The following is a 57,276-nucleotide window of genomic DNA, read 5'->3' as shown; positions in this document are numbered from 1 at the left end:
CAGTGCCGCAGCACGGCATTACGCTCCCTGATTGGCAAACCGGCCAGGAGCAGATTCTGGATAGCACCTGACATTGGCAGGTTCCTGCGGCACAGGGAAATCGGAGAGGGGCGGAGCAGGTGCCTGACTATCCCGCTTCGCCAGTCTGGGGCAAGCCGGTGTCGGCGCTCTGTTCGCTACGGCACGCAACGCTTCAGTTGACCTGACGTTGCGGCACGTATGGCAGCAGTCGGTCAGTCTCCTTCTTTACCACCGCGTAGCACTCGCAACTGAGCTGTTCCAGCTTGTGCCGATCAAGAACGGTGATATGCCCGCGGCTGTACTCGATCACGCCCTGGCGCTGCAACTTGCCAGCCGCCTCGGTCACGCCTTCGCGGCGCACACCGAGCATGTTGGCGATCAGCTCCTGAGTCATGGTCAGCTGGTTGCTCGGCAACCGGTCGAGCGACAACAGCAGCCAGCGACACAGTTGCTGGTCGATGGAGTGATGACGGTTGCACACCGCGGTCTGCGCCATCTGGGTGATCAGCGCCTGGGTATAACGCAGCATCAAAACCAGCAGTTCACCGTGGCGATCGAATTCCGCCTTGAGCAGCGGCCCCTTAAGTCGGAAGGCATACCCGCCACTCTGCACTACCGCCCGGCTAGGCGTGCTCTCGCCGCCCATGAATAGAGCGATGCCGACCAGTCCCTCGTTGCCGACTACGGAAATTTCCGCCGAAGCGCCACTCTCCATCACATAGATCAGCGAAATGATCGAATCAGTGGGAAAATACACGTGACGCATGGTATCGCCTGACTCGTAGAGCACCTTGCCAAGCGGCAAGGGTACCAGCTCGAGGTGCGCGAACAGACGCTGGCGCACCTCGGCAGATAAGGCCGCCAGCAGATGGTTCTGCTGCGGCTTATGCGACTCGTGCATGATCAGACTCTCTCGGTGTAACGCGTAGCGCAAAGATTCCAGCATACGCCCAATGGTCAAGCACTCTGTGCGGTAGCGTACAGAGTCCGATACACGGCCGCTTGCAGAGGTAAGAATCTAAGTCAATAGCGATGCTGGATACACTCCCTCCCCTGCTACGCCATTAATCGCGAGATTGACGGGCCTAAGTGCTACAAACATCAGGCCGGCGACAGCTATCGGCCGATTCTGTTGAGAAATTCCTGTCGCGTGTTGCCGATGAAGGAACGTGACCGACGTTGAAATTTCGCTCGCTCAGGCCCGCGAATATGCCGAGACTCTTACCCTGCAATCAACCGGCTTGAGTGAGCGCGTTCGCCCATGGCCGCGTGAAAGAACTGATAGTTGTTCCCACCGACCTGTTTGGCGTGATACATCGCCATATCTGCGTGTTCTAGCAAGGTCTTCGCATCTTTTCCGTCCGCCGGATAGACACTAATGCCGATGCTAGTGGTGACGCATAACTGCTGTTGATCGATGCGATATGGCTGGGCTAAGGCGAAGAGTATTTTCTGCGCGGCGACGCGGGCATCCTGCTGGCTATGCCCTTCCGTCAAGAGGACGACAAACTCATCACCGCCATTACGACAGACCGTATCCGACCCACGAACGCAATCTGAAAGACGCTGTGCCACCATCTGAAGAAGTTGATCGCCACTAGCATGTCCGAACGAGTCATTGATATGTTTGAAGTTATCAAGATCGAGGAACATCAGGGTAACTGAGTGTCCATTGCGCTGCGCCAGGCTAACCCCCTGACTGATTCGATCATTGAGCAGAACGCGATTGGGTAATTGTGTAAGGAAATCATGCTGCGCCAAGTAAGCAAGGTGCACAGATCTTGAGTGAGCCTCGGTAACATCATGGAACACCACCACTGCTCCCGTGAGGTGACCGCCAACACTGATAATCGGTGCCACGGAGTCCTCAATCGCGACCTGTGTACCATCACGACGTATCAGCAGCATGCTGACATCCATTCCCTGCGGCAATGCGCGGAAGGTCAAGCTGGGTAGACCATTTCCGCTTCGGCCACCGAGCGTAGGCATGATGTGCTCAATGGGCTGCCCTCTGGCTTCACCGCGTGGCCAGCCGGTCAGGATTTCAGCAGCGCAGTTGAGATAGTCAACAGCCCCCAGCAAGTCAGTGGTGATAACAGCATCTCCAATTGATTCGAGAGTGGCCTCTGCCCGCTCCTGCAGTATCTGCAGACGGTTCTGGCGGATGCAGGCACGCAGCACCTGCTCCAGCAGATAGCTTGACCCCTGGTCTTTGAGCCAATACCCCTGCGCATACCGCTGCTGGGCTTGCCGTGCCAGAGATTGGCTAGCTACCCCGCAGAGCACTAATATCGGTGTTTTTGGAGCTTCCGCCCGCAGCTTCTGCAGGCTGTCTAAACCGTGCCTGCCAGGTAGCTCCAAGTCCAGCAGTATGGCGTCTACCGATCCTTTCCTAAGCCTAACAACAGCCTCCTTCAGAGAAACGACTCGCTCTGCGGACAAAGCGCTCCCCGTCGATCCGCCAAGCATCCCCTGCAATTCGCGATAGGCCAGCTCATCGACCGTGACAATTAGAATGTGCTCATTCATCGGCAAGTCCTCAGCGCACCTTGTAAAGCAGCATCGAGCTCCTTACTTCTGGCGGCGAATTTCAGCCTAGTCTCCGACCTGGAGTGGCGGCGCGAAAGCGGCATGTTCCTGGCGTTATACCATCTCACTTCGTTTAACAGTGCCAGAGCAGTGACTTATATCGAACTCTGTCAGGAACTTTTTGAAGGCAATGCTCATTCCCGCAGCATCTGCGGCGATGGCCGCTGCAACGTTCCCAGCCAGTCTTTGAGGTTGCTGGTTACACGATGCGGTTGTTCCATCGGCGTCAGGTGACCAGATTCCTCGATTTGTGCCAGTTGTGCACCTTCGATTGACTGCTGCATTTCCAAATGTAGCGCGGGCGGCGCTATCAGGTCTTGGAGCCCGCACAACAAGAGAGTGGGGCAGGCGATTTGGCCAAGACTCGCACGACTATCCATACGCCCGAGCAAGGCTCGCTGCTGGCGTATGAAGGTTACCGAACCAAGGTGCTCAGCCATCACCATGACCTCATGCACCAGGGCTTTGTTCTGAAGATGACCGGGGTGCAGCAACCTAGGCAATAGAGCGGTCACCACGGCCGGAAAGTCGCACTCGGCCTGGCGCATAAGCTCCAGACGCGCCTGCGCATCCAAGGTGCTATCGGCATGTGCACTGGTATCCATCAGCGCTAACGCGAAAACGCGATGAGGTGCCCGACGCATGATTTCAAGCGCCACATCCCCTCCTAGGGAATGACCCACAAGGGCGAAGGTTTGCTCCGGGGCCTGCGCCAAAACTTGACTTGCAAGTTCGGCAACGGAGTCAGACTGTGTCAGGTCGGCGTGCGTGATATGTGCGATCTCAGCGAGTTCCTCAGCCTGGTGCCGCCACAGTCGGTAATCACAGAGCAGTCCTGGTAGAAGCAGAAGATGCGGCTTGTTCATGGCAGTACCTCTGTACTCAATTAAATGCTGCGCACGTAACCTGCAGGTCTGTCTTCATACTGCACTCGCACCGGTGTCACTACCGTTCGCTAGCGCGCATACCAGTCGGTACGAACTGATCCAGTTTGGAGGTTCCACCGTTTCCTCTCACCCTATCACGGCGCTCTCGCCGTCAAGGGCTGCATGCGCTTCGCGCATTTGCGGCTGGGCCGGCTTGGCCTTACCACCCCTCAGGTGATCGAGGACTGCATGCGTTACGGGCTCGAACAGCGCATCCATTGCATCTAGGTCCAAGGCGATGCCGGAGGTATTCTTACCGGCTGCATACTGGGACCGCAGGCATGTTGTGACGGCCAGTCGAACGAGCGCCTCCTACCATTTGTCGGCCACACTGGCGGTGTGCGCGCAGCTTTTCTGTTGCACGGCTGGCGTAGCTGGCCACCTCCTCTTGCGGAGACTCCAACTCGGTCACCCGGTAGCTTGTGAATGCTGCACGCCACCAACCCGAACACATCCAAGTCCTCGCCGTCGCGCAGGCGAATGCCTGTCGTGACCAGGGCCTTACTGACAAAAGTGCAGCCTTTGCGGGCAGCCGACGCCCCCCAAGAAGGGGGCGTTTATGAGCCGCTTCCTAGATTGGCCTACTGCCTAGCGCGAGTTGCTTAATCTCCAGCGATCCCATCTGGTAAGCCGTCCATTTGCGATCTGGCCTTCCGCCCAGGCGCTGATAAAAGGCTTCTGCGCGCTGGTTCTCGACCAGTACGTCCCATTTCAGCCGACCTGCGCCTTTGGCCAGTCCCCAAATGGCAACTTGTTGCAGCAGGGCCTGCCCAAGACCTGCACTGCGACAGTGCTCGGCGATATAGAGCTCTTTAAGTAGAAAGGTTGGCCGCAGGTCGTATGTGAACGGGATTTCCAGCACTACGGCATAACCTGCCAACTCGCTATGCCAGTCGGCGACAAAGATCCTGCATTGAGCCGAAGGGCCAAAGGCACGACTTAGCAGGGCCTGTTCATCGACGTTAAAGTCAGAGAGATAGTCCTCATATTCGGCCAGCGCGCGCATCAGCCTGATCAGTGCCGGCACGTCCTTGGGGACGGCCGGACGAACTACATGAATAGGATTCAGCATGAGCAGGAAACGGCGGATTTAGATGCGTTATGAGGAACATCTTCCCCTACGAGAGTCAGCCCCTCATCCAGCCAACCTGTAACACCACCAAGCATTTCCTTCACGGCATAGCCAAGGCCAGAGAGCCGCACGGCGGCACGGTGAACCCCATTGCAATGAGGCCCGGCACAGTAGACAACAAACAGCGTATCGGGACTGAAGGCGGCCAGGCGTTCAGCCGTCATTGCTCTGGACGGGATATTGATGGCGCCGGGGATATGACCGGCAGCAAAAGACGCCGGACTGCGGACATCTACCAACAGATAGCCGCCTTCACCCGCCTGCTGGCTGTGGTAGACGTCCGAACAGTCGGTTTCAAAACGCAGACGGCTACTGAAATGGGCTAGAGCTTCCGTACAAGTGGCCACGGGGAATTCGTTGATCAAGCTTGGCATGAGTATCTCCCGGTTGATGAAAGTGGCCCCACTGTAATTACGTGCTTCGGCACGCTACAGTGGCGAACCTGACATCAACTGGTAACTTTCCGCCAAATGCAGAACGACCCTGGTTTGGTAGCGGTGCTGGCCTACGATGGTTTGTGCACTTTTGAATTCGGCATTGCCGTTGAGATTTTCGGTCTACCAAGACCAGAGTTCGACTTTGCTTGGTATCGCCATTGCATTGTCGCAGTGGATGATGGCCCCATGCGCGCCTTGGGTGGCTTGCAGGTTACTGCTGACGCCGACCTCAAGGTGCTGGACGAGGCGCGTACCATCATTGTTCCAGGTTGGCGTAACCGTGATGAGCAGCCACCTGAGGCGCTACTCGAGGCACTGCGCAATGCCTATGTGCGCGGCGCGCGGTTGCTGTCGATTTGCTCAGGTGTCTTTGTGCTGGCCGCTGCCGGACTGCTTGATGGCAAGCGGGCCACAACGCACTGGCGTTATACCGATGAACTGGCTTCGCGCTTCCCGGCAATAGATGTAGATCCAGCGGTGCTCTATATGGACAACGGCCAAGTGATTACCTCAGCAGGTAGTGCTGCGGGGATAGATGCGTGCCTGCATCTGGTCGAGCGCGACTTCGGTGCTCATATTGCCAACTGCGTGGCGCGCCGTCTGGTGATGGCCCCGCAACGTCCCGGCGGACAGGCGCAGTTTATTCCTGCACCGGTACCTCAAGTGCCCCGGGATGACCTATCAGCAGTGCTGGAGTGGGCGCGTCAGCATCTGGACAAACCGTTGACGGTAAGCCAGCTGGCGGCGAAGGCATTAATGAGCGACCGCACCTTTTTGCGTCGATTCAGTGAATCAACAGGCATGTCACCCAAGGGTTGGTTACAGCATGCACGCATGTCTCTGGCCCGTTCGCTGCTTGAAAGCACCAACCTGAACAACGAACAAATTGCCGAGCGATGCGGTTTTGCTTCCGTCGAAAGCTTTCGCGTGGCATTTCGCAAATTAGTCGGCGTGGCTCCGTCTTTCTATCGCGAGAGATTCGGACAACGTTAGGCTCTGTTGCAAGTCGATAAAGGTTTCTCCCGTAGGCAGACTCAATCGCGTACCAGGGGCGGCATCTGGCCGGCTCCTGTTTTTCGTCAACAGCAACCCCCGGCCAGAAAAAACAGGGGGGATTCACTTTGCTCTGGCCGTATATCGCAACGTGCCTACGACAGGACACACAGGGCCGCGCAAAGGAACGAGAGGAACATGACATATTATGATCAACCCCCTTCATTTTGATCTGCAGTCCCTACGCCTGTTTATCCTCGCCGCCGAGTGCGGAAGCCTGACTAGGGCTTCCGAACATGCACACTTAACCCTTTCTGCCGTCAGCAAACGAATTACTGAGCTCGAGCGCACGGCAGACTGCGCACTGTTTGTAGTGGTCTACTAATCCCGGACACCCATTTAGGGCGAGAATACTCGCCATAGAGAGGTGTCTGATGACCAAGCGACGTCGTTCCTTTACGCCCGAGTTCAAACGGGAGGCCGCCAGTCTGGTGCTCGACCAAGGCTATAGCCATATCGAAGCAGCCCGTTCATTGGGGCTGGTTGAATCGGCTCAGCGCCTGGTACGCCATGGCCGACGTCATGTGGATCACCCCACTGCGTGATGGCCTCAATCTGGTGGCCAAGGAGTTCGTCGCCGCGCAAGGCCTGCTCGGCGGACGCGGTGTACTGGTGCTGTCGGAATTCGCCGGCGCCGCCGCCGAGCTCAAGGGCGCATTGCTGACCAACCCGCACGACCCGGCCGACCTGGCGCAGACCTGCTACCTGGCGCTGAACCTGCCGAAAAGCGAGGCCCAGGCGCGCCTGCGCGAGCTGTTCGATATCGTCTGCTACAACGACATTCGCCGCTGGGGCGAGGAGTTCCTGGCGGGCGTGCAAGTGCAGGAAGAACCCAAGCCGCTGACGTTGGCGAGCTGAGAAAGCCCTTCGCGGCTGAAGCGGAATGCCGCCCAGCCGCACCTACGGCCTAACTGGTCTGCTAGGAGCGGCTTCAGCCGCGAAGGCGCACTCCCCTTTTTCCGGAATGGCATACGAACCAGTCGTAGGGTGGCACCAAGGCGGGGAGATGCATGACCATCCGCCCAGGGTGGCGACATGGATCTGCCACGCGTTCGACCAAGCCATGCTTCACTGGATTGAAATGCAGGTAATCCATATGCCGCTGGTAATCACCTTCATCACGAATACGGTGCTACCAGAAGCGCCGCCGCCACAGCCCTGACTCACGACGCAAACTGCGGCTCAAACTGATCGCACAGAACCCCGGCAAGGCCTGAGAAGTCAGGCGCTTGATCATCGACCAGCGGGAGCCAAAATCTGCATCCCCTTCAGGCAGGCGCCAGACACAATGCAGATGATCGGGCAGCAGTATCCAACCTTCGATGATGAAGGGACGGTGTAAACGGACTCGTTCGATGGCGCGGCGCAAGGCCACACGCAATGGCGCCTTGGTCAGCACCGGATGACGCTGGTGGCTGACCGGCGTGAAGAAATAGCAGGCGCCCGCATCGCGAGCGCGGCGGTAGTTGGACATTCCTTGTCTCCTGAATTCTTGCCAGCAGATTCAGGATAGTCGGCGGTGCGCGCGGCCTAGGCGGCCCCGCGACACCCTACGGTTTGAACAGCGTAATTCCCGTAGGGTGCGCCGCGCGCACCGGCTCCAACTCAAATCAAACGCGGAAGCGACTGACCATGGACTGCAACTGGCCGCCAAGGCGCGCCAGCTCGGCCGAGGATTTGGCCGTTTCGTCGCTGGCGGTGGCGGTCTGCTCGGATACGTCGCGTACGCTGAGGATGCTGCGGCTGATTTCCTCGGCCACGGCGCTCTGTTCCTCCGCAGCGGCGGCGATCTGCTGGTTCATCGACTGGATGCTGGACACCGCGAGGGTGATGCTACCCAGCGAGTCGCCGGCCTTGCGCGTCAGCTCGACACTGCTGTCGGTGAGGTTACGGCTGTTGCGCATCACCGCCGCCACCTGCTGGGTACCGCTCTGCAGCCCGGCGATCAACGCCTCGATCTCTTCGGTGGATTTCTGCGTACGCTGCGCCAGGCCGCGTACTTCGTCGGCGACCACGGCAAAACCGCGACCTGCTTCGCCGGCACGTGCTGCCTCGATGGCGGCGTTGAGTGCCAGCAGGTTGGTCTGCTCGGCCACCGACTTGATCACGTCCATCACGCTGCCGATCTTGTCGCTTTCCTGCTGCAGGCCGGTCATCGCCTCGGAAGAACGCCCTACTTCGGCAGCCAGACGCTCGATCTGCGAAATCACCTCGGCCACTACCTGGTCGCCCAGGCGCGCCTGGCCGTCCGCGTCGTTGGCCGCTTGCGAGGCCTGCTCGGCGTTACGCGCCACTTCCTGTACGGTGGCGGACATTTCATGCATGGCGGTGGCCACCTGATCGGTCTCACTCTTCTGGCTGTTGGCACCGGCGCTGGTCTGCTCGGTGACCGCCGACAACTCTTCGGCGGCGCTGGCGATCTGGGTGACGCTGTCGCGGATGCCACCGATCAGCTCGCGCAGGGTCGTGGCCATGTGCTGGATGCCCTGCTGCAGTTGGCCCATCTCGTCGCGGCGATCGACCCGCACGCTGGCCGTCAGGTCGCCCTCGGCAATGCGCTGTACCGCGCCCAGCGTGTCTTGCAGTGGACGGGTGATCTGCCGGGTGATGATCCAGGCAGCCAGCACGCCGAACAGCAGCGCCAGCAGCACGGCGATGATCTGCCAGGTGCGCGCCTCGGCGCTCTCGATGGCCAGACGCTCGATCTGGAACTTGTACAGGGTGTCACTGATGCGGACGATCTCGGTCTGCTGATCGGTCATTTCCTGACGGGTCCGGGCAATATCAGCAGTGGCATTCTTGAAGGCCTGCACGGTCAGTTCGAACTGCCCCAGGGCCGCCTCGATACGGCGCACGGCATCTTGCTGGGCGCTACCGAAAGCCTGCTGCAGCGCACCGAGGCTGGCTCGGGCCATGGCGATACGCTCGGACAGCGCCTGTTCGGTTTGTGCATCGGGTGCGCTGTCATAACGCTCGAGCAGATAACGCAGGCGCAACAACTGACCATGGGTGATCATCAGAGCCTGCAGTTGCGTGAAGCGATCGGCATCGTCTTCCGGCAGAAGCTCAACACTGCGCCGCATGTTGGCCAGCAGCTCGCTCAGTTGCTGGTCTTCGACGTTCGCCTGGTCGCGCACCTCAGCCGCTGCCGCGTAGGCTGCGCGCATCCCCGCCAGGGAGCGCTGATAGTCCTGGTTATAGCGGTCCTGCTCCTGCAGCAACTTGACGTTGGCCGGGTTCTTGAAGGTTCCCAGCAGCTTCTTCTGCTGCTCGAGGTAAATGTTCAGATTGTTCAGCAGGCGCTCGGTACTGACTGCATCGCCCTTGGCCAGCATGAACTGCAGGCGAGCGATGCGCAGGTTGGTCAGCGTGTTATTGAGCTGGGTGATCTCGCTCATCCAACCACTGCGCTGGATCACGCTGCCCAGACCAGTCCAGGCAGTCCAGGCCAGCGCCAGGGTAAGTGCCAGCACCAGGCCGAAGCCGAGCGCCAGTTTGCGGGTCACACTAAGATTAGCGAACCAGGTATTCATGAAATTCTCCAACTGCGGGTGTTTCTGGGTTTCGCTGGAGAGTTGTTTTTATTGGCGCCAGCACAATGACATTAGCTGACGTATGTATCGGCCAATGCGACACAGATTTTAGAGCAATCCGATATGCGGTAGCAGCGCCGCCACTGGCACGCCTCAGCTCAACAGCTGCAAGGCCTCGGTACTGCATTGCTGGATACGTGCCCAGTCGCTGCTTTCCACCCACTCGCGCTGGAACATCCAAGTGCCGCCTACGCACATCACGTTGGGCTGCGCCATGTAGCGCTGCAGGTTGTCCGGGGTGATGCCGCCGGTGGGGCAGAAACGCACCCCGCCGAAAGGCCCGGCCAGCGCCTTGAGCGCCGCGACGCCACCGCAGATCTCCGCCGGGAACAGCTTGAAGCGGCGATAACCCAGGGCGTAGCCAACCATCAGTTCCGATGCGCTGCTCACACCCGGCAGCAGCGGCAGCGGGTTATCCAGCGCCGCCAGCAACAGCTCACGCGTGCTGCCCGGCGTGACGATGAACTGCGCACCGGCGGCGGTCGCCGCGGCGAGCATGTCTTCATCCAGCACGGTGCCAGCGCCAACGCAGAGTTCGGGGCGCTCGGCGCGCAGGCGGCGAATCGCCTCCAGGCCATGCTCCGAGCGCAGGGTCACTTCCAGCACGCGCAGACCACCAGCGGCCAGGGCGTCGGCCAGCGGCAGGATGTCCGCCTCGCGGGCGATGGTGATCACCGGCATGATCCGCGCCTGCGCGCAGATGCGGTCGATCTCCGCGATTTTGTCGGCCATGCGCGCGCGCTGGCCTTGGTCGAGGCTGGTCATGTCAGAGGCACCAGTGGATTTCGAGGGGGGAATGCAGGAACGCACGAATCGGCAGTTCGGTGATTTCACCAGACTGCAAAGCTGCGTTGAGTATGTTCAGTTTTGTCTGGCCCTGGATTGCCAGCAGCGGCAGGCGTGCGCTGGCCAGCACGGGCAGGGTCAGGCTCAGGCGTTGCGCCGGCTCACTGGGGGCGAGCATCGGCAGCACGCGACGTGCGCAGCCAGGTTGCAGCGCCTGGCTCAGATTAGGGATATTGGGGAACAGCGAGGCGGTATGCCCATCGTCGCCCATGCCCAGCACCAGCACCAGCACATCGATCGGCGCCAGCTCGGCAACCGCGGCATCGGCCAGCTTGGCTGCCTGTTCGAGATTGCCAGCGACCTGGTAAAGGCTGAGAAAACGCGCTTCAGCGGCTGGGCCACGCAACAGGTGACGGCGCACCAGCGCCTCGTTGCTGGCGGCGTGGTTGACCGGCACCCAACGCTCGTCGGCCAGGCTGACCCGCACCTGTGCCCAGGGCACGTCCTGCTGCGCCAGCGCTTCGAAGAACGGCACCGGGCTGCGCCCGCCGGACACCACCAAGGTCGCCTGACCGCGATTGGCGATGGCCTCACGCAAGGCATCAGCCACGCGCACGGCCAGCGCCTGAGCCATTTGTCCGGCAGCGTCATGCGGACAGGCCCGGACGCCTGGCGGCAGTTGCAGTTCAGAGATCGCCATACCAGCTCCTGCCATCACGGGTGATCAAGGCAACCGACACCATGGGTCCCCAGCTGCCGGCGGTGTAGGGTTTCGGCGCTTCGCCGAGGCGCTGCCAGCCGTCGATCAACTGATCGCACCACTGCCAGGCGTATTCGATCTCGTCCTTGCGCACGAACAGGTTCTGGTTGCCGCGCATCACTTCCAGCAGCAGACGTTCGTAGGCATCGGGAATCCGCGTGCTGCGTTAGGTATCGGAGAAGCTCAGCTGCAGCGGGCCGCTGCGCAGCTGCATGCCCTTATCCAGGCCCTGATCCTTGGTCAGCACCTGCAGGGCGATGCCCTCGTCCGGCTGCAGGCGGATGATCAGCTTGTTGCCGATCAGCTGGCGCTGCTCAGGGGCGAAGATGTAGTGCGGCGGCGCCTTGAAGTGGATGACGATCTGAGACAGCTTCTGCGGCATGCGCTTGCCGGTACGCAGGTAGAACGGCACGCCGGCCCAGCACCCGCCAGACGCCGGCCTTGGCGTAATCGATGCGGCCGATGGCGGCACTGGAGCGCTGGCGTTCGCGACGGCCATTGCGCACGGCACGCCAGAGCTGGGGCAGCAGGCTGCGCGCTGCCGGGTCGACAGTCGGTCCCTGCAGCACCAGGCGCTCCACCCGCTCGGGGTGGCGCACGGCCAGGGCCGTGAGGATCTGGCAGCCGTAGGAATTGCCGATGAAGGTGGCCTTGTCGATGGCGCAGGCGCTGAGCCAGAGGTCGAGCACATCGGCCAGTTGCTCGACGCTCAGCACGCGCCGTGGCGTGCCCGTCGCGCTCTCGCCGTAGCCCGGCAGGTCCGGCGCCAGCACGCGGTAGCCGTTGTCGGCCAGCGCCCTGGCCAGCGGCTCCATGTAGCGACTGGAGATGACCAGCCCGTGCACCAGCACCACCACCGGTGCATCGGCAGCGCCGACACTGCGGGTGAACAGCCGCCAGGGGCCGGCCTGAACATGATGACCGTCGATGCCCAGGGCGCGACTGGTGTCGCTCAGCGCCGGCGCGCTCGCCAGTTGCCGATAGCGACGCGTGGCTTCGAAGGTGCCGAGCGCGACGGCGATACCGACCAGGGCGCAGATCCAGGTGCGTGATGGCAGATGAGGCATAAGGACTCCGATGACGACGAACCTGTCTCTTTCGAGGTCCGGCGTATCGTCGAAGTACCACCTATTTTGGTTCTTCGTATTCTCGCGGGGAGGACACGCTTGATACCGGACTGGCAATTACGTGTTAGCTGTGATCTCTCAGTAGGTTGTTCATCCGGGGCATTCCCGGAATTCTGGAAGCGCGACCAACACAGCCTTCCAGGAGCCCCGGATGAACCTGCATAAACATGCCCGTCTTACCCCGCGAGGTCGAGCCCTTCTCGTGCAGCGCATGCTCAACGGTCTGCGAGTCGAAGATGCGGCACAAGCCGCTGGCGTCAGTGTGCGTACAGCCTACAAGTGGCTCAAACGCTTTCGTGAGGAAGGTGAGATTGGCCTGATGGATCGTTCATCACGTCCGCACTCATGCCCCCATGCCACGGCAATCGCTCTGGTCGAGCAACTGATCGAGCTACGTCGCTCTCGCAAGACTTACCGGCAGATCGCTCAGATACTCGGCCTGGCCGTCAGTACCGTGGCCCGCCGCCTCAAGCAGGCCGGCTTTCATCGGCTGGCTGAGCTGGAACCCGCTCCTGTGGTGGTGCGTTATGAATACGCCAATCCTGGCGATCTCCTGCACTTGGACATCAAGAAGCTTGGCCGCTTCTGGAAACCCGGGCATCGAGTCACTGGCGACCGTCAGCAGTGCTCCGACGGCGCCGGCTGGGAGTTCATGCACGTGGCTATCGACGATGCGTCCCGACTGGCGTTCACCAGCCTGCATCCAGATGAGCGCGGCAGCAGCGCCTGCCGGGCCTTGCTGCAAGCACTGCGCTACTACCGCGGGCTGAACATCTGCTTTCGGCGCGTCATGACAGACAACGGCGCCTGTTATCGGTCCCGGGCGTTTCAACGGTTGTGTGCTCGACTCAGGCTGAAACACATCCGTACCAAGCCCTATACGCCACGCACCAACGGTAAGGCCGAGCGCTTCATCCAAACGAGCCTGCGTGAATGGGCCTATGCCCGTAGCTACGACACTTCACAGCAGCGAGCAGCGCACCTGCTGCCCTGGCTGCATCACTACAACTGGCACCGACTGCACGCCAGCCTCGGATACCTGCCCCCGATCAGCAGAGCACCGCTTCCACTGAACAACGTACTGGGTTTACACAGTTAGCTGTCGATGACTTGGCACTATCCCTTAGCGTGTCGTCTGATCTGCTGGGTTTCGCCCCTTACGGGCGACTCACTTTCTTTGCTTGTGCAAAGAAAGTAAGCAAAGAAACACACCCCTGCATCCGAGCTAGGCGCCCCCGCCCTGCTGCGCCGGGGTTCCCTCGCTCCATCACCGCTCCAGGGGCACGCTGCGAAGGGCCATCCCTGGCCCATCGCAGCTCTCGCGACATCCACGTCGCTCAACCCCTTCCACGGTGATTCCACTCGGCCTCCTGAAGGGGACTTGGGCGTCGTCTGTTCCATCGCAGTTGAAGAGCAAAGGCAAAAGCCAGACGCCGCCAATTTCAACTTCGCAAAGATTATGCAAGCTCGCGCCTCGGTCCCGTCAGGAGGCCGAAACGTAGCGCAGCGGAGTGACAGCCGCAGGCAGGCCCGAAGGGTGAGCGCAGCGAATCAAGGTGTGGCGCCCGTAAGGGGCGCAACCCAAAACGTTCAGCCGACGCGGTAGTGGAGGGTGCTAAGCCAGTAAGCGATACGCACACAAACTTGCCAGTCCGGGGTCAACCCGCACTTTCCCCTGAACCCGCGAAGCCCACCTTTTTGGGCTCGGCAGCGTAGAGGCAGCCGCCAGCGCCGGCTCGGTACGCCACACGCCGTGATCAGCCGTAGATCGCCGGCTCGCGATAATGCCGCGGACAGGCCTGGCCATCGGCGCGGAACAGGTGGCACTTGCTGGCCATCAGGCCCGCGGCGAAGGTTTCGCCCACTGCCACGCGGCGGTCACCATCGCTGCGCAGGGTGATGATGTGCTCCACCCCTTCCAGGCTCAGGTAGATCAGGTTGTGGTCGCCCAGGCGCTCGGCCACGCTGATCTGCCCGTAGAAGGCGAAGTCGGCCTGCTCGGCGGCGACGAAGTGCTCCGGGCGCACGCCCAGGGTCAACTCCTCGCCGGGCTCGACGCCGGTGCCGTCGACCAGCACTCGCATGCGGTAGCCGCCGGGCATCTCGATCTCCACCGCCTCGCTGCTGGCGCTGAGCGCGCGCACCTGGAGGAAGTTCATCTGCGGCGAGCCGAGGAAGCCGGCGACGAAGCGGTTGCGCGGGTAGTGGTAGAGCTCCAGCGGCGCACCGACCTGGGCGATGCGCCCGGCCTCGAGCACGACGATCTTGTCGGCCATGGTCATGGCTTCGACCTGGTCGTGGGTGACGTAGATCATGGTGGACTTCAGGCGCTGGTGCAGGCGCGAGATCTCGATGCGCATCTGCACGCGCAGGAAGGCATCGAGGTTCGACAGCGGCTCGTCGAACAGGAACACCTTGGGCTCGCGCACCAGGGTACGGCCGATGGCCACACGCTGACGCTGGCCGCCGGAAAGGTCCTTGGGCTTGCGTTCGAGCAGCGCATCGAGTTGCAGGATGCGCGAAACCTCCTCCACCTTGCTGCGGACCTGCGCCTTGCCGATCTTCGCCAGCTTGAGGCCGAAGGCCATGTTCTCCGCCACCGTCATGTGCGGGTAGAGGGCGTAGGACTGGAACACCATGCCCACCGAGCGATCCTTGGGCGGCAGGTCGTTGACCCGCTGACCGTCGATCAGCAGCTCGCCGGAGCTGATCTCCTCCAGCCCGGCGATCAGCCGCAACAGGGTGGACTTGCCGCAGCCGGACGGCCCGACGAAAACCACGAATTCGCCGTCCTCGATGTCCAGGTCGATGTTGCGGGTGATGGCGGTGCCGTCGTAGTGCTTGCAGATGTTGCGCAGGGTAACGCTGGCCATGGGATACCTCTCGAACGGGGCCGGGAACCTATGGATTGGGCCCGGCCGGAAAGCTTAAGAACCTGCAGGAGCCGGACAGGCTCCTGCAAACGCAAGGGGCCTAGTGTCGCGACAACCATGAGATGTCGATCGCTGTAGGGTGGGTTAGCGGCGCCAACCGCCGAACGCTCGGACACTCCCAGGGTGGTGCGCCGCGTAACCCACCAAGCGATTGACCGCGTTGCGCCGATGGTGGGTTACGCCGCGTCACTTATGCGCTGATGCCGGTTAATGGCGGTATGCGGCTAACCCACCCTACGGGGGATCGCAGTAGCTGGGTAAGACCGCGATCAACCAACACTTCATGCATGTCGCGGCACTAGCCCAGCAGCCGGGCGAAGCCGAACCCATGGGCCGGCAAGTGTACCCAACTGCCGAGGAACTCGGCCGTGCTGGACGGCACGCTCTCCAGCGGCTCGACCATCAGCGGCAGGTCGTAGCGGCGCTCGCGGTCGCCCAGATTGAACAGGCACAGCCAGGCCTGCTCGCCCAGACGCCGTTCGAACACCAGCAGGTCGTCGTCGTGGTAGCGCACCTGGATATCGCCGTCGATCAGCAGCGGCTGCTCCTGGCGCCAGGCGAGGAAGCGCCGGTAGCTGTTGAGCATCGAGGCCGCGTCGGCCTCCTGCACGTCCACCGCCAGGGCGCGGTGGCGTTCGTCCAGCGGCAGCCAGGGCCGCTCACTGGAGAAGCCGGCGTGGGCGCCGTCGCGGCTCCAGGGCATCGGCGTGCGGCAACCGTCGCGGCCCTTGAACTCGGGCCAGAAGCGGATGCCGTAGGGGTCGACCAGATCCTCGTAAGCCAGCTCGGCCTCCGGCAGGCCCAGCTCCTCGCCCTGGTATAGGCACACGCTGCCGCGCAGCGACAGCAGCAGCGCCATCAGCAGGCGACCGCGCGCCGGGCTCTCTTCGCCGGCCAGGGCCCAGCGGCTCATCACCCGCACCACATCGTGGTTGCCCACCGACCAGCAGGGCCAGCCGTCGCTGAGTTCGCGCTCGATGCTCTCGATGGTGTGGCGGATGAACGCCGGGCTGCACTGGGCGGTGAGCAGGTCGAAGGAATAGGCCATGTGCAGGGTATCGCCGCCGCTGGTGTAGGCGGCCATGGTGCGCAGCGAGTCGTCGCAGCCGATCTCCGCCACCGTGGCGGTGCCGGGGTAGCGCTCCAGCAGCGCGCGCAGGCGGCGCAGGAAGTCGAGGTTCTGCGGCTGGGTCTTGTCGTACAGGTGGCGCTGGTAGGCGTAGGGGTTGTCGGCGCGCACGCCGATGCCGCCCTCGCGGATGTCCGGGTTTGGCGGGTTGCTGCGCAGCGCCTGGTCGTGGAAGTAGAAGTTGGCAGCGTCCAGGCGAAAGCCGTCGACGCCCAGCTGCAGCCAGAACTCCATGTCGCCGAGCAACTGCTGCTGCACCGCCTCGCAGTGGAAGTTGAGGTCCGGCTGGCTGGCCAGGAAGTTGTGCAGGTAGTACTGCTTGCGCCGGCCCTCCCAGGTCCAGGCCGAACCGCCGAACACCGACAGCCAGTTGTTCGGCGGCGTGCCGTCCGGGTTGGGGTCGGCCCAGACGAACCAGTCGGCCTTGTCGTTGCTGCGGCTCGAACGGCTCTCGGCGAACCAGGGATGCTGGTCGGAGCAGTGGTTGAGCACCTGATCGATGATGATGCGCAGGCCGCGCTCGTGGGCGGCCGCGACCAGCGTGCGGAAATCGTCGAGGGTGCCGAAGATCGGGTCGACGCCGCGGTAGTCGGAAACGTCGTAGCCGAAATCCTTCATCGGCGAGGTGAAGAACGGCGACAGCCAGATGGCGTCGACGTTGAGGCTGGCGATGTAGTCGAGCTTGGCGATTACGCCGGGCAGGTCGCCGACGCCGTCATCGTTGCTGTCGAGAAAACTGCGTGGGTAGACCTGGTAGATGACGCCGCCGCGCCACCAGTCCTTGCGAATAACAGCCATACAGCAAGCCTTTTGTTGTTCGTGATGACAGCTCCACTCTAGGCAAGGGGGCAAGGCGTCACATCCTCCCCGCTGGGGTTTTCGACGGCGTAGCTGGTGGCCGGCAAGGGGGAGGAGTTTTGGGGATGGACACCGTGCGCGGGCAAAGCCGTAGGGTGTCGCGGGGCCGCCCGGGTCGTGCGCACCAACCCGCGCCTATCGAAGCGCCAACGCATACGACAGATGCCCCGACCACGCATCGGTGCGCACGGCGCACCCTGCGGGGCCGGGATATCGGTTCTCCCCTACTCGCCCTGAATCTTGCTCAACAGGCTGCGCGCCAGCTGCACCGCCTCGCTGCGCTGGGTGATGGCGAGCTTCTGGTAGAGGCTGCGGATATGCGTCTTGATGGTGGTCTGGGCGACGTTGAGGTGTTCGGAGATCTGCTCGTTGGACAGCCCGGCGTGGATCAGGCTGAGCACCTGCCATTCGCGCCGGGTCAACGGCGAATGGCGGATCAGCTCGGGCACGTCGGGGCGGTTGATGATGTCCTGAATCACCGCCTCGTCCAGGGTGATGCGGATCGCCCGGCTGAAGTCGCGCTGCTGCTGGGCCAGCTGGATCAGGCGCTCGGCGCGCTGGTGTTCCAGCTCGTCGAGGCGACGCTCGTGCTGCAGTGCCTTGAGCATGGCGATCAGCGGCTTGCCCAGGCGCAGGAAGCTGCCGATGGCGCCGGTACCGCTGGCCAGGGTCAGCGCCTGGTGCAGATGGTCGAGGCTGCTCTGGCGTTCCTCGCGCTGCCAGTAGGCCAGCGCCTGGAGGATATGGTTGCGGTTCTGGTCCATCACCAGCTGGTGGCGCTCGGCATCAAGCTGTAGCTGACGCAGGATCGGCAGCGCGCGGTCGCCCTGGTTCAGCGCCAGGTAGGCGCGCACATGGTTGCGCGCGTTGCGCTGGGCGAAGTGGTTGGCCCCCGGCTTGAGCGGCGGCGCGGTGGCAAGCCACTGGCGGATGCTGTCCTTGTCCTGGGTCGAGTCCCAGTAGGTGAGCATCACCGCGTGGGCGTTGGCCTGCCAGTCGATGTGGTAGTCGTCGCCGGCCAGCAGCGTCTTGAGCCGGCCGATGTAGTCGGCACACTGGTTCTGCTGGCCGCGCGCATGGGCAACGCGGGCGAGCAGCACGTAGCACTGCAGGAACCAGTGGTCGCCCACCGTATCGAGTATCTCCAGCCCCTGCAGGGCGCACTGCTCGGCGGCATCGAGGTGGTGCCACTCCAGCAGCACCTGGCCGCGCACGCGGTGGATGAATTCCATGATCGGGGTGACCGGCAGCTTTTCCTGCTCGATGTACTGCAGCGCCCGCTCCTGCAGGTTGTAGGCCTTCTGCAGGTGGCCCTGGGCGACGGCGATCTCCGACAGCTGGCCGAGGCTCCACAGCACCGGGTGCGAGGCGTTGATCTGCTGCGCGCGGCGCACGTTTTCCTCGTGCTGATGCTGGGCCTTGGCCAGATCGCCCTGGACGAAGTGCGACTCGGCCAGCACCGACAGCGCCGCGACGCGGGAGGTGCGCATGGTCAGCGGCTCGAGCGCCAGTGCCTGGCGGGCGAAGGCCATGGCACGCTGCTGGTCGCCCTGGTTGATCGCCACCTGGGCGCGCACCGCCTGGTATTCGGCCTCGATGCGCTGCCACTGCTCGGCACTGAACTGCTCGCGCTGCACCGCCTCGCCGGCCTGCAGCCAGCGCTCGACCTGATCGCTCTGGTACTGGTTCTGCGAGGCCCAGGCCTGCAACAGGGTGAACAGCGGCGACTCGGCCACACGGCTCTCCGGCAGCACGGCCAGGCAGCGCTGCAGCAGCTCCAGACGCCCCTGGCGATAGAAGTGACGGCCGTGGGTCTCGAGAATTTGCGCCACTCGCTGCGGATCATGCGCCAGCAGCGCATGGCGGGCGGCCTCCTCGGCCATCTTCTCCTCGAGCAGCGCCTCGGCGGCGCGCAGGTGCAGTTCGCCCATGCGCTGCGGATGATGGGTGGACAGCTCGTTGCGCAGGAAGCTGGCGAACAGCGGGTGGTAGGCGAACCACTGACGCAACGGGTCCACCGCCTGGATAAACAGGCCGCTGCGTTCGAGGTTTTCCAGCATCTCGCGGCCGTTGCAGCTGTCGGTCAGGCGGTCGGCCAGCGGCGCGCTGAAGCGCTCGAGCAGGCATGTGGACTGCAGAAAATCCTGAGTGGCGCCGTCCAGGCCGTAGAGCACCTGCTCACGGAAATAGTCGCGCACGTAGGGATGGCCGAGTTGCAGCGCCTCGAGAAACAGGTCCATGCCGCGCCCGGTCTGCACCTCCTGCAGGGTCAGCTGCAGCGCGCAGGGCCAGCCGCCGATGCGCCGGTTGAGGCGCTCGACCTGCTCGCGGTTGATGGCGATCGGCAAGCCCAGATCCAGTAGCGCCTGCACTTCGTCCAGCTCGAAGGCCAGGTGGCTGGCGTCCAGCGCCAGCAGCTGACGCTTGACCCGCAGCTCGGCCACGCCCAGGTCCGGCAGGCCGCGGCTGCACACCAACAGGGTCAGCCAGGGCGGCGTGTTGCGCAGGAAGAAGCGCAGCGCGGCGATCACCTCGCGGTTGCGCAGCGCCTCGAACTCGTCGAGCACCAGCAACAGCGGCGGGTGCTCGGCCGGCAGTTCGGCGAGCAGGCGGGTGAGCAGACCGTCGAGGCCGTCGTCGCCCTGCTCGGCGCGATTGACGCACTGCGGACAACCGCCCTCGAGCTGGCGATGCAGGGCATTGAGCAGGTAGCGGCCGAACTGCCGCGGGCTGTTGTCGTTGCCGTCGAGATTGAGCCAGGCCACGGCGCCGGCAAAGGCTGCGGCCCACTGGCTGGCCAGCACGGTCTTGCCGAAGCCGCTGGGCGCCTGCAGCACGGCCAGGCGCACCTGGGGCAGGCGCTGCAGCCACTCGTCGAAGCGCGGCCGCGGCAGCAGGCCGGGATGAATGGACGGCGCGGCCAGCTTGGCCGGTATCAAAGGCAGTGGCGGACGGGCCGCTGTGGTCATGATCCTCTCCCGTTATTTATCGTTGTCCGGGTTTTGGCGAATCTTACATCGGTATCGGGTGGCGGGTTTCAACCGCCTTGCGGTTGATCACGCCTAACCCGTAGGGTGTCGCGGGGCCGCCTAGGCCGTGCGCACCAAATCGTGGCTACCCCTTAACGCCCCCCGCGGTCAGCCCACCGACTATCCACTTCTGGCAATAGAGGAACACCAGGGTGATCGGCAGACCGGAGAGCACGGCGGCGGCGGCGAAGTCGCCCCACAGGTAGTTCTGCTCGTACAGGTACTGCTGGGCGCCGACCGACAGGGTCAGCTTGTCCACGTCCAGCAGCAGCACCGAGGCCATGGGGTATTCGGTGATGCTGGTGATGAAGGCGAGGATGAACACCACGGCGAGGATCGGCACGCTCATCGGCAGCAGGATGTGCACGAAGGCCTGCCAGGTGGTGGCGCCGTCGACGATGGCGGCCTCCTCCAGCGAGGCGTCGATGCTTTCGAAGTAGCCCTTGATGGTCCAGATATGCAGGGCCATGCCGCCGAGCGAGGCGACGATCACCGCGCCGTGGCTGTTCACCCCGAGCCAGCCGGCGTGCTTGCCGAGCTGGTCGAACAGGGCGTAGATGGCCACCAGCGACAGCACCGGCGGGAACATCTGGAAGATCAGCATGCCCTTGAGGATCGGCCCCTTGCCGGCGAAGCGCATACGGGCGAAGGCATAGGCGCTGGTGGTCGACAGCAGCAGGATCAGCGCCGAGCTGATGAAGGCGATCTTCACCGAGTTCCACAGCCAGGTCAGCACCGGGAACGGCGGCTGGGTCACCGAGCCATCGGCATGCTGGTAGGGAATGCCAAGGGCCAGCGACCAGTGCTCCAGGGTCGGGTTGTCCGGCAGCAGGCTGCCGGTGGCGAAGTTGCCTTCGCGGAAGCTGATCGACACCACCATCAGCAGCGGGAAGACGATCAGCGCGATGAAGCCGAGCAGACTTGCATGGGTCAGCCACAGGCGGTATTTCACGGATTTCGGTTGCACCATCGCCATGGCGGGTTCCTCAGACTTTGACTTTCGACAGTTTCAGGTTGAGCCAGGCCAGCGCGCCCACCACCAGGAAGATCAGCGTGGCGATGGCCGCCGCCAGGGCGAAGTTCTGCCCCGAGTCCTGGAAGGCGATGCGGTAGGTGTAGCTCACCAGCAGATCGGTGGTGCCGGCCGGGGTGGTGGCGCCGATGATGTCCGGGCCGCCGCGGGTCAGCAGGGTGATCAGCACGAAGTTGTTGAAGTTGAAGGCGAAGCTGGCGATCAAAAGCGGCGCCAGCGGCTTGATCAGAAGCGGCAGGGTGATCTTCAGCAGGTTGTCCAGGGGCGTGGCGCCATCCATCGCCGAGGCCTCGTAGAGGTCGCGCGGAATGGCCTGCAGCAGGCCCATGCACAGCAGCAGCATGTAGGGGTAACCCAGCCAGGTGTTGACCATCAGGATCATCGAGCGGGCCAGGGTCGGGTCGCTGAACCAGTCCGGGCGGATGCCGAACAGGCCGTTGAGCAACAGGTTGATCTCACCGAAGTTCTGGTTGAACAGGCCGCGGAACACCAGGATGGAGATAAAGGCCGGCACCGCGTAGGGCAGGATCAGCATCAGCCGGTAGAACGCCTTGCCGCGCACCAGATCCCACTGCAGCAGGCTGGCCAGGACCAGGCCGACGGCCAGGGTGAAGAGCACGGTGAGGCCGGCGAAGGCCACGGTCCAGACGAAGATCTCGAGGAAGGGCCCGCGGATGCTCGGGTCGGTCAGTACCCGGGTGAAGTTGCTGGTGCCGGCGAACACGGTGAAGCCCGGCGCCACCTTGTTGCCGTGGCTGTCGAGGTAGAAGCCGGTGGTATGGTCGGGCTCCAGGCGCTCGTTGCTACGCGTGTTGAGCAGGTCGCCGTTTTCCAGCAGGCGGTACAGCGGCTTGACCGCCGCCACCTCGCGCAGGCCGTACAGACGCAGCAGCTCGCCGTCGCTGCCGCGCAGCACCCACTGCTCCAGCTCGGCGCGGCGCTGGATCACCTCGCGCAGCGCCAGTGCCTCGCCCAGCTCGCCGGGTTCGCGTTCGGCCCTGAGCGCCAGCGGCTCGCCGGCCGCGTCGCCGGTCGCATCCCCAACGAGAGGCGGCGAGACGAACGCGCCGCGCTCGCCCTTGTCGACGCGCAAACGCAGCTCGCCGGCCTCATCGCGGTGCAGGCTGAAGGCGTAGCGCTCGCCGGCCAGGTAGGTCTGGCGCAGGTGATAGCGCTGCACCTGCTCGAAGCTCAGCAGATTGCTGCCGCTGTAGTTGGTGAAGCCGATGCCCACGGTGTACAGCAGCGGAAAGATGACGAACACCAGCATGCCCGCCAACGCCGGGTAGATGTAGCGATGGGCGTAGGTGCGGCGGCTGATGAACACGTAGCTGGCGATGCCGGTGACCACCAGGCCGAGCAGGGCGAAGGCCAGTTGCTGCTGGGCATAGAGCGCCAGCACCAGATACAGCGCCAGGACATTGAACAGGCCCCACAGGCTCCAGCGCAGGCCGGCACGTAGCGACGGCAGGGAAAACAGTTTCATGGGCGTACTGGCCACGGCGGCGGAAAGATTGACGACGGACATCAGGTTTATAGCCTCGGAGCGGGGCCGCCGCGACGCCAGGCGTCGACGGCGGCCGGATTTCACTTGGCGATGCGCTTGGCGGCGTCGTCCAGCGCGGCGTCCACGGTCTGCCGACCGGAGGTGATGTTGCTCAGCGCCGGCGCCATGGCCGACCAGAAGGCGCCCATCTCCGGCACGTTGGGCATCGGCTGGCCGAGCTGGGCGTTGTCGAAGGTGGCCTTGATCAACGGGTCGCTGGCCAGCTCGGCCATATAGGCCTTGTTCGGCACGGCGCCGAGCGGCACGTCGGCACTCACGGTCTTGAGCCCCTCGACCTGCAGCAGGTAGTTCTCGAGGAACTCCACGGCCAGCGCCTGGTTGGGGCTGGCGGCGTTCAGCGCGGCGGCCATCACCCCGCTGAAGGGCCGGCTCGGCGCGTCGCCGACCGCGGGAATCGGCGCCACGCCGAAATCGATGCCGCTCTTCTTGGCGTTGGCCCAGGCCCAGGGGCCGCTGATGAACATGGCCGACTCGCCCTTGTTGAAGGCGGCCTCGGCGACGCTATAGTCGGCGCCCTTGGGCATCACCCCGGCGTCGATCAGCGCCTTGAGGGTCTGCGCGCCCTGCTTGGCGCCGGCGTTGTTGACCCCGGTGCGACTGGTGTCGTAGCCGCCCTCGGCGGCGGCGAAGGCATAGCCGCCGTTGGCGGCCAGCAGCGGCCAGGTGAAGTAGGTGTTGTTGTAGTCCCAGAGGATGGCGCGCTTGCCGGACTTGGCCAGCTCGGCGTTGAGCGCCAGCACCTCGTCGAAGCTGGCCGGCGGGGTCGGCACCAGCGCCTTGTTGTAGAGCAGGCCGATGGCCTCGACCGCCATCGGGTAGCCCCACAGCTTACCGCCGTAGGTCACCGCCTCCCAGGCGAAGTCCTCGATCTCGCCCTGGACCTTGGCGCTGGGGGTGATCGGCGAGATCAGCCCGCTCTGCGCCCATTCGCCGAGGCGGTCGTGAGCCCAGATGAAGATGTCCGGGCCGTTGCCGGTGGCGGCGGCCTGCTGGAACTTGTCGGTGGCACTGTCCGGATGGGCCACCTCCACGGCGATGCCGGTGTCGGCGGTGAAGCGCTCGCCGACCTTGGCCAGCCCCTTGTAACCCTTGTCGCCGTTGATCCAGATGACCAGCTTGCCCTCCTCGATGGCGGCCTGGGCCGGCAGGGAATGGCTCAGGGTGGCGGCGAGGCCGATGGCGACTGCGCTGAGCAGCGTCTTGTTCATGTCTTGTTGTCCTCGTGGCTTCTTGTTTTTGATCCACAACCGCGGCGAGCCGGTGAGCGCTCTGCCAGCCCGGTCATCCTCGACCGAAAGGGCAAGCGCCACATCCTCCCCGGTCGCGCTCTCGAGGGCGTAGAAGCGGGGGCGTAGTCTGCCAGCGCCTCCCTGAAAAAAGTATGCACCCCTGCCCCTTCTGCGCCTGTTGCAGGCGGCGTGGTGCGGGTGTACTGGAGGCTCGCCAGTTGCAGGAGAACCCCATGCGCCGCCCTTCGTTGCCGACTTCGCTCACCACCCTGGCCTGCGCCCTGCTCTGCCAGTTTGCCAGCGCCGAGCCGCAGCTGCAGGCCTGGCTGGATCAACGGCCAGTGCCGCTGCAATGGAATAACTCCGCGCCGCAGCGCTACAGCGTCGAGCTGGAACTGAGCGCCGGCCAGTTGCGTCTGCAGGCGCCCAATGCCAGCGGCAGCGCCCAGCCGCTGGCCTTGTACCAGCGTCAGGACTGGCACGCGGGCAGCTCACTCAGCCTGCAGATCGGCGAGCCCGGCCGCTATCGCCTGCTGTTTCAGGAAGACGCCCAGCCCCATCTGCGCCTGCTGCCGCTGCGCGAGCAGGCGCCGCGCAGCACCTGCCGCACCTGGCAGGGCGAGGCGCTGAGCGTCGCGGTCGGCCAGGTATTCGCCGATGGCGAGGTGCTGCGCGATGCCTACAGCGGCCAGTTGGCCACGGTGGAAAACGGCCGTATCGAGCTGACCCCGGCGGCGCATAGCGACGGCCTGCTCCTGCTCGAGCCAACCGAGCCGGCGCCAGCGCCCGCCCACGACTGGCGCAATGCCACGGTGTATTTCGCTATCACCGACCGCTTCGCCAATGGCGATACCGGCAACGACCGCAGCTACGGGCGCCAGCCCGACGGCGAGCAGGAGATCGGTACCTTCCATGGCGGCGACCTGCGCGGCCTGACCGGCAAGCTCGACTACCTGCAGCAGCTGGGGATCAACGCACTGTGGATCAGCGCGCCCTTCGAGCAGATCCATGGCTGGGTCGGCGGCGGTGACAAGGGCGACTTTCGCCATTACGCCTACCACGGTTACTACGCCCTGGACTTCACCCGCCTGGACGCCAACATGGGGACGGAAGACGAGCTGCGCGAGCTGATCGCCCAGGCTCACGCCCGCGGCATCCGCGTGCTGTTCGACGTGGTGCTCAACCACCCCGGCTATTCGACCCTGGCCGACATGCAGGCGCTCGGCTTCGGCGCGCTGCGCGGCGGCATGCAGCAGTACCTGCCGCCGCGCTGGAGCGACTGGCAGCCGGAGAGCTTCGAGAACCTGCACGCCTACCACAACCTGATCGACTACCAGCACGACGCCTGGCGCCAGTGGTGGGGCAAGGACTGGGTACGCGCCGACATCGCCGACTATGACAGCCCGCCCAGCGTGCTGGTCGACCCGCGCCAAGGCTCGCTGGCCTTCCTCCCCGACTTCAAGACCGAGAGTCAGCAGCCGGTGTCCCTGCCGCCCTTCCTGCTGCGCAAGGCCGACACCCGCGCCGTGCCACGCGAGGGCTACCGGGTGCGCGACTATCTGGTGGAATGGCTGAGCTTCTGGGTGCGCGAATTCGGCGTCGACGGCTTTCGTGCCGATACCGTCAAGCACGTCGAACTGGAGAGCTGGGCGGCGCTGCGCCAGGCAGCCGACAAGGCGCGCGCCGAGTGGTCGGCGGCCAACCCCGATGATCCCATGAGCGGCAGCCCGTTCTGGATGGTCGGCGAGGTGTTCGGCCACGGCCCGCAGGCCAGCGTTTACCAGGAGCACGGCTTCGACGCGCTGATCAACTTCGACTTCCAGGGCGAGCTGGCCGCCAGGGGCAGCGAGTGCCTGCGCCAGATCGAGGACGGCTACCGCGACTACGCCGAGCTGCTGGCCAACGACGCGCGGCACAACTTCATGAGCTACGCCTCGTCCCACGACACCTCGCTGTTCTTCGCCGACCAGGGCCATCAACTGGCGCGCCAGCGCGGCCTGGCCGGAGCCCTGCTGCTGGCACCCGGCGCGGTGCAGATCTACTACGGCGACGAAAGCGCGCGCCCGCTCGGGCCCACGGGTTCGGACCCGCACCAGGGCACGCGCTCGTCGATGAACTGGGACGCCCAGCAGCAGGCGCCCATCGCCGAACTGCTGGCGCACTGGCGCCTGCTCGGCCAGTTCCGCGCGCGCCACCCGGCCATCGGCGCCGGCCGCCACCAGCAGCTGTCCACCCAGCCCTACGCCTTCGCCCGCACCCTCGGCGAAGACCGGGTGGTGATCGTGCAAGGACGTTGATGATTTCTCAGCGCGCGGAGTCCGTAGGGTACGCCGCGCACCACCTGCTACCCGGTACCGTCATGACACCAGAACAACAACGCCGTCAAAGCCAGCTGGCCTTCGCCGCCAGCCGCGCCGAACTCGAAGTAGGCTCGCTCGCGGGTTGCCCGCTGCCCCTCGACCAGTTGCTCGCCACCCGTGCCAGTAGCCCCTGGGTGCGTCGCCATTTCGGCAGTGGGCTTACCGCAGAGATCTACCAGATTGAGGTCAGCGGTAGGCTGTGGACGCTCAAGCGCGCACGTAATCCGTGCAAGGTGAAGAACCCCGACGGCCAGACCTCGTTTCTCAACGAAGTGCAGCGCCGCAGCGAACTGCAGGCACTCAAGCGTCAGGAACAGTGGCACGAGGCTCTCGGTGCGATAGTCGAGACCCGCTACGCCAGCTATCGCCAAGGTCTGCTGCTATCGCCGTGGATCGCCGGCGAGGCGGTCAGCGAGTGGGACGAGCGGCGCCTGCTGCAGCTGTTCGATACGCTGCTGGCGCTATTGCAGCTGGGCTTCTTCGAGTGGGACCTGTGCCCGGGCAACCTGCTCGACGACGGCCGCATCCGCTTGTTCGACTTCGGCTATATGTACCGCTTCGACCCGCTGCGCGCGTGCAACAGCAACGGGCTGCTGACCCCGCAGCACCACGGCGCCGAGCGCTTCGAAACGCGCTGCTACTACGCCTATCTGCTGGGCCTGGAGCGCGAGCGCGGGCAGAGCGCCGCCCTGACCGCGCTTGAGCTGGAAAAGCGCATCGCCCTGGAGTGCTACCGGCGCCTGCGCAGCCATCTGGCTGGACGCGGCGCCAGCGCCACGGTACTGGCCTGGCTGCAACGCATCATCGACCAGTGGCAGGACGCGCTGGGCGGCGGCCTCGACGGCCTGTACCTGCGCGAGGCCTGGCGCTCGCACCTGAGCGATCTGGAGGACGACCTCGGCGGCCAGACCTGCACGCCGCTGACCCTGCAGCGCATCGCCTGGCTGCAACGCTGCCTGGACGAATGCGGCGCCCAGCTGCGGCGCCTGGAACTGCTCGAAGGCCGCACCCCGGACGCCTGGCGCGCCGAGCTGGAACAGGCGCTGCAGCAGGCGCATGAGTGGCAGGTTGGTGAATAGGCAGAGCTAGCAGGCCGTTGAAAAACGTAGGCGAGGCAGCCAATGCAAGGCAAAAATAGGCGAAAAAGCGGAGTTTACGAGCTGTAAATGAGCATTTTGATCGGACTCGCGCACGAGCCTGTTTTTAACGCAGCAGTGGCAACGCAGATAGTTTTTCAACAGCCTGCTAGGCGGCCACGCGCGCCCCCTACAAAGGCCTGCCGTGTTCTCAGGGTGCGCCGCGGAGCACCGCGGCCTCGGTGGCTCTTTCTGCATACCCCATCCAGCGGCGACAACTCGACCGGACCGGGAATAGGCGCCGGTCTGGCAGATCGGCGTTTATCCCTGGTGCGCACGGCGCACCCTAGGGCTCGCCGCACCATATCCGCAGACTTACATATCGGCGTATCGGCACCATCGTAGGGTGCTCCGTGCGCACCGAGCTTGCGCGGTCACTCGCCGAACGCCCTCTCATCCTCCGCCACCCCGCCCCAATCCGCCGGATACACGCCTTCGCGCAGCAGGCACCGATCGCTCAGGTCAGGTAGCGGGCGCACAGCGCCTGCTGCTCGGCCACCATGGCCACCTGGCGCTCGCTGCTCTCGGTGATACCGACGATGCGCTGCATGTTGTCCTCGGCCACCGCGTGGATGTCGTGCATGCTGCGCGTCACGTCTTCGGCAGCCAGGCGCTGCTGGGCGGTGGCCTGGCTGATCTGCCGCGACATGCCGGCGATGGCGCCGACCTGCTCGTGGATCCGCTGCATCGCCTGATCGGCCTCGCCGACCTGGGCCAGGTTGGCTTGCATGTGCTGGCGGCTCAGCTCCAGCGACTGTACCGCCGCCTGGATGCCCTGCAGCAGACCGTCGATATGCGACTGGATCTCGCCGGTGGAACTGGCCGTGCGCAAGGCCAGGCTGCGCACCTCGTCGGCGACCACGGCGAAGCCGCGGCCCTGCTCGCCGGCACGCGCCGCCTCGATGGCCGCGTTGAGGGCCAGCAGGTTGGTCTGCTCGGCGATGCTGCGGATCACCGCGAGGATCTGGCCGATGCGCTGCCCGCCGACCTCGACCTCGGCGATCTCGGCCACGCTGCCCTGCAGCTGCTGCGCCAGCGCCCGGGTGCTGCGGATGGTGCCGGCCATGATCTGGCTGCCGCTGTCGACGCAGGCGCCGACGCTGTCGACCCGCCGCGCGGTCTGCTCGGCATGCACCGCCACCTCGGCGAAGCTCGATTCCATCTGGGTCAGGCTGGCGGCCAGCGCACCGATGCTCGAGCGCTGCCGATCCAGGCCCTGGCGCGCCTCGGCGCAGGAATCGGCATTGCCACGGGCGATGGCGTCCTGCTGGTCGGCGGCGCGGCCCAGCTGCGCCAGGGCGTCGCGCAGGTTGCCGGCGACCCGATTGACGTCCGCCGCGACCCGGCCGAACTCGTCTGCCCGCTGGTAATCGCAGCGGCCGCGCAGATCGCCCTCGGCCAACCGGTTCAGCGCGCCGGACACCGCTCCCAGCGCCCGGCGCATGGTGCGGCTGAGCCAAATGCCCATGCTCAGGGCGATGCCGAGCGACAGCGCGGCCAGCCACAGCAGGCGATCGAAGCCGCGCCGATAGGTCAGGCGCGCCTGTTCAAGCTGCGCCCGGGCGTCGCGCTCGCTCGCCTCGATCAGTTGCCCGACCTGCTCGCCCACCTGCGCCTGCAACGCCTGCAGCTGGCGCTTGCGCTCCTGGTTAGCCTGCTTGTCGGCGAGCCAGCCGGCGTACTGGGCCAGCGCGCCCTGGCCGTCGAGCAGCAGGTTGCGCTTGATCTCGGCGAACTCGCCCCGATAGGTATGCACATAGTCGGTGCGACTGTCCTGGTGGGGCAGTAGGTCGTCCAGCACCCGCCCCAGCTTGTCATGCAGATTGGGCATGCGTTCCCTGACCTTGGCCTCGGCCTGCTGCAGGCGCTGCGGCGAGGCGCTGCCGACCGCGTCGAAGACCAGTGCCTCGACCTGCTCCAGCGGAATGATGAACTGCTTGAGCGAGTAGGCGACGTAGTCGTCCTTGGTGACCGCCTGCACCCTGAGCAGGTCCTGCTTGAAGCGCGACAGTTGCAGCTGCAGGTTGCGCAGCGTCACCGCAGTGCGCTCGACCCGCGCCAGCACCTGGCGCTGCGCCTCCAGCAGTTCGCGGCTCTGCGCGTCCAGCTGCGGCAGCAACTGCCCCAGCCGCACCAGCTCGGCCTGTTCGGCGCCGTTCCCCAGGGTCCGCATGACGTCCAGGCGGGCGTCGACCCGTTCGGCATGCTGCCCATGCGCGGTGGCGAAGGCCTCGAGTTCCTCGGCGCGTTCGGCGCCGAGGGCATCGGACAGGTTCTGGGTCAGGCCCTGCAGGGCACTGAAGAAGCTCTGGCTGGCCTGCAGCCGCGCGGCGCTGTGGGCGATGCGTTCGCCCGAGCCCTGCAGCTCGCCGATGGCGCTCAGGCTGCTGCCGCCGAGCAGCACCAGCAGCAGGGCCAGCGCCGCGATCAGCAGGTACAGCCGCGGCAGGAAGCCGACCTTGAAGGCGGTCAGCCGGTTTACAAGAGGGGACAACATCGATCTCTCCTGTCGATAGAGACCGGGCCGCCGGGAACGGCGCGGCGGCCCGGCAGACTCAGAAGCCGCCGCTGGTGGTGGCCCCGACCGTAACCGTCAGGCTATTGTTGCCTCCCGGCTGCCAGGTCTTGACCTGCGCCGGGTCGCTCTCGTTACGGATGATGCATTTCCACTCCAGCTGCTGGCCGGCCGGCAGGGCGATGCTGCCCTTCCAGGTCGGGTAGGCGCTGGTGTCGCTCAGGCGCACGGCGCCGGCCGCGCTCCAGTTGCCCAGCTGGGCGACGTTACCCACCGCATAGACGCTGTCGCCCCACTGAGTCACGCCGTTGTCGCAGCGGAAGTTGACGCTGACCAGCTCGCCCTGATCTTCATCGTCACCCTGGCCGCTGCGCCAGATACGGATCGCGCCGTTGTCGGCGTTGAGCGCCTCGGTGAAGTCGCCGCTGGCCACCTGGCCGGGCGAGTCCAGGTTGGAGTCCAGGGCGATCAGCAATTGCTGCTGGCTGCCGCCGACCGTCGCCACCAGGCCGGAATAACCCGAATGGAACTGGATCGCCGAGGCGGCCTTGACCCCGGCGGCGCGGCGGATCTGGATCAGCTGGCGGATGAAGTCGCCATGGCCCCAGTCGTACATGTGCGGCCAGTACACCACCGGCGTGCCCGGGCTGCTGAGGATGTAGGCGTAGGCCTGCTTCAGCCGCGCGTCCGGCAACGGCCAGTGGTGCTGGCCGCCGTTGGGGCCGGGCGAGTAGCCGGTGTCGTGGTTGTCGACGAAGGTCACCGCCACCTCGCGCCAGCGCGCATCGGGGTTGCCGTTGAGGCCGTGGCGCCAGTCGGCGATGCCGCCGTTCTGCATGCGCTCCTTGAGGGCGAAGTCGAACACCGTGCACTTGGCGCGATCGGACCAGTCCTTGAGAATCTGCTGCCAGCTGGCGCCGTTGCGCCAGTCCCAGCTCGGGTACTCGCCCGGCGCCTTCCACAGCTCGCCGAGGCAGAAGCCGTTGTCGTGGGCATCGCTCATCCAGTTGGCGACCCGCTCGCCGGCGTAGCCGCGGACGAAGTCGAAGCGAAAGCCCCCGGCGCCATACTGGCTGCGCAGCCTGGCGAACTCGTCGCGGAACATCGCGTAGTTCTGCGGATGGCCGGTATTGAGGTCGGCGTCGCCGCCCATGAAGCGGTCGCCGTCGTCGCAGTCGTTGGCGTAGTTGCCCGGGTCATTGCAGTCGTGGCGCCACAGCCCCTGTCCGGCCGGCAGGTTGATCTCCTTGTCCGGGTAGCCGCGGTTCATATGGTTGGGCACCACGTCGTAGATGGGTTTGACCCCGGCCGCATTGAGCGCGCCGGCGGCCTGCTTGAGCAGGCTGTCGCTGCCGTAGCGGCCGTTCTTGTCGAAGTCGTGCCAGAAGTAGCCCTCGCCGCCGCCCGAGGTGCCGTTGGCCGGGTCGCTCCAGCTGGAGAAGTCGCGCCAGGGCACCGGCATCCAGATCGCACTGAAACCGTCGGCGGCCAGGGTCGGCGCCATGCTGGACAGGGTCGCGTACCAGTCGCTCGAGGTGGTGCGCACGGTGTTCCAGTGAAAGCCCTGGAGGATGATTTCGTCGCCGCCGTGGTAGCGCACGCCGGCGGCAGTCTTGCCCGGTGCGTCGGCGGCGCGCACCAGGTTGCCCCAGGGATAGGCCAGCGGGGCCATGGCCAGCACCAGGCCGGCCAGTCGCAGGTATCGGTTCATCTTGAAGCTCCGTTGTTGTCATTGTTGTGAGCATCCGACTACGGGGGGCAGCCCCCGGATGGACTGATCGGGCCGCGCGCGGGCGACCCGATCACGGCAGCCTGCCGCGCCTGGCCGCGCCGCCAAACCTCCCCCGCGCAGTTTCTGGCGGCGTAGAGCGCAGGCGTAGGGCAGCCACGCTTGCGCCATCCCCCCTGGCGCCGCGCTACGCCCCGCCGCTCCGCCTGGAAAAAAGCGCCCCGGGGAGGATGTGGTGGCGCCTTGCCTTGCCCGACTCTTGCCCGAAGCGCCACCGGGCCGACTGCCTGCCCTGTCGCGCCCAGTCAGTCCGACACCGAATCCAACAAGAAAGAAGGACCCACGATGAATACCAAGCAACCCGCCCAGCTGCTGCGTCCCAGCGCCCTGTTCGCCGCCATGCTGCTGGCCACCCCGGCCCTGGCCCTGGACTTCCATGGCTACATGCGTTCCGGCATCGGTGCCACCGCCGGCGGCGGCGACCAGGCCTGCTTCCAGGCGGCCGGCGCACCGGCCAAGTACCGCCTCGGCAACGAATGCGAGACCTATGCCGAGATCGGTCTCGGCCATGAGGTATGGAAGGAAGGCGAGCAGAGCTTCTATATCGACAGCATGATCGCCTACAAGTCGGACCAGGCGAACGACTGGGAGGCCACCGACAGCGACAGCGGCAGCGCCTTCAACAACGGCACCAGCTCGATCCGCCAGTTCAACGTGCAGGCCAAGAACTTCCTGCCCGCCCTGCCCGGCGCCACCCTGTGGGCCGGCAAGCGCTACTACAAGCGCAACGACGTGCACATCAACGATTACTACTACTGGGACGTCTCCGGCCCCGGCGCCGGTATCGAGGACATCGACCTGGGCTTCGCCAAGGCGCACGTGGCCTGGATGCGCAACAACGATGGCGACTACGTCTACGAAGGCACCGGCACCGGTACCAACGTGGCCAACGACACCCTCGACCTGCGCCTGACCGACATCGACTTCAACACCGACGCCAAGCTGGAGCTCGGCTACGACTACGGCAAGGCCAACCTGAGCGACCTCCAGGAGAAGGACCCCGGCTACACCAACCAGAAGGGTCATCTGGTCACCGTACAGCACATCCAGGGCAACTGGTTCGGCGGCTTCAACAAGCTCGCCCTGCAGTACGGCACCGACGGCATCATCGGCAGCACCGGGCGCAACAGCACCGGCAACAGCGACGGCAAGATGTTCCGTCTGGTCAACCAGGGCGTAGTCGGCCTGACCGACGACATCGAGATGATGTACGTGCAGATCTACGAGGATAAGGACTTCGACAACGACTCGGGGCAGACCTGGACCTCGTTCGGCGTGCGCCCAGTGTACAAGTGGACCAACACCATGAGCACCGCGCTGGAGTTCGGCTACGACCATATCGACCCGCAGGCCAAGGGCGAGAAGTCCCGCGACCTGAAGAAAGTCACCCTGGCCCAGCAGTGGTCGGCCGGCCGCAGCTTCTGGGCACGTCCGCAGATCCGTGTGTTCGCCACCTACGCCATGTGGGACGGCGGAAAGTACAACGCCGCCAGCGAGTCCATCGACGCCGGCGACGACGACGGCCTCACCTTCGGCGTCCAGGCCGAGGCCTGGTGGTAAGCGCTCGGGCATCCGTTGCATCCGGCTGCCCGGCAATACCGTAACGCTGCTCCTGTGGTCCTTGCCCCGGTTCTGCAATAGGCCGGGGCCTTTTACCAGGCGTGACATAAAAAGAGGAATAACCCATGCCACCGTTCAAGATCGCCAGCCTCGCGCTACTCACCGTTCTGTTAACCGGCTGCGCCAGCGAACCGCTACGCCGCATCGATGCCCTGAGCGCCAGCCCGGCGCCCCTGCAGACCTCCGCCGGCAGCGCCGAACAGGCCCTGGCCGCCGCGTCATCCTGCTGCGCCTCGCTGCGCGAGCTGCCCTACCAGCCGATCCCGGTGAACTTCAGCGGCGAGGTGCGCATCGACACCAGCGCGCCCGCCTTCGCCTTCGACAGCGGCAAGAGTTTTTTCCGCGCCTTCCAGCTGCCGGCCTCCAGCAAGTCCTTCGAGATCCGCCTGTACAGCCAGGCCGGCGACACGGTGCTGGCGCCCAACGCCATGCTGCTCGACAGCCGGTTCCGCGTCACCCGCCTGCTCGGCACCGAGGATTTCGTCTACGCCCCGGCTTCCGGCTTCAAGGGCGACAGCCTGGACGCGCGCCTGCGCGTCGACCGCCTGTACCCGGACAACCCCGGCAACGAACACTACCTGGTGCTCTACACCAGCGAGGCGCAGATGCGCGGCCAGACCGTCATCGAGCACCCGGCCAAGGCCTTCGCCCGCGCCCTCGGCAACGAGGCGCCGAACATTCCCGACCCGGTGGCCCAGCATGCGCCGGTGGGGGTGATCAAGATGGTGCTGATCGAGGACCAAGTGGCCGGCCAGCAGGCCAACAGCTACGTGCCGCCGTTCAGCATCGGCCGCGAGATGGGCAACCAGCTACCCAGCGTACCGGCCCCGGCCGTGCTGCCGGAGACCCAGGCCTACTACCGCCAGGGCATCGACGCCGCCCTCGCCGGCAAGGATCTGGAGCGCGCCCTGCGCCTGGCCGACGAAGCGGGCCGGGTCGGCGACGACAGCGCCAAGGCCTACCTGCTCGAACGTATCCAGATCCGCTGAAACGATCGCCCCGGGGTGACCTGGCCGGCGCCACCGCCGCAGCCGTAGGAGCCCCGCCCCGGGGCGAAGCTGTGCTGGCTCCGGGTTGCCGTCCCGCGCATTCGCCGCGGGGCGCGGCTCCTACAGAGGCGGGCAGGCTTGACGACTGACCGCCCAACCAGAGGTCGATATGAGAACAACAATAAGGCTCGCGACACTGATTCTGCTGTGCACCGCCCCCTGGCCAGCCCTGGCCTTCGAGAAGAACGTGCTGACCGTCTGGATCGGCCAGGACAAGGGCTTCAACGGCCTCGCCGAGATCGGCCAGCGCTTCACCGCCGACAGCGGCATGCCGGTCAGGGTCGCCACCCCGGACGACCTCGCCGTCCAGTACGACAAGTTCGCCGCCACCACCAAGGGCCCGGATATCGTCATCTTCGCCCATGATCGCTTCGGCTCGTGGATCAACAACGGCCTGCTCGAGCCGCTCCAGCCCAGCGCAGAGGCCCTGCAGCGCGCCCCCGGCTTCGCCTGGGAAGCGCTGACCGTGGGTACCCAGCGTTTCGGCTATCCCCTGGCCACCGAGGTGGTCAGCCTGCTCTACAACCGCGAGTTGGTTGCCAGCGCGCCGCGCAGCCTCGCCGAGGTCACCGCACTGGACCGGCGCCTGCGCACGCAGGGCAAGCGCGCCATCGCCTGGGACTACAACAACCTGTACTTCTCCTGGCCGATCATCGCCGGTGCCGGCGGCTACAGCCTGCACAAGCAGAGCGGCATCTACGACCTGGCCGATGTCGGCGTCGCCACCCCTGGCGCCATCACCGGCATGCAAGCGCTCAAGCAACTGCTCGACGACGGCGTGCTAGAACCCGGCGACGATTACGCCAGCGCTCTGGACGGCTTCAAGCAGGGCCGCATCGCCATGATCGTCAACGGCCCCTGGGTGTGGAACGAGCTGCGCGACGCCGGACTCGACTTCGCCATCGACTATGTACCGGGCATCGACGACGCGCGCCGGGGCAGGCCCTTCGTCGGCATCCTCGCCGCCGCGATCAACGCCAACAGCCCGCACAAGACGCAGGCACAGCGCTTTGTCGAGAACTACCTGAGCAGCGCCGAGGGCCTGCACAGCCTCAACGCCGACAAACCGCTGGGCGCGGTGGCCAACCACGAGGTCATGGCCGAGCTGCGCCACGACCCGCTGATCGAACACACCTACGAGTCCGCCGCCAGCGGCGAGATCATGCCGGACATCCCGGAGATGAAGCGCTTCTGGGCTCTGTTCAACTCTCGTCTGGGCGCCATGTTAAAGGGCGAGAAGCCGATCGCCGCCACCCTGGAAGAGATCGCCCAACGCCTGCGCGCCGCCGGCGAGGTGCAGGCCTGGCGCCGTCGCCACTACCCGACTGCCGACTCCGCGGCGGGGCCGTCCTGAGCGACCCCACTCTCCAATCCCCTCCAGGGAAATTCGGGCGGCCTCGGCCGCTCTTTTTTTTGGCGATCCCGGGCCGGGTTCAAGGCTGCCGGCTCTGCTGGTGCGTATGGCACAGCCTGCGCTCGTGCGCCGCAATCGCGCTCTATTAGCGGCTGAGCAATGCCTGCGGCTGCCTCCCCAGACGCGCCGGTATGGTGTCACTCGTTGCATCTTCTCTTTCGAATATTCCGGCTTGTCTACCTTCGGCACGGCTGATCCAGCCCACGCCGATTGCGGGGGATATCGGCGGGTTTCAAATATACGGATACCCGCATATGTTATGGCCCGACATTCAACCCGCGGACGCCGTCATGGCCGAACTGCTCACCCCACCACCGTGTTCAAGTGCCTGGCCGACGACACCCGGGTGCGCCTGATGCTGCTGATCGCCCGCGAGGAGGAGCTGTGCGTCTGCGAGCTGACCTGCGCCATCGGCGAGAGCCAACCCAAGGTCTCGCGCCACCTGGCCCAGCTGCGCAGCGGCGGCCTGCTGGCCGACCGGCGCCAGGGTCAGTGGGTCTACTACCGCCTGCATCCGCACCTGCCGGACTGGGTGATCGCCGTGCTCGAGACCACGCTCGCAGCCAATCGCCACTGGCTGAACCCGGACAGCAAGCGCCTGGCGGCCATGGGCGAGCGCCCGCAACGCAGCGCAGCCTGCTGCTGAACCTTTCCACCTGCCTAACGAGGCCAACGCCATGAGCATCAAAGTCGGTATCAACGGATTCGGCCGCATCGGCCGCCTGGCCCTGCGCGCCGCCTGGGACTGGCCGGAACTCGAGTTCGTGCGGATCAACGACCCGGCCGGCGACGCCGCGACCCACGCCCACCTGCTCAACTTCGACTCGGTGCACGGCCGCTGGCGGCACGAGGCCGGCAGCGACGGCGACTGCGTGGTAGTCGGCGGCCAACGCATCGCCGTCACCGCGAACAAGGCCATCGCCGATACCGACTGGAGCGATTGCGATCTGGTGCTCGAAGCCAGCGGCAAGATGAAGAGCGTCGCCGTGCTGCAGGGCTATCTGGATCAGGGCGTGAAGCGCGTGGTGGTCTGCGCGCCGGTCAAGGAGCCCGGCGCACTGAACGTGGTGATGGGGGTCAACCAGCAGCTGTTCGACCCGGCCGTGCACCGCATCGTCACCGCGGCGTCCTGCACCACCAACTGCCTGGCCCCGGTGGTCAAGGTGATCCACGAAAACCTGCGCATCCGCCACGGCTCGATCACCACCATCCACGACCTGACCAATACCCAGAGCATCCTCGATACGCCACACAAGGATCTGCGCCGGGCGCGGGCCAGCGGCATGAGCCTGATCCCCACCACCACCGGCTCGGCCATGGCGATCGCCGAGATCTTTCCCGAACTGCGCGGCAAGCTCGACGGCCACGCGGTGCGCGTGCCGCTGGCCAATGCCTCGCTGACCGACTGCGTGTTCGAGGTCGAGCGCGCGACCAGCGCCGAGGAGGTCAACGCCCTACTCAAGGCCGCCGCCGCAGGCCCGCTGGCCGGCATTCTCGGTTACGAGGAGCGGCCGCTGGTGTCCATCGACTACCGCAGCGACCCGCGCTCGTCCATCGTCGATGCGCTGTCGACCCTGGTGGTGGGCGGCACCCAGGTGAAGATCTACGCCTGGTACGACAACGAATGGGGCTACGCCAACCGCGCCGTGGAGCTGGCGCGCATGGTCGGGCAGGCCAGCTGACTCTGCTCTTGTGGGAGGGGCTTTAGCCGCGACCGGAGCGCCACAAGTCGCGGCTAACGCGAAATGCCGCCCAGCCGCTCACACAGGCCATGTTCCTTAACGTTGCGCACAGCCTAGGCGGCCCCGCGACACCCTACTGGATAACCTTATGCACGCCCTCGCCCGGCTCACCCCCGAAGTGCGCCAGTACCTGCTGGTCACCGGCAACTACTGGGCCTTCACCCTCACCGACGGCGCGCTGCGCATGCTGGTGGTGCTGCACTTCCACAGCCTGGGCTATACGCCGCTGGCCATCGCCGCGTTGTTCCTGTTCTACGAGATCTTCGGCGTCGTCACCAACCTGCTGGGCGGCTGGCTCGGTGCACGCATCGGCCTGAACCGCACCATGAACCTGGGGCTGGCGCTGCAGGTGCTCGCCCTGCTGATGCTGACGGTGCCGGCGGCCATGCTCACGGTGCCCTGGGTAATGGGCGCGCAGGCACTGTCCGGCATCGCCAAGGATCTCAACAAGATGAGCGCCAAAAGCGCGATCAAGCTGCTGGTGCCGGACAGCCGGCAAGGCACGCTGTATCGCTGGGTGGCGCTGCTGACCGGCTCGAAGAACGCGCTCAAGGGCGTCGGCTTCTTCCTTGGCGGCGCCCTGCTCGGCCTGCTCGGCTTCGCCGGCGCGGTGCTGGCCATGGCCCTGGCGCTCGGCGCCATCTGGCTGGCCAGCCTGGCGCTGCTGAAGAAGGACCTGGGCAAGGCCAAGGCCAAACCCAAGTTCCGCGACCTGCTGTCCAAGAGCCGGGCGATCAATATCCTCTCGGCCGCCCGCCTGTTTCTGTTCGGCGCGCGCGACCTGTGGTTCGTGGTGGCCCTGCCGGTGTACCTGGCCACTGTGTTCGGCTGGGACTTCTGGTGGGTCGGCGGCTTCCTCGCCGTCTGGATCATCGGCTATGGCATCGTCCAGAGCCTGGCCCCGGCGATCACCGGCAAGCGCAGCGGCCAGGTGCCGGACGGCCGCGCCGCTTTCGTCTGGGCCGCGCTACTGGCCGGCCTGCCGGCGGCCATCGCCCTCGGCCTGGGCAGCGCACTACCGGCGCAGACGGTGCTGATCGGCGGACTGCTGGCGTTCGGCGTGCTGTTCGCGGTCAACTCCTCGCTGCACAGCTACCTAATCGTCAGCTACGCCCAGGAAGACGGCGTGTCGCTGGACGTCGGCTTCTACTACATGCCCAACGCCCTCGGCCGATTGCTCGGCACCCTGCTCTCCGGCTGGGTGTTCCAGAACTGGGGCCTGGCGGCCTGCCTGTGGCTGTCGAGCGCCTTCGTGCTGGCCGCCGCGCTGATCTCGCTGGGGCTGCCGCGGCATCGCGCCTAGCCGCTCAGGGCGCGCGCATGCCGCGCGCCGCCTCGCTGAGATGGAACCAGGTCGGCGCATCCAGTTGCAGTTCGGCGCCGGCCAGGGCCTCGTCGATGCGCGTCTCGCGCAGGCTGCCGAGAATCGGCAGCGGCTGACCCGGCAAACGGCGCAGCCAGGCCAGGGCGACCTGCATTGGCGTCGCCTGCAGCGCCGCGGCTACTTCCTCCAATTCCTGCTGCAGCGCCGGGGCGAAACGGCCTCCGGCCAGCGGCGACCAGGCCAGCACCTGCAGACCGTCGGCCTGCAGCGCCTGCAGACGACCGTCCCACACCGCCTGCTGGGCGGCGAGCGACAGCTCGATCTGGTTGCAGCGCAGCGGCAGCTCGCGGCCGAGCACCTGCCAGTGCAGCGGCTCGGCATTGGACAGGCCGAGCCAGCCGACCTTGCCGACCGCGACCAGCGCCTGCAGCGCCCGCGTCACCTCGTCCAGCTGCAGCAGCGGATCGGGCCGATGCAGCAGGAAGCCGTCCAGCCGCTCGACGCCCAGGCGCTGCAGCGAGGCCTCCACCGCCTGGGTCAGGTAGCGGGCGCTGCTGTCGTAGTGCTTGACCCGCCAGCGCGAGACGTCCTGCGCCGCCGGCACTATGTCGGCCTTGCTGATCAGCTGCAGGCGCTGGCGCAGCGCCGGACGCAGGCGCAGGGCGGCGCCGAAGCGCGCCTCGCACTCGCCCAGGCCGTAGATATCGGCGTGATCGAAACCGTTCAGCCCGCGCTCCACGCAGCGCTCGACAAAACCGAGCAGCGCCTGCGGCGCGGCCAGCTCGGGATAGTCGAGCAGGCGCATCATGCCCAGCAGCAGCGGCTGGCGGAGCGGAAAGCTAGTCATGGGAGGAGTCCAAGTAATTGGTGGTGCGCACAGCGCACCCTACGGGTTTGCCGCCATCCCGTAGGGTGCGCCGTGCGCACCAACAGAGCCGGCGGACGGCGCATGAAATCGACCATTGCCGGTCGAGTCCGCGCTGCGGCCCTATCAATCCAGCAGCTGCAAGGCCTCGGCGCTGCACTGCCGGATACGCGCCCAGTCGCCCTGCTCGACCCATTCGCGCTGGAACATCCAGGTGCCACCGACGCACATCACGTTGGGCTGGGCCATGTAGCGCTGCAGGTTGTCCGGGGTGATGCCGCCGGTGGGGCAGAAACGCACGCCGCCGAACGGGCCGGCCAGCGCCTTGAGCGCGGCGACGCCGCCGCAGACCTCGGCCGGGAACAGCTTGAAGCGGCGGTAGCCGAGGGCGTAGCCGATCATCAGCTCGGAGGCGCTGCTCACCCCCGGTAGCAGCGGCACCGGGCTGTCCAGGGCGGCCAGCAGCAGCTCGCGGGTGCTGCCCGGGGTGACGATGAACTGCGCCCCAGCATCCGTGGCGGCGGCCAGCATGTCCTCGTCCAGCACGGTGCCGGCGCCGACACACAGTTCAGGACGCTCGGCACGCAGGCGGCGAATCCCTTCCAGACCGTGCTCAGAGCGCAGGGTCACTTCCAGCACGCGCAGGCCGCCGGCGGCCAGGGCGTCGGCCAGCGGCAGGATGTCCGTCTCACGGGCAATGGTGATCACCGGCATGATCCGCGCCTGCGCGCAAATGCGGTCGATCTCGGCGATTTTTTCGGCCATGCGCGCGCGCTGGTCTTGGTCGAGGCTGGTCATGTCAGGGGCACCAATGAATTTCGAGAGGGGAATGCAGGAAAGCGCGGATCGGCAGCTCGGCGATCTCACCCGGCAGCAGCGCCGCGCTCAGTGTGTTCAGTTTCGCCTGGCCCTGGATCGCCAGCAGCGGCAGGCGCGCACGGGCCAGTACCGGCAGGGTCAGGGTCAGGCGCTGCGCCGGCTGGCTCGGCGCCTGCATCGGCAGCACCCGGCGCGGGCAGTCGGCGCGCAGCGCCTGGTCGAGATTGGGACTGTCCGGGAACAGCGAGGCGGTGTGGCCGTCGTCACCCATGCCGAGCACCAGCACGTCGATCGGCGGCAATTCGGCAAAGGCCGCATCGGCCAGCTCCGCCGCCTGCTCCAGGCTGCCGGCAACCCGGTACAGGCCGAGGAACTTCGCCTCGGAGGCCGCGCCACGCAGCAGATGACGGCGCACCAGCGCCTCGTTGCTGCCGGCGTGATTGACCGGCACCCAACGCTCGTCGGCCAGGCTGACCAGCACCTGCGCCCAGGGCAGCGCCTGCTGCGCCAGGGCCTCGAAGAAGGCCACCGGGCTGCGCCCGCCGGACACCACCAGGGTGGCGCTGCCGCGGCTGTCGATGGCCTGGCGCAGCGCCTCGGCCACGCGCAGGGCCAGGGCGTCGGCCAGTTGCTCGGCCGCGGCGTGGCTGCGGGCGCTGACGCCCGGCGGCAGGTCGAGATCAGAGATCGCCATACCAGCTCCTCCCGTCGCGAGTGATCAGCGCCACCGAGGCCATCGGCCCCCAGCTGCCTGCCGTGTAGGGTTTCGGCGCTTCGCCCAGACGCTGCCAGCCGTCGATCAGCTGATCGCACCACTGCCAGGCATACTCGATCTCGTCCTTGCGTACGAACAGGTTCTGGTTGCCGCGCATCACCTCCAGCAGCAACCGCTCGTAGGCGTCGGGGATGCGGGCGCTGCGATAGGTGTCGGAGAAGCTCAGCTGCAGCGGGCCGCTGCGCAGCTGCATGCCCTTGTCCAGCCCCTGGTCCTTGGTCAGCACCTGCAGGGCGATGCCCTCGTCCGGCTGCAGGCGGATGATCAGCTTGTTGCCGATCAGCTGGCGCTGCTCCGGGGCGAAGATGTAGTGCGGCGGCGCCTTGAAGTGAATGACGATCTGCGACAGCTTCTGCGGCATGCGCTTGCCGGTGCGCAGGTAGAAGGGCACGCCGGCCCAGCGCCAGTTGCGGATGTCGGCACGCAGGGCGACGAAGGTTTCGGTGTCGCTCTGGGTATTGGAGTTCTCTTCCTCCAGATAGCCCGGTACCGGCCGTCCATCGCTGCTGCCAGCGACGTACTGGCCACGCACCACGCGCTGGCCGAGCTGCTCGACGCTGATCGGCTCCAGCGCCTTGAGCACCTTGACCTTCTCGTCACGGATGCTGTCGGCGGAGAGGTCGCTGGGCGGGTCCATGGCGATCAGGCAGAGCAGCTGCAGCAGGTGGTTCTGGATCATGTCGCGCAGTTGCCCGGCCTGATCGAAGTAGCCCCAGCGGCCCTCGATACCGACCTTCTCGGCCACGGTGATTTCCACGTGGGAGATGTGGTTCTGGTTCCACTGGGTTTCGAACAGGCTGTTGGCAAAACGCAGGGCAATCAGGTTCTGCACCGTCTCCTTGCCCAAGTAATGGTCGATGCGATAGACGCGGTTCTCCGGGAACACCCGCGCCACCGCGTCGTTGACCGCACGCGAGGATGCCAGGTCGTGGCCGATCGGTTTCTCCAGCACCACCCGCGTGCCCTCGGCCAGCCCGACGGCGGCCAGGTTGGCGCAGATGCCGCCATACACCGATGCCGGGGTGGCGAAGTAGGCGACCAGCTGGTCCTGTGCGCCGGCCAGCTCGGCCAGGGCCAGGTAGTCCTCGGCCTGAAGAAAATCCATGGTCAGGTAGTGCAGGCGCGCCTGGAAACGCGCCAGCGCGCCCTCCTCCAGCTCCTTGGCCGGCACGTACAGGCGCAGGGCCTGCTCGATGGCGGTCAGATGGCGCTGTGGCTCGCCGGCTTCGCGGGCCAAGGCGAGGATGCGGGAGTCGTCGTGCAGTAAACCGGCGCGATCGAGCTGGTAAAGCGCGGGAAACAGCTTGCGCAGAGCCAGATCGCCGAGGGCGCCGAACAGGGCAAAGGTACAGGATTCGAGCTTTATCGCGGCCATGATGTTTGTTCTTCTATCAAGATGCGCTAGAAATACCGTGTAACAGCGGTTAAATCAAGAACAAATGTTGTAATAACAACAACATTTTTCCATTATCCGGATAAGCAGTGGTGAGTCACAGGCGGCATCAGTAGGATAGGCCGGCCGTTTGGCTAGCTGTGTAAACCCAGTACGTTGTTCAGTGGAAGCGGTGCTCTGCTGATCGGGGGCAGGTATCCGAGGCTGGCGTGCAGTCGGTGCCAGTTGTAGTGATGCAGCCAGGGCAGCAGGTGCGCTGCTCGCTGCTGTGAAGTGTCGTAGCTACGGGCATAGGCCCATTCACGCAGGCTCGTTTGGATGAAGCGCTCGGCCTTACCGTTGGTGCGTGGCGTATAGGGCTTGGTACGGATGTGTTTCAGCCTGAGTCGAGCACACAACCGTTGAAACGCCCGGGACCGATAACAGGCGCCGTTGTCTGTCATGACGCGCCGAAAGCAGATGTTCAGCCCGCGGTAGTAGCGCAGTGCTTGCAGCAAGGCCCGGCAGGCGCTGCTGCCGCGCTCATCTGGATGCAGGCTGGTGAACGCCAGTCGGGACGCATCGTCGATAGCCACGTGCATGAACTCCCAGCCGGCGCCGTCGGAGCACTGCTGACGGTCGCCAGTGACTCGATGCCCGGGTTTCCAGAAGCGGCCAAGCTTCTTGATGTCCAAGTGCAGGAGATCGCCAGGATTGGCGTATTCATAACGCACCACCACAGGAGCGGGTTCCAGCTCAGCCAGCCGATGAAAGCCGGCCTGCTTGAGGCGGCGGGCCACGGTACTGACGGCCAGGCCGAGTATCTGAGCGATCTGCCGGTAAGTCTTGCGAGAGCGACGTAGCTCGATCAGTTGCTCGACCAGAGCGATTGCCGTGGCATGGGGGCATGAGTGCGGACGTGATGAACGATCCATCAGGCCAATCTCACCTTCCTCACGAAAGCGTTTGAGCCACTTGTAGGCTGTACGCACACTGACGCCAGCGGCTTGTGCCGCATCTTCGACTCGCAGACCGTTGAGCATGCGCTGCACGAGAAGGGCTCGACCTCGCGGGGTAAGACGGGCATGTTTATGCAGGTTCATCCGGGGCTCCTGGAAGGCTGTGTTGGTCGCGCTTCCAGAATTCCGGGAATGCCCCGGATGAACAACCTACTGAGAGATCACAGCTAGCCATTGCCCTGCTGCCAAGCCCGTTCAACCGCCTGTTAGGAGCTCCCTATGGATCGCGTGCGCAACCTGCTGGAACAAATCCAGAGCCGCCTGGACGACCTGAACAAGGCCGAACGCAAGGTCGCCGAAGTGATCCTGCATGATCCGCAGCAGGCCACGCGCTTCAGCATCGCCGCGCTGGCCCAGGCCGCCGCCGTCAGTGAGCCGACGGTCAACCGTTTCTGCCGCTCGTTCGGCGCCAACGGCTACCCGGAACTGAAGATGCAACTGGCACAGAGCCTGGCCAGCGGCGCCGCCTACGTCAGCCGCGCGGTATCGGCGGACGACGGCCCCGAGGCCTACACCCGCAAGATCTTCGGCAGCACCATCGCCTCGCTGGACAGCGCCTGCCAGAGCCTTGACCCGCAGCACGTCAGCCGTGCGGTCGACCTGCTGATCCAGGCGCGGCAGATCCATTTCTTCGGCCTCGGCGCCTCGGCCTCGGTGGCGCTCGACGCGCAGCACAAGTTCTTTCGCTTCAACCTGGCAGTGTCGGCGCATTCCGACGTGCTGATGCAGCGCATGATCGCCTCGGTGGCGCACACCGGTGATCTGTTCGTGATCATTTCCTATACCGGGCGCACCCGCGAACTGGTGGAGGTGGCACGCCTGGCGCGGGAGAACGGCGGCTCGGTGCTCGGCCTGACCGCCGCCGGCTCGCCGCTGGCCAAGGCCAGCACCCTGAGCCTGGACATTCCGCTGCCGGAGGACACCGACATCTACATGCCGATGACCTCGCGCATCATTCAGCTCACCGTGCTCGACGTGCTCGCCACCGGGGTGACCCTGCGCCGCGGCGTGGATTTCCAGCCACACCTGCGCAAGATCAAGGAAAGCCTGACCGCCAGCCGCTACCCGGCGGACGAGGAGCCGATCTAGGGCGATCATCCGCCTTTCGGCGGCAGGCACGCCCCAGCGACCATCAATCCTTCAGCAACAGCGACCGCCCTTCCATTTCCGCCGGCAGCGCCAACCCCATCAAGTCCAGCAGGGTCGGCGCAATGTCGCACAGCCTGCCATCCCCGAGGGCGAACTGCCCGGCCCGTCCGCTGACCAGGATCAGCGGCACCGGATTGAGGGTATGCGCGGTATGTGCCTGACCCGACTCGGCGTCGCACATCTGCTCGACGTTGCCGTGATCGGCGGTGATCAGGCACTCGCCACCGGCTGCCAGGGTCGCCTCGACCACCTCGCCCAGGCAGGCGTCCAGCGCCTCCACGGCGCGCACCGCCGCATCGAAGCTACCGGTATGGCCGACCATGTCGCCGTTGGCGTAGTTGCATACGATCAGATCGAAGCGCCGATCCCGGATCGCCTCGACCAGGCGCGCGGTCAACTCGGGCGCGCTCATCTGCGGCCGCAGGTCGTAGGAGGCGACGTCCGGCGACGGGATCAGGATGCGCTCCTCACCGGCGAATGGCTGCTCGCGCCCGCCGTTGAAGAAGAAGGTGACGTGGGCGTATTTCTCCGTCTCGGCGATGCGCAGCTGGGTCTTGCCGAGCCCGGCCAGGTATTCGCCCAGACTGTTACGCAGGCTTTGCGGCGGGAAGGCGCAGGGCCCGTCCAGCTGCTGCGAATAGCGGGTCAGGGTCAGCAGCCGGCGCTTGTCGACCAGGCGCGCGCTGGCGAAGCCGTCGAAGGCCGGATCGACCAGCGCCTGGCACAGCTGCCGCGCCCGGTCGGGCCGGAAATTCATGAAGATCAGCGCATCCTCCTCCGCCAGCGCGACCGCCTCGCCGATGCCGGTAGCCTGGACGAACTCGTCCGACTCACCGCGGCCATAGGCCTGCTGCAGCCCGGCCTCGGCCGTGGCCGCCCGGAACTCGCCGCGCCCCTCGACGATCAGCCGGTGGGCCGCCGCGATCCGCTCCCAGCGATTGTCGCGATCCATCGCGTAGTAACGACCGATCAACGAGGCGATGCGCCCCTTGCCCAGCGCATCCAGCTCGGCCTGCAGCTGCGCGATGAAGGGCCCGGCGCTCTGCGGCGGAGTGTCGCGGCCATCGAGGAAGGCATGCACGTAGAAGCGCTCGATGCCGCGCTCGGCCAGCACCCGGCAAGCGGCGATGATCTGCTTGGCGTGGCTGTGCACCCCGCCCGGCGACAGCAGGCCGAGCAGGTGCACCGCACCACCGCGGCGCCGCGCGCCGTCGAGCAGCTCGACCAGCGCCGGATTGGCGGCGAACTCGCCATCGGCGATGGCCCGGTTGATCCGCGTGAGGCTCTGGTACACCACGCGCCCGGCGCCGAGGTTCATATGGCCGACCTCGGAATTGCCCATCTGCCCCTCGGGCAGACCGACCGCCAGGCCCGAGGTGGCGATGCGGCCGTGCGGATAGTGAGCGAACAGTGCGTCCAGGGTCGGCGTACGCGCCGCGGCCAGGGCATTGCCCTCGACCTCCCGGCGCAGGCCGATGCCGTCGAGAATGATCAGGGTTCGGGTGGTCATCGGCGCCTCTCAGAAGATGTAATCGGTGGTCAGGAAGCTCGATTCGCGGTTGCGGATGATCTCGCTGACCAGCGCCTTGTTGCCGTCCTGGAACTTGGTCGCCACCAGGGTACGGATGGAGAACACGCGCAGCGCGTCGTGCACCGACAGGGTGCCTTCGGCCGAGTTCTTGCGACCGTTGAACGGGAAGCTGTCCGGGCCGCGCTGGCACTGGGCGTTGATATTGATCCGGCCGACCTGGTTGGCGAAGGCATCGACCAGCCGGCCGACCTGGGCCGAGTCGCTGCCGAAGATGCTCAGCTGCTGGCCGTAGTCGGAGTCGAGCACGTAGTCGATCACCGTCTGCAGGTCGCGGTAGGGCACCACCGGCACCAGCGGGCCGAACTGCTCCTCCTGATAGATGCGCATGGCCGGACTCACCGGGTAGAGCACGGCCGGGTAGAAGAACGACTGGCGCGACTCGCCGCCGTCGGCATTGACCACCCGCGCACCCTTGGCCACGGCATCGGCCAGCAGGGTCTGCAGGTAATCGCATTTGCCCGGCTCGGGCAGCGGCGTCAGGGCGACCCCGGGTTCCCAGGGCATGCCCGGCTTGAGCGCGGCCAGCCCGGCGCTGAACTTGTCGAGAAAGCTGTCGACCACATCCTCATGCACGAAGAGGATCTTCAACGCCGTGCAGCGCTGCCCATTGAACGACAGCGCCCCGCTCAGCGCCTCGCTCACGGCGTTATCCAGGTCGACCTCGGGCAGCACGATGCCCGGATTCTTCGCGTCCAGGCCCAGCGCCGCGCGCAGGCGGTGCGGGCGCGGGTGCAGCTTCTTCAGGTCGCTGGCGCCCTTGTGCGTACCGATGAAGGCGAACACGTCGACCTTGCCGCTGGCCATCAGCGCGCTGACGGTCTCGCGGCCGCTGCCGTAGATGACGTTGATCACCCCGGCCGGGAAGCTGTCGCGGAACGCCTCGAGCAGCGGGCGGATCAGCAGCACGCCGAACTTGGCCGGCTTGAACACCACGGTGTTGCCCATGATCAGTGCCGGGATCAGGGTGGTGAAGGTCTCGTTCAGCGGGTAGTTGTAGGGCCCCATGCACAGGGTCACGCCCAGCGGCACCCGGCGGATCTGGCCGAGCGTGTCCTGCTCCAGCTCGAAGCGGCTGGAGCGACGGTCCAGCGCCTTGAGCGCCTCGATGGTGTCGACGATGTAGTCGCAGGTGCGGTCGAACTCCTTCTGCGAGTCCTTGAGGTTCTTGCCGATTTCCCACATCAGCAGCTTGACCACCGCCTCGCGCTGCTCGCGCATGCGCGCCAGGAACGCCTCGACGTGCTGGATGCGCTCGGCCACGCGCAGGTTGGGCCAGGCACCCTGACCGTTGGCGTAGGCACGCACCGCGGCGTCCAGGGCGGCCAGCGCCGCCTCGGCGTCGAGCCGCGGCGTGCTGCCGAGGATCACCTGCTCGTCGCCCTGTGCGGTGGCCAGGAACACCGGGCTGCGCACCGGTGCCAGCGACCCCTCCCAGGTGCGCAGCTGGCCATCGACCAGGTAGTCGCGCTGCTCGATGGGCGCGCCGGGGCGGTATTGCTCGGGAATCTCGGCCAGGGCCGGAAACAGGCGATCGAGACGGTTGGCAGCGCTCATGGCGTCAGCTCCTCTGGGGGGAAGATCGAAGCGCCGCAATAGGCGGCACGGCCTTGCAGCGCCTGCTCGATGCGCAGCAGCTGGTTGTATTTGCCGACCCGGTCGGTACGACACAGCGAACCGGTCTTGATCTGCCCGGCGCAGGTGGCCACCGCCAGGTCGGCGATGGTGGTGTCCTCGGTCTCGCCGGAGCGGTGCGAGATCACCGCGGTGTACCCGGCATCCTGGGCCATGCGGATGGCATCGAGGGTCTCGCTGAGACTGCCGATCTGGTTGAACTTGATCAGGATCGAGTTGCCGATGCCGCGATCGATGCCCTCCTTGAGAATCCGGCTGTTGGTGACGAACAGGTCGTCGCCGACCAGTTGCACGCGTTTGCCCAGCTTCTCGGTCAGGTAGGCCCAGCCATCCCAATCGCTCTCGTCCATGCCGTCCTCGATCGAGGCGATCGGGTAGCGCTGGCACAGCCCGGCCAGGTAGTCGGCGAAGCCGGCGGAGTCGAAGCTCTTGCCCTCGCCGGCCAGCACGTAGCGACCGTCGCGGTAGAACTCCGAGGCGGCGCAGTCCAGCGCCAGACTGATGTCCTTGCCCAGTTCATAGCCGGCGCGGCGCACCGCCTCGGCGATCACCACCAGCGCCTCCTCGTTGGACGCCAGCGAGGGCGCGAAGCCGCCTTCGTCGCCCACCGCGGTGCTCAGGCCGCGCTCGCCGAGCACCTGCTTGAGCGTATGGAAGACCTCCGCCCCCATGCGCAGCGCCTCGGCGAAGGAGCCGGCGCCGATCGGCTGGATCATGAACTCCTGGATGTCGACGTTGTTGTCGGCATGCTCGCCGCCATTGATGATGTTCATCATCGGCACCGGCAGGCTGAACCGCCCCGGCTGGCCGTACAGCGCCGCCAGGTGCTCGTACAGCGACATGCCGAGCGCCGCGGCAGCGGCCTTGGCAGCGGCCAGCGACACCGCGAGGATGGCATTGGCGCCCAGCACGCTTTTGCTCTCGCTGCCGTCCAGGGCGATCATCGCCGCGTCCAGCTCGCGCTGGTTCAGCGCATCCAGGCCGAGCACGCGCTCGCGGATCGCGCCGTCGACGTTGGCCACCGCGCGCTGCACGCCCTTGCCCAGGTAGCGCGCGCCGCCGTCGCGCAGCTCCAGCGCCTCGCGACTGCCAGTGGAGGCACCGGACGGCACGCTGGCGATGCCGACCGCGCCGCCGGCCAGGGTCACCACGGCTTCGACGGTCGGGTTGCCGCGCGAGTCGAGGATCTCGCGAGCGGTCACTTGCTGGATGCGGGTGTCAGTCATTGCCTTCGCTCTCCGGGGAAAGGGTTGCAGGGGTTGGCTCGACGGGCGCAGCGGCGAGCAGCTCGCGCTGCTCGGCATAGGCTTCGCGAAAATCGAAGTCGCGCGGCCACTCGAATTCGCCGGCGGGCACAGGGCCACCGGACTGAAGGGGCGTATTCATGGGAACTCCTAGCAAACGTCGTCGCCGACGCGGATCACCCGCAGGCAGTTGGTGCCACCCTGGGCATTGGCATGGTCGCCGCGCGAAATCAGCACATGATCGCCGTCGGCCACCACGCCGCGGCGCAGCAGCTCGTCGACCGCGCGGGCGTTGATCTCGGCCAGCGGCAGGCGCTCGCTGTCGAACGGGATGGTCTGCACCCCGCGGAACAAGGCGACCCGGTTCTGGGTGCGCGGATTGCGCGAGAAGGCGTAGATCGGCAGGTGCGAGCGGATCCGCGACATCAGCCGCGGCGTGTCGCCGCTCTCGGTCATGCAGATGATCGCCTTGACCCCGTGCAGGTGGTTGGCCGCGTACATGGCCGCCATGGCGATCGACTCGTCGATCTTGTGGAAGACCTCATCCATGCGATGGCGCGAGCGATGCGCCAGCGGGTGCCGCTCCGCCCCGACTATGACCCGGCGCATGGCCTCGACCGTCTCGATCGGATAGGCACCGGCCGCGGTCTCGACCGAGAGCATTACCGCATCGGTGCCGTCGAGCACGGCGTTGGCGACGTCGAACACCTCGGCACGGGTCGGCAGCGGCTGGCTGATCATCGACTCCATCATCTGCGTCGCAGTGATCACCACCCGATTGAGGCTGCGGGCGCGCTCGATGATCAGCTTCTGCACCGCTACCAGCTCGGCATCGCCGATCTCCACGCCGAGGTCGCCGCGCGCCACCATCACCCCGTCGGAGGCTTCGATGATCGCATCCAGCACCTGCAGCTCGGCGACCGTCTCGGCGCGTTCGATCTTGGCGATCATCCCGGCCTCGCCGCCCGCCTCGCGCAGCAGCCGGCGCGCCAGCTGGATATCGGCGGCGTCTCGCGGGAAGGACACCGCCAGGTAGTCGACCTGCATCTCGGCGGCGGTGAGGATGTCCTCGCGGTCCTTGTCGGTCAGTGCCGCCGCCGACAGACCGCCGCCCTTGCGGTTGATGCCCTTGTTGTTCGACAGCGGCCCGCCGACCAGCACCTCGCAGAGCAGCCGGCTGGCCTCGACGCGCTTGACCTCCAGCTCGATGCGGCCGTCGTCCAGCAGCAGGATGTCGCCGGGGCGGCTGTCGCCGATCAGCGCCTCGTAGTCGATCCCCACCGCCTGCTCGTCGCCGGACTGCTTGTCCAGTGCTGCATCGAGGGCGAAGACCTGGCCCTTGGACAACCGCACCTTGCCGGCGGCAAAGCGGGCGATGCGGATCTTCGGCCCTTGCAGATCGCCCAGCACGGCGACGAAGCGCCCGTGCTTGCGCGCCATCTCGCGCACCAGGGCGGCCCGGGCGATGTGCTCGGCGGCGCTACCGTGGGAGAAGTTCAGGCGCACCACGTCGACACCGGCCAGCACCAACCCCTCGATCGCCTCGGGGCTCTCGGTGGCCGGGCCCAGGGTGGCCACTATTTTCGTTCTTCGTTGCACAGTTCAACCCTCATAAAGACCTGCTTGCATACAGGACAGGGACCGGAATCGACCTAGGCACAAGCCGTTCGCGCGGCAGCCGACACAAGTGCCCGCCAGCCCCGCATGACCACCACCCGCCGAGCCCGCGCGCCACCCGCCAGATCGAACCCCAGGCAAGCTGCAGCGGACAGAAAAGTGGTTAACTTAAGAATATTTTCAATTAATACCCCTAAAATTCAGAGCAAGCAAGAAAAAATGTAGTAATAAAAACAATATAAACATCCACTCGCCCCCATCGTCGGCGGCACCGGCAAAGGCTGAAATGGCGGCGCCCCAGCGCGCGCTGCGCGAGCGCGACGCTGCCATGACCTCAGTCGCGCCTTTGCCGGCAACCCGCGAACGGCAGATCACAGGCGCCGTCAGCCGGTAGCGGGCGTCCTCTGGGGGGCGCTATCGACCCGAGCGTCGGGGGGCGCGAAGAGCCGGCGGCGCTGCGGTCGTCAGACGCCTTGCCGCGAACGAACCAGCGACGCGACACGCACAATGTGCCGCTCACGGTGGGACCGCCGGGCGGCACCCGCCTGCGCCAGTTCAAGGAAAGCCTGACCGCCAGCCGCTATCCGGCGGATGAGGAGCCGATCCAACGAATCGGCAGTGATGGGCCGGTGCGCATGACGCACCGGTTCGCGGCGCCGCGCCGATAATCGAGTGCATGGTGCGCACACCCCAGGCGGCCCCGCGACACCTATACGAGCTTCGGCGATAAACCTTTTGCATACGCGCGCACCGCCGCTAGCCAGCTAGGCGGTCGCTAGCCGGCCAACCCCGCGCGCAAGCTCAACACTCCCTCCTCCCCCGGCCGCAGGCAGAGGCTGTCTGGCCCGCAGCTGGCGGCCTCGACGCAGAGAAAGCCCAGGCTCTCGTTCCAGCCGACATCGGTCAGCGGGCGACTGCCCGGGTGCCAGACCACGCTGTTGGCGCCGCCGCGGGTGTCGATGGCCAGGCGCCGCTGCCAGGGCAGATCCTGCAGCTGCAGCACGCCGGTGTGGCGGAAGATGCGGTGGCAGCCGTCCTCGATGCGCAGCTCGCCGTGCTGGCGGCAGTCGGCGCGCGCCAGCAGGTCATGGCCGCTGGCGCCATCCAGGCCGAGCAGCGTCACCCGCGAGACGTCGCTGATGCGCCAGTAGGCATGCAGCGCATGGCTGAGCCGGCACGGCTCGCTGTCCTGATGGCGGGTCACCAGGCGCAGCGCCAGGGTCTCGCCCAGCTCGGCCTCGAGACGCAGCGTCCAGTCGCACAGCTCGAGCTGCCAGAGCAGGCGCACGCCCTGCTCGCTCCAGTCGCAGGCCTGCAGCTGCCAGTCCTCGCTCAACCGGGCCCAGCCATGCGACGGCCAGCCGCTCTCGCTGGGATGGCGACCGAACCAGGGCCAGCAGATCGGCACGCCGCCGCGAATCGCCGCACCCTGCGGCCAGTGCCCGGCGCACCACAGCCAGGGCCGCTGAGCGCGCGGCTGGAAATGCAGCAGCTGCGCGCCCTGACGGCTGAACGCCGCCTGGAACAGGCGGTGTTCCAGCAACAGCAGCTCGCGCCCCTGGCGCACCGTCCAGCGCTGACGCGCCTGGCCGGGCTCGGCGAACAGCTCGGCCAGGGGATGCAGTTCGGCGCCGCCTGTGGCGGCGCCGAGCGGGCGCGAGGCGCTTACCACCAGTGCTCCACCTGCACGCCGAAGTTGTAGCCATGGCGCGCGGTGTCGAAGGCGCCGCTGTCGGACAGCGCCGAGCCGGCCGCCATTTGGTTGGCCGCCTGCTGCGCCGCGCGGTTCCAGGTGGCGTAGGTGTAGTACAGACGAAACTCCGGACGCGCCCAGAAACCGGGGCCGGACGGCGACCAGGTCGGGGCGATGGTGAACTTGGTCAGCTTGCGCGTGCCGTCTGTGGCATCGACCTGGTCGTGGCCCAGCTCGCCGACCAGCTTGAACTGCTCGGTGAAGGCGTAGCTGGTACGCCCGCCCACCGACAGCCAGTCCTGATCGTCGCCGTCGGGCCGGGTGTCCTTCTGGTAGACGAACTGCACCTGGCCGCCGAGGCGCGGCGTGGCCTGCCAGTCGAAGAATTCCACCAGGCGCCAGCTCTTGTTGTCGCGATCGAGGGTGACGTCGCCGGTATAGCCCAGACCGGTGCCGGGGCCGCGGCCGTACTGCAGGGCGAAGGTGTTGACGCCGCCGAAGAAATCGCTCTGTTTGTGCTGCGCGGTGATCGCCCAGCCGCTGTTGGCGCCGGTGCTGTCGGGCTTGTCGATGTAGCTGACGCCGAACTCCAGCTCGCCGCCCGGGTTGACCTGGAAGCCGCCGACGTTAAAGTCGTGACGGTTGATGTAGGGCTCCTGGAAGTAGCTGTCCTTGCGCGAGAAGGCGTAGCTGTACTTCAGCCCACCGTACTCGAAGTCCTCGATACCGGCGCCGGTGGCGCTCTGGTTCCAGTAGTAGAAGTCGCTGATATGGATGTCGTTACGCCTGTAGAAGCGGCGCCCGGCCCACAGCGAACCGCCGTTCAGCGCTGGCACCTTGCTCCATTCGACGTACATCTGGTTCATCCGCGCGAAGCCGTGCTCGCCGGTGAACTCCGGCGTGTGGCCGTACTGGTTGTACAGCTGGGCCATACCCTCGATGCTCAGCACCGAGCCGTCGTCCAGCGTCAGCAGGTCCTGGCGCAGGTCCAGCTCGATGTATTGCTCGCACTCGTTGCCGAGGCGGTACTTGGACTGCGCACCGGGCAGCTGGAAGCAGGACTGGGTGCCGCCGTTCTCCGAGCCGCCGGCGCCGCTGCGCATATAGCCGGTGAACTCCAGGGCCTGCGCCTGGGGCGCAGCCAGGGCCAGGGCCAGCAGGCAGGGGGCGCCGAGCGAATGGAAGGCAGCTTGTTGGGTGGTCTTCATCGTTGCTCCTGATTGTTTTTATTTTTACGGATGCTGCGGATAGCCGCCGCAGCGACGGGTTATTGCCCTGGTTGCACCGTACCGGAAGTAGCCCGGATGAAATCCGGGCTACGACGTCAACGCCCCTTGAGCTGCGCCACCTTGGCAGGCTCGGCGACAGCCGACTTTCCCCGCGGGCGCAGACGCTCGCCGCTGGCGGCGTCGAACAGCAGCACGCGCGCCGGATCGAACTGCAGATCGAGACTGGCGCCGGCCCGCGCCGCGGCGTCCGGCGCCAGACGGCAGCACACCTTGGTCTGATTGAGGCTGACGAACACCAGGGTGTCCGGGCCGGTCGGCTCGACCACCTCGACCTCGGCGCGCAGGCTCGGCTGCGCTGCAGCGGCGCCTGCCAGCTGGATCTGCTCGGGACGCACGCCGAGAATCAGCTCGCGCCCTTCCAGCTCCGTCGCCACGCCCAGCGGCAGCTCGCAGCGCGCCTGACCGGAATCAAGCAGCCCAAAGCACTGGCCATCACGCACCTGCGTGCGCAGCGGGACGAAGTTCATCGGCGGCGAACCGATGAAGCTGGCGACGAACTGGTTGGCCGGGTCGTTGTAGATTTCCTGCGGGCTACCGAACTGCTGGATGATACCGTCCTTCATCACCGCCACCTTGTCGCCCAGGGTCATGGCCTCGATCTGGTCATGGGTGACGTACACCGTGGTGGTCTTCAGGCGCTGGTGCATCAGCTTGATTTCGGTGCGCATCTCCACACGCAGCTTGGCGTCGAGGTTCGACAAGGGTTCGTCGAACAGGTAGATCTTCGGCCGCCGCGCCAGCGCTCGGCCCATGGCCACGCGCTGCTGCTGGCCACCGGAAAGCTGGCCGGGCTTGCGCGTCAGCAGATGCTCGATCTGCAGCAGCTTGGCCACGCGCGCCACCTCGGCCTCGATCTCGGCCGGCGGCAGCTTGCGCATCTTCAGGCCGAAGGCGATGTTGTCCTTCACCGTCATGGTCGGGTACAGCGCGTAGGACTGGAACACCATGGCGATGTCGCGATCCTTGGGGCTCATGCCGCTGATGTCGGCGCCGTCCACCAGGATCGCCCCGCCGCTGATGTCCTCCAGGCCGGCGATGCAGTTCATCAGGGTGGATTTGCCGCAGCCGGAGGGGCCGACCAGGATCAGGAACTCGCCGGACTCGATGGCCAGTTCGATGTTCTTCAGGGTGTCCGCCAGGCCGCTGCCATAGGATTTGTTGACGTTGCGCAGTTCGAGGGTAGCCATGTCATTTCTCCAATCTTGAAGGCATCAGCCTTTCACCGAGCCGGCAGTGAGACCGCGCAGAAAATATTTGCCGGCCAGGATGTAGACCAGCAGCGTGGGCAGCCCGGCGATCATCGCCGCGGCCATGTCGACGTTGTATTCCTTGGCCCCGGTGCTGGTGTTGACCAGGTTGTTCAGCGCCACGGTTATTGGCTGGGTGTCGCCGCTGGCGAACACCACGCCGAACAGGAAGTCGTTCCAGATCTGGGTGAACTGCCAGATCTGGCAGACCATGATGATCGGCACCGACATCGGCAGCAGGATGCGTCCGAAGATGGTGAAGAAGCCGGCGCCATCCAGACGCGCCGCGCGCACCAGCGGCTCGGGAATGCTCACGTAGAAGTTGCGGAAGAACAGCGTGGTGAAAGCCAGGCCGTAGACCACGTGCACCAGCACCAGGCCCTCGGTGGTATTGGCCAGGCCGAGCTGGCCGAGGGTGAAGGACGCCGGCAACAGGATCACCTGGAACGGCAGGAAGCAGCCGAACAGCAGCAGGCCGAAGAACAGCTGCGAACCGCGAAAGCGCCACATGGCCAGCACATAGCCGTTCAGCGCGCCAAGCAGCGTGGAGATCAACACCGCCGGGATGGTGATCTTCACCGAGTTCCAGAAGTAGCCACCGATGCCGTCCCAGGCCTTGACCCAACCGATGACAGTGAACACGTCCGGGATCGACAGCAGGTTGCCGCTGCGAATGTCGTCGGGGGTCTTGAAGCTGGTCAGCAGCATCACCAGCAGCGGCACCAGGTACACCGCGCAGGCCAGGATCAGGGTGGCGTGGATGGCTATACGGCTGAAGCTGAATGCCCTCATCCGGCGCTTCGCGCCGCCTTCTCCCTGGGGGAGAAGGACATCGGCAGATCGTCGCTGCGCGACGCTCACACTAGTCATGGCGTTTGCCTCGCAGTTCGGAATACAGGTAGGGCACCAGGATCGCCAGCACCGCGCCGAGCATCAGCATCGCGCTGGCGGCGCCGAGGCCCATCTGGCCGCGGGTGAAGGTGTGGGCGTACATGAACATCGCCGGCAGGTCGGAGGCGTAGCCGGGGCCGCCGGCGGTCATCGAGGCGACCAGGTCGAAGCTCTTGATGGCGATATGGGCGAGGATCATCAGCGCGCTGAAGAACACCGGGCCCAGGCTCGGCAGGACGATGCGCAGGTAGATGCTCGGCAGGCTGGCACCGTCGACCTGGGCGGCGCGGATGATCGATTGATCGACGCTGCGCAAGCCGGCGAGGAACAGCGCCATGACGAAGCCCGAGGACTGCCACACGGCAGCCATCACCAGGCAGTAGACGACGCGATCCGGGTCCACCAACCAGTCGAAGCGAAAGCCCTCCCAGCCCCAGTCACGCAGCAGCTTGTCCAGGCCCAGGCCAGGGTTGAGCAGCCACTTCCAGGCGGTGCCGGTGACGATCATCGACAGCGCCATGGGGTAGAGGAAGATGGTGCGGATAAAGCCTTCGCGGCGGATGCGCTGATCCAGCAGCACCGCCAGGAACACGCCGATGACCAGGCTGATGGCGATGAACAGGCCACCGAACAGCAGCAGGTTCTGGCTCGCCACCCACCAGCGGTCGTTGTCCCATAACCGCGTGTACTGCTGCAGTCCCACAAAGTTATAACTGGGCATAAAACGCGAGTTGGTGAATGACAGCAGGAAGGTCCAGCCGATATAGCCGTAGAAGCCCACCAGAACGATGACCATGCTCGGCGCCAGCACCAGCTTGGGCAGCCAGCGCTGCAGGACGTCCAGCGGTGAGGCTTTGGTGATGACTGCGTTTGAACTCATGGTTGACTCCATTGCGTGCTGCGTTGATGCGTAAAACATCCG

44 protein-coding genes and 6 pseudogenes (1 of these 50 running past the window's edge) are annotated in these 57,276 nt (G+C 65.7%); 14 read left to right on the top strand and 36 right to left on the bottom strand.

What is annotated here, in order from left to right; genetic code table 11:
• The 7 genes and pseudogenes from JLK41_RS13225 to JLK41_RS13200 all read right to left on the bottom strand — a co-directional run.
• Nucleotides 1–74, bottom strand: partial view of a Crp/Fnr family transcriptional regulator gene (locus JLK41_RS13225; protein ID WP_210389097.1) — the 5' end (the start) only. It extends 643 nt beyond the left edge of the window; the window shows 74 of its 717 coding nt (coding positions 1–74); the start codon lies at nt 72–74; the stop codon falls past the left edge of the window.
• Nucleotides 75–193: 119 nt separating this feature from the next.
• On the bottom strand, nt 194–922 hold the full coding sequence (locus JLK41_RS13220) for a Crp/Fnr family transcriptional regulator (RefSeq protein WP_210389096.1): 729 nt from the start codon (nt 920–922) through the stop codon (nt 194–196).
• A gap of 320 nt (nt 923–1,242) precedes the next feature.
• The gene (locus tag JLK41_RS13215) at nt 1,243–2,550 is read right to left on the bottom strand and encodes a diguanylate cyclase domain-containing protein (RefSeq protein WP_210389095.1); all 1,308 of its coding nucleotides are present in this window, start codon (nt 2,548–2,550) and stop codon (nt 1,243–1,245) included.
• Between the two features lie 194 nt (nt 2,551–2,744).
• On the bottom strand, nt 2,745–3,476 hold the full coding sequence (locus JLK41_RS13210) for an alpha/beta fold hydrolase (RefSeq protein WP_210389094.1): 732 nt from the start codon (nt 3,474–3,476) through the stop codon (nt 2,745–2,747).
• A 261-nt stretch (nt 3,477–3,737) separates the two neighbouring features.
• Nucleotides 3,738–3,863 (bottom strand): annotated as a pseudogene (locus tag JLK41_RS25560) (NYN domain-containing protein); the annotation flags it as partial.
• 244 nt (nt 3,864–4,107) lie between these two features.
• Nucleotides 4,108–4,608: a GNAT family N-acetyltransferase gene (locus JLK41_RS13205; protein ID WP_210389093.1), complete on the bottom strand. Its 501-nt coding sequence runs from the start codon at nt 4,606–4,608 to the stop codon at nt 4,108–4,110.
• Complete coding sequence (locus JLK41_RS13200; RefSeq protein ID WP_210389092.1) at nt 4,602–5,042, bottom strand: rhodanese-like domain-containing protein; 441 nt, start codon at nt 5,040–5,042, stop codon at nt 4,602–4,604. Before JLK41_RS13200 ends, JLK41_RS13205 begins: the two co-directional genes overlap by 7 nt.
• Before the next feature lie 96 nt (nt 5,043–5,138).
• Between JLK41_RS13200 and ftrA the strand changes: the two genes are divergently transcribed.
• From ftrA to JLK41_RS13180, 4 genes and pseudogenes are all read left to right on the top strand, one after another.
• Nucleotides 5,139–6,098 carry a transcriptional regulator FtrA gene (gene ftrA, locus JLK41_RS13195; protein ID WP_179554387.1) on the top strand — a complete coding sequence of 320 codons (960 nt, stop codon included), beginning with the start codon at nt 5,139–5,141 and terminating at the stop codon, nt 6,096–6,098.
• A gap of 208 nt (nt 6,099–6,306) precedes the next feature.
• Nucleotides 6,307–6,471, top strand: a pseudogene (locus JLK41_RS13190) (helix-turn-helix domain-containing protein); the annotation flags it as partial.
• Nucleotides 6,472–6,532: 61 nt separating this feature from the next.
• Nucleotides 6,533–6,658, top strand: a pseudogene (locus JLK41_RS25555) (transposase); the annotation flags it as partial.
• Nucleotides 6,651–7,016, top strand: a pseudogene (locus tag JLK41_RS13180) (trehalose-6-phosphate synthase); the annotation flags it as partial. The pseudogenes JLK41_RS25555 and JLK41_RS13180, both read left to right, overlap by 8 nt.
• 73 nt (nt 7,017–7,089) lie before the next feature.
• On the opposite strand, the pseudogene JLK41_RS25550 reads toward JLK41_RS13180, so the two are convergent.
• The 6 genes and pseudogenes from JLK41_RS25550 to JLK41_RS13150 all read right to left on the bottom strand — a co-directional run bounded on the left by JLK41_RS25550 (nt 7,090) and on the right by JLK41_RS13150 (nt 12,364).
• Nucleotides 7,090–7,632, bottom strand: a pseudogene (locus JLK41_RS25550) (REP-associated tyrosine transposase).
• Between the two features lie 136 nt (nt 7,633–7,768).
• Nucleotides 7,769–9,691, bottom strand: a complete 1,923-nt coding sequence (locus JLK41_RS13170) for a methyl-accepting chemotaxis protein (RefSeq protein WP_210389091.1) — start codon at nt 9,689–9,691, stop codon at nt 7,769–7,771.
• 153 nt (nt 9,692–9,844) lie between these two features.
• Nucleotides 9,845–10,516, bottom strand: a complete 672-nt coding sequence (locus JLK41_RS13165; protein WP_210389090.1) for a bifunctional 4-hydroxy-2-oxoglutarate aldolase/2-dehydro-3-deoxy-phosphogluconate aldolase — start codon at nt 10,514–10,516, stop codon at nt 9,845–9,847.
• Between the two features lies 1 nt (nt 10,517).
• A complete protein-coding gene (gene pgl / locus JLK41_RS13160) occupies nt 10,518–11,237 on the bottom strand; it encodes a 6-phosphogluconolactonase (RefSeq protein WP_210389089.1) in 720 nt (239 codons plus the stop codon).
• Nucleotides 11,224–11,718 (bottom strand): annotated as a pseudogene (locus JLK41_RS13155) (glucose-6-phosphate dehydrogenase); the annotation flags it as partial. The gene pgl (JLK41_RS13160) and the pseudogene JLK41_RS13155, both read right to left, overlap by 14 nt.
• Nucleotides 11,612–12,364: an alpha/beta fold hydrolase gene (locus JLK41_RS13150; protein WP_244976415.1), complete on the bottom strand. Its 753-nt coding sequence runs from the start codon at nt 12,362–12,364 to the stop codon at nt 11,612–11,614. The gene JLK41_RS13150 and the pseudogene JLK41_RS13155, both read right to left, overlap by 107 nt.
• Nucleotides 12,365–12,575: 211 nt before the next feature.
• On the opposite strand from JLK41_RS13150, the gene JLK41_RS13145 reads away from it, so the two are divergent.
• Entirely contained in the window at nt 12,576–13,523 is a 948-nt protein-coding gene (locus JLK41_RS13145) for an IS481 family transposase (RefSeq protein ID WP_210389071.1), read from the top strand.
• A 658-nt stretch (nt 13,524–14,181) separates the two neighbouring features.
• On the opposite strand, the gene malK is transcribed toward JLK41_RS13145, so the two are convergent.
• The 6 genes from malK to malE (JLK41_RS13115) all read right to left on the bottom strand — a co-directional run bounded on the left by malK (nt 14,182) and on the right by malE (JLK41_RS13115) (nt 24,181).
• Nucleotides 14,182–15,297, bottom strand: coding sequence for a maltose/maltodextrin ABC transporter ATP-binding protein MalK (malK, locus tag JLK41_RS13140; RefSeq protein WP_147811681.1), 1,116 nt, complete (start codon nt 15,295–15,297; stop codon nt 14,182–14,184).
• Nucleotides 15,298–15,655: 358 nt separating this feature from the next.
• On the bottom strand, nt 15,656–17,284 hold the full coding sequence (locus tag JLK41_RS13135; RefSeq protein ID WP_210389088.1) for an alpha-glucosidase: 1,629 nt from the start codon (nt 17,282–17,284) through the stop codon (nt 15,656–15,658).
• Between the two features lie 284 nt (nt 17,285–17,568).
• The gene (malT, locus tag JLK41_RS13130; protein WP_210389087.1) at nt 17,569–20,313 is read right to left on the bottom strand and encodes an HTH-type transcriptional regulator MalT; all 2,745 of its coding nucleotides are present in this window, start codon (nt 20,311–20,313) and stop codon (nt 17,569–17,571) included.
• A gap of 145 nt (nt 20,314–20,458) precedes the next feature.
• Nucleotides 20,459–21,349: a maltose ABC transporter permease MalG gene (malG, locus tag JLK41_RS13125; RefSeq protein ID WP_210389086.1), complete on the bottom strand. Its 891-nt coding sequence runs from the start codon at nt 21,347–21,349 to the stop codon at nt 20,459–20,461.
• Nucleotides 21,350–21,359: 10 nt separating this feature from the next.
• Nucleotides 21,360–22,892 (bottom strand): maltose ABC transporter permease MalF, encoded by a 1,533-nt coding sequence (malF, locus tag JLK41_RS13120; protein ID WP_371919684.1) that lies wholly within the window; start codon nt 22,890–22,892, stop codon nt 21,360–21,362.
• Between the two features lie 101 nt (nt 22,893–22,993).
• Nucleotides 22,994–24,181 carry a maltose/maltodextrin ABC transporter substrate-binding protein MalE gene (gene malE / locus JLK41_RS13115; protein WP_125881655.1) on the bottom strand — a complete coding sequence of 396 codons (1,188 nt, stop codon included), beginning with the start codon at nt 24,179–24,181 and terminating at the stop codon, nt 22,994–22,996.
• Nucleotides 24,182–24,435: 254 nt separating this feature from the next.
• Between malE (JLK41_RS13115) and JLK41_RS13110 the strand changes: the two genes are divergently transcribed.
• On the top strand, nt 24,436–26,499 hold the full coding sequence (locus tag JLK41_RS13110; RefSeq protein WP_210389085.1) for an alpha-amylase: 2,064 nt from the start codon (nt 24,436–24,438) through the stop codon (nt 26,497–26,499).
• Nucleotides 26,500–26,561: 62 nt separating this feature from the next.
• Entirely contained in the window at nt 26,562–27,641 is a 1,080-nt protein-coding gene (locus tag JLK41_RS13105; RefSeq protein ID WP_210389084.1) for a protein kinase family protein, read from the top strand.
• A gap of 514 nt (nt 27,642–28,155) precedes the next feature.
• Here JLK41_RS13105 and JLK41_RS13100 read toward each other — a convergent pair.
• Nucleotides 28,156–30,195 carry a methyl-accepting chemotaxis protein gene (locus JLK41_RS13100; protein ID WP_210389083.1) on the bottom strand — a complete coding sequence of 680 codons (2,040 nt, stop codon included), beginning with the start codon at nt 30,193–30,195 and terminating at the stop codon, nt 28,156–28,158.
• A 58-nt stretch (nt 30,196–30,253) separates the two neighbouring features.
• On the bottom strand, nt 30,254–31,924 hold the full coding sequence (locus JLK41_RS13095) for a glucan 1,4-alpha-maltotetraohydrolase domain-containing protein (RefSeq protein ID WP_210389082.1): 1,671 nt from the start codon (nt 31,922–31,924) through the stop codon (nt 30,254–30,256).
• Between the two features lie 363 nt (nt 31,925–32,287).
• Here JLK41_RS13095 and JLK41_RS13090 point away from each other — a divergent pair, with 363 nt between their 5' ends.
• The 6 genes from JLK41_RS13090 (at nt 32,288) to arsJ (ending at nt 39,130) form a co-directional block, all read left to right on the top strand.
• Nucleotides 32,288–33,562: a maltoporin gene (locus tag JLK41_RS13090; RefSeq protein WP_210389081.1), complete on the top strand. Its 1,275-nt coding sequence runs from the start codon at nt 32,288–32,290 to the stop codon at nt 33,560–33,562.
• 125 nt (nt 33,563–33,687) lie between these two features.
• A complete protein-coding gene (locus JLK41_RS13085) occupies nt 33,688–34,611 on the top strand; it encodes a MalM family protein (RefSeq protein WP_210389080.1) in 924 nt (307 codons plus the stop codon).
• 169 nt (nt 34,612–34,780) lie between these two features.
• The gene (gene malE / locus JLK41_RS13080; protein ID WP_210389079.1) at nt 34,781–36,025 is read left to right on the top strand and encodes a maltose/maltodextrin ABC transporter substrate-binding protein MalE; all 1,245 of its coding nucleotides are present in this window, start codon (nt 34,781–34,783) and stop codon (nt 36,023–36,025) included.
• Between the two features lie 319 nt (nt 36,026–36,344).
• On the top strand, nt 36,345–36,731 hold the full coding sequence (locus JLK41_RS13075) for a metalloregulator ArsR/SmtB family transcription factor (protein WP_210389078.1): 387 nt from the start codon (nt 36,345–36,347) through the stop codon (nt 36,729–36,731).
• A 31-nt stretch (nt 36,732–36,762) separates the two neighbouring features.
• On the top strand, nt 36,763–37,767 hold the full coding sequence (locus JLK41_RS13070; protein ID WP_210389077.1) for an ArsJ-associated glyceraldehyde-3-phosphate dehydrogenase: 1,005 nt from the start codon (nt 36,763–36,765) through the stop codon (nt 37,765–37,767).
• A gap of 148 nt (nt 37,768–37,915) precedes the next feature.
• The gene (gene arsJ, locus JLK41_RS13065; protein ID WP_210389076.1) at nt 37,916–39,130 is read left to right on the top strand and encodes an organoarsenical effux MFS transporter ArsJ; all 1,215 of its coding nucleotides are present in this window, start codon (nt 37,916–37,918) and stop codon (nt 39,128–39,130) included.
• Nucleotides 39,131–39,134: 4 nt separating this feature from the next.
• On the opposite strand, the gene JLK41_RS13060 is transcribed toward arsJ, so the two are convergent.
• The 5 genes from JLK41_RS13060 to JLK41_RS13040 form a co-directional block, all read right to left on the bottom strand.
• Nucleotides 39,135–39,998 (bottom strand): aldo/keto reductase, encoded by an 864-nt coding sequence (locus tag JLK41_RS13060; protein WP_210389075.1) that lies wholly within the window; start codon nt 39,996–39,998, stop codon nt 39,135–39,137.
• Nucleotides 39,999–40,142: 144 nt separating this feature from the next.
• Nucleotides 40,143–40,814: a bifunctional 4-hydroxy-2-oxoglutarate aldolase/2-dehydro-3-deoxy-phosphogluconate aldolase gene (locus tag JLK41_RS13055; protein WP_210389074.1), complete on the bottom strand. Its 672-nt coding sequence runs from the start codon at nt 40,812–40,814 to the stop codon at nt 40,143–40,145.
• Between the two features lies 1 nt (nt 40,815).
• Nucleotides 40,816–41,529, bottom strand: a complete 714-nt coding sequence (gene pgl / locus JLK41_RS13050; protein WP_210389073.1) for a 6-phosphogluconolactonase — start codon at nt 41,527–41,529, stop codon at nt 40,816–40,818.
• Nucleotides 41,516–42,985: a glucose-6-phosphate dehydrogenase gene (gene zwf / locus JLK41_RS13045; RefSeq protein ID WP_210389072.1), complete on the bottom strand. Its 1,470-nt coding sequence runs from the start codon at nt 42,983–42,985 to the stop codon at nt 41,516–41,518. The genes pgl (JLK41_RS13050) and zwf overlap by 14 nt, the downstream gene beginning before the upstream one ends.
• Nucleotides 42,986–43,137: 152 nt before the next feature.
• Complete coding sequence (locus JLK41_RS13040; RefSeq protein ID WP_210389071.1) at nt 43,138–44,085, bottom strand: IS481 family transposase; 948 nt, start codon at nt 44,083–44,085, stop codon at nt 43,138–43,140.
• A gap of 135 nt (nt 44,086–44,220) precedes the next feature.
• Between JLK41_RS13040 and JLK41_RS13035 the strand changes: the two genes are divergently transcribed.
• Nucleotides 44,221–45,090, top strand: a complete 870-nt coding sequence (locus JLK41_RS13035; protein ID WP_425321820.1) for a MurR/RpiR family transcriptional regulator — start codon at nt 44,221–44,223, stop codon at nt 45,088–45,090.
• A 43-nt stretch (nt 45,091–45,133) separates the two neighbouring features.
• Here the strand turns inward: JLK41_RS13035 and gpmI are convergent, their stop codons facing one another.
• The 10 genes from gpmI to JLK41_RS12985 all read right to left on the bottom strand — a co-directional run bounded on the left by gpmI (nt 45,134) and on the right by JLK41_RS12985 (nt 57,234).
• A complete protein-coding gene (gene gpmI, locus JLK41_RS13030; RefSeq protein WP_210389070.1) occupies nt 45,134–46,660 on the bottom strand; it encodes a 2,3-bisphosphoglycerate-independent phosphoglycerate mutase in 1,527 nt (508 codons plus the stop codon).
• Between the two features lie 9 nt (nt 46,661–46,669).
• Entirely contained in the window at nt 46,670–48,295 is a 1,626-nt protein-coding gene (locus JLK41_RS13025) for an NADP-dependent glyceraldehyde-3-phosphate dehydrogenase (RefSeq protein ID WP_210389069.1), read from the bottom strand.
• Nucleotides 48,292–49,599: a phosphopyruvate hydratase gene (eno, locus tag JLK41_RS13020; protein WP_210389068.1), complete on the bottom strand. Its 1,308-nt coding sequence runs from the start codon at nt 49,597–49,599 to the stop codon at nt 48,292–48,294. The genes JLK41_RS13025 and eno overlap by 4 nt, the downstream gene beginning before the upstream one ends.
• Nucleotides 49,592–49,759 carry a hypothetical protein gene (locus tag JLK41_RS13015; protein WP_177432040.1) on the bottom strand — a complete coding sequence of 56 codons (168 nt, stop codon included), beginning with the start codon at nt 49,757–49,759 and terminating at the stop codon, nt 49,592–49,594. Before JLK41_RS13015 ends, eno begins: the two co-directional genes overlap by 8 nt.
• 8 nt (nt 49,760–49,767) lie before the next feature.
• Complete coding sequence (pyk, locus tag JLK41_RS13010) at nt 49,768–51,216, bottom strand: pyruvate kinase (RefSeq protein ID WP_210389067.1); 1,449 nt, start codon at nt 51,214–51,216, stop codon at nt 49,768–49,770.
• A gap of 793 nt (nt 51,217–52,009) precedes the next feature.
• Nucleotides 52,010–52,906: a D-hexose-6-phosphate mutarotase gene (locus tag JLK41_RS13005; protein ID WP_210389066.1), complete on the bottom strand. Its 897-nt coding sequence runs from the start codon at nt 52,904–52,906 to the stop codon at nt 52,010–52,012.
• On the bottom strand, nt 52,900–54,135 hold the full coding sequence (locus tag JLK41_RS13000) for a maltoporin (RefSeq protein ID WP_210389065.1): 1,236 nt from the start codon (nt 54,133–54,135) through the stop codon (nt 52,900–52,902). Before JLK41_RS13000 ends, JLK41_RS13005 begins: the two co-directional genes overlap by 7 nt.
• Nucleotides 54,136–54,251: 116 nt before the next feature.
• Nucleotides 54,252–55,403, bottom strand: coding sequence for an ABC transporter ATP-binding protein (locus JLK41_RS12995; RefSeq protein WP_210389064.1), 1,152 nt, complete (start codon nt 55,401–55,403; stop codon nt 54,252–54,254).
• A gap of 24 nt (nt 55,404–55,427) precedes the next feature.
• Nucleotides 55,428–56,255: a carbohydrate ABC transporter permease gene (locus tag JLK41_RS12990; RefSeq protein ID WP_210389063.1), complete on the bottom strand. Its 828-nt coding sequence runs from the start codon at nt 56,253–56,255 to the stop codon at nt 55,428–55,430.
• 70 nt (nt 56,256–56,325) lie between these two features.
• Complete coding sequence (locus JLK41_RS12985; protein WP_210389062.1) at nt 56,326–57,234, bottom strand: carbohydrate ABC transporter permease; 909 nt, start codon at nt 57,232–57,234, stop codon at nt 56,326–56,328.
• Nucleotides 57,235–57,276 lie beyond the last annotated feature (42 nt).

It is taken from the genome of Ectopseudomonas khazarica, assembly GCF_017915135.1.
Taxonomy (GTDB): Bacteria; Pseudomonadota; Gammaproteobacteria; order Pseudomonadales; family Pseudomonadaceae; genus Aquipseudomonas; species Aquipseudomonas khazarica.
The sequence above is the reverse complement of the archived record's forward strand: the minus strand, read 5'-3'. Positions and strand labels throughout refer to the sequence as shown.

What these genes read in the sequence shown, in the direction of transcription:
- JLK41_RS13220 (WP_210389096.1), bottom strand. Translation starts at nt 922, where the DNA reads ATGCACGAGTCGCATAAGCCGCAGCAGAACCATCTGCTGGCGGCCTTA.
- malT (WP_210389087.1), bottom strand. Translation starts at nt 20,313, where the DNA reads ATGACCACAGCGGCCCGTCCGCCACTGCCTTTGATACCGGCCAAGCTG.
- JLK41_RS13000 (WP_210389065.1), bottom strand. Translation starts at nt 54,135, where the DNA reads ATGAAGACCACCCAACAAGCTGCCTTCCATTCGCTCGGCGCCCCCTGC.
- JLK41_RS13145 (WP_210389071.1), top strand. Translation starts at nt 12,576, where the DNA reads ATGAACCTGCATAAACATGCCCGTCTTACCCCGCGAGGTCGAGCCCTT.
- eno (WP_210389068.1), bottom strand. Translation starts at nt 49,599, where the DNA reads ATGACTGACACCCGCATCCAGCAAGTGACCGCTCGCGAGATCCTCGAC.
- JLK41_RS13070 (WP_210389077.1), top strand. Translation starts at nt 36,763, where the DNA reads ATGAGCATCAAAGTCGGTATCAACGGATTCGGCCGCATCGGCCGCCTG.
- JLK41_RS13075 (WP_210389078.1), top strand. Translation starts at nt 36,345, where the DNA reads ATGGCCCGACATTCAACCCGCGGACGCCGTCATGGCCGAACTGCTCAC.
- JLK41_RS13085 (WP_210389080.1), top strand. Translation starts at nt 33,688, where the DNA reads ATGCCACCGTTCAAGATCGCCAGCCTCGCGCTACTCACCGTTCTGTTA.
- JLK41_RS13100 (WP_210389083.1), bottom strand. Translation starts at nt 30,195, where the DNA reads ATGTTGTCCCCTCTTGTAAACCGGCTGACCGCCTTCAAGGTCGGCTTC.
- JLK41_RS13055 (WP_210389074.1), bottom strand. Translation starts at nt 40,814, where the DNA reads ATGACCAGCCTCGACCAAGACCAGCGCGCGCGCATGGCCGAAAAAATC.
- JLK41_RS13205 (WP_210389093.1), bottom strand. Translation starts at nt 4,608, where the DNA reads ATGCTGAATCCTATTCATGTAGTTCGTCCGGCCGTCCCCAAGGACGTG.
- JLK41_RS13110 (WP_210389085.1), top strand. Translation starts at nt 24,436, where the DNA reads ATGCGCCGCCCTTCGTTGCCGACTTCGCTCACCACCCTGGCCTGCGCC.
- JLK41_RS13215 (WP_210389095.1), bottom strand. Translation starts at nt 2,550, where the DNA reads ATGAATGAGCACATTCTAATTGTCACGGTCGATGAGCTGGCCTATCGC.
- malK (WP_147811681.1), bottom strand. Translation starts at nt 15,297, where the DNA reads ATGGCCAGCGTTACCCTGCGCAACATCTGCAAGCACTACGACGGCACC.
- JLK41_RS13035 (WP_425321820.1), top strand. Translation starts at nt 44,221, where the DNA reads ATGGATCGCGTGCGCAACCTGCTGGAACAAATCCAGAGCCGCCTGGAC.
- JLK41_RS13105 (WP_210389084.1), top strand. Translation starts at nt 26,562, where the DNA reads ATGACACCAGAACAACAACGCCGTCAAAGCCAGCTGGCCTTCGCCGCC.
- ftrA (WP_179554387.1), top strand. Translation starts at nt 5,139, where the DNA reads ATGCAGAACGACCCTGGTTTGGTAGCGGTGCTGGCCTACGATGGTTTG.
- JLK41_RS13210 (WP_210389094.1), bottom strand. Translation starts at nt 3,476, where the DNA reads ATGAACAAGCCGCATCTTCTGCTTCTACCAGGACTGCTCTGTGATTAC.
- JLK41_RS13025 (WP_210389069.1), bottom strand. Translation starts at nt 48,295, where the DNA reads ATGAGCGCTGCCAACCGTCTCGATCGCCTGTTTCCGGCCCTGGCCGAG.
- JLK41_RS12995 (WP_210389064.1), bottom strand. Translation starts at nt 55,403, where the DNA reads ATGGCTACCCTCGAACTGCGCAACGTCAACAAATCCTATGGCAGCGGC.
- malE (WP_125881655.1), bottom strand. Translation starts at nt 24,181, where the DNA reads ATGAACAAGACGCTGCTCAGCGCAGTCGCCATCGGCCTCGCCGCCACC.
- gpmI (WP_210389070.1), bottom strand. Translation starts at nt 46,660, where the DNA reads ATGACCACCCGAACCCTGATCATTCTCGACGGCATCGGCCTGCGCCGG.
- JLK41_RS13090 (WP_210389081.1), top strand. Translation starts at nt 32,288, where the DNA reads ATGAATACCAAGCAACCCGCCCAGCTGCTGCGTCCCAGCGCCCTGTTC.
- JLK41_RS12985 (WP_210389062.1), bottom strand. Translation starts at nt 57,234, where the DNA reads ATGAGTTCAAACGCAGTCATCACCAAAGCCTCACCGCTGGACGTCCTG.
- JLK41_RS13170 (WP_210389091.1), bottom strand. Translation starts at nt 9,691, where the DNA reads ATGAATACCTGGTTCGCTAATCTTAGTGTGACCCGCAAACTGGCGCTC.
- pgl (WP_210389073.1), bottom strand. Translation starts at nt 41,529, where the DNA reads ATGGCGATCTCTGATCTCGACCTGCCGCCGGGCGTCAGCGCCCGCAGC.
- JLK41_RS13165 (WP_210389090.1), bottom strand. Translation starts at nt 10,516, where the DNA reads ATGACCAGCCTCGACCAAGGCCAGCGCGCGCGCATGGCCGACAAAATC.
- JLK41_RS13015 (WP_177432040.1), bottom strand. Translation starts at nt 49,759, where the DNA reads ATGAATACGCCCCTTCAGTCCGGTGGCCCTGTGCCCGCCGGCGAATTC.
- malG (WP_210389086.1), bottom strand. Translation starts at nt 21,349, where the DNA reads ATGGCGATGGTGCAACCGAAATCCGTGAAATACCGCCTGTGGCTGACC.
- arsJ (WP_210389076.1), top strand. Translation starts at nt 37,916, where the DNA reads ATGCACGCCCTCGCCCGGCTCACCCCCGAAGTGCGCCAGTACCTGCTG.
- JLK41_RS13200 (WP_210389092.1), bottom strand. Translation starts at nt 5,042, where the DNA reads ATGCCAAGCTTGATCAACGAATTCCCCGTGGCCACTTGTACGGAAGCT.
- malF (WP_371919684.1), bottom strand. Translation starts at nt 22,892, where the DNA reads ATGAAACTGTTTTCCCTGCCGTCGCTACGTGCCGGCCTGCGCTGGAGC.
- JLK41_RS13040 (WP_210389071.1), bottom strand. Translation starts at nt 44,085, where the DNA reads ATGAACCTGCATAAACATGCCCGTCTTACCCCGCGAGGTCGAGCCCTT.
- JLK41_RS12990 (WP_210389063.1), bottom strand. Translation starts at nt 56,255, where the DNA reads ATGAGGGCATTCAGCTTCAGCCGTATAGCCATCCACGCCACCCTGATC.
- pgl (WP_210389089.1), bottom strand. Translation starts at nt 11,237, where the DNA reads ATGGCGATCTCTGAACTGCAACTGCCGCCAGGCGTCCGGGCCTGTCCG.
- JLK41_RS13150 (WP_244976415.1), bottom strand. Translation starts at nt 12,364, where the DNA reads ATGCCTCATCTGCCATCACGCACCTGGATCTGCGCCCTGGTCGGTATC.
- JLK41_RS13135 (WP_210389088.1), bottom strand. Translation starts at nt 17,284, where the DNA reads ATGGCTGTTATTCGCAAGGACTGGTGGCGCGGCGGCGTCATCTACCAG.
- malE (WP_210389079.1), top strand. Translation starts at nt 34,781, where the DNA reads ATGAGAACAACAATAAGGCTCGCGACACTGATTCTGCTGTGCACCGCC.
- JLK41_RS13095 (WP_210389082.1), bottom strand. Translation starts at nt 31,924, where the DNA reads ATGAACCGATACCTGCGACTGGCCGGCCTGGTGCTGGCCATGGCCCCG.
- zwf (WP_210389072.1), bottom strand. Translation starts at nt 42,985, where the DNA reads ATGGCCGCGATAAAGCTCGAATCCTGTACCTTTGCCCTGTTCGGCGCC.
- JLK41_RS13060 (WP_210389075.1), bottom strand. Translation starts at nt 39,998, where the DNA reads ATGACTAGCTTTCCGCTCCGCCAGCCGCTGCTGCTGGGCATGATGCGC.